General features: G+C 59.5%; 50 protein-coding genes, 1 pseudogene and 2 riboswitches (1 of these 53 running past the window's edge). Of the genes and pseudogenes, 35 read left to right on the forward strand and 16 right to left on the reverse strand.

Going from position 1 to position 57,671, the window contains the following annotated elements; translation table 11 throughout:
• Positions 1-385, forward strand: a 385-nt coding sequence (locus HB376_RS24045) for an ATP-binding cassette domain-containing protein (RefSeq protein ID WP_213766177.1), incomplete at its 5' end; no start/stop codon positions are given.
• A gap of 33 nt (positions 386-418) precedes the next feature.
• Positions 419-568: riboswitch (cobalamin riboswitch) on the forward strand.
• 33 nt (positions 569-601) lie between these two features.
• Complete coding sequence (locus HB376_RS24050) at positions 602-1,657, forward strand: HoxN/HupN/NixA family nickel/cobalt transporter (protein ID WP_213766178.1); 1,056 nt, start codon at positions 602-604, stop codon at positions 1,655-1,657.
• Positions 1,658-1,723: 66 nt separating this feature from the next.
• On the opposite strand, the gene HB376_RS24055 is transcribed toward HB376_RS24050, so the two are convergent.
• A complete protein-coding gene (locus tag HB376_RS24055; protein ID WP_213766179.1) occupies positions 1,724-1,897 on the reverse strand; it encodes a DUF3717 domain-containing protein in 174 nt (57 codons plus the stop codon).
• 89 nt (positions 1,898-1,986) lie between these two features.
• Between HB376_RS24055 and metE the strand changes: the two genes are divergently transcribed.
• The 4 genes from metE (at position 1,987) to HB376_RS24075 (ending at position 9,653) form a co-directional block, all read left to right on the forward strand.
• Positions 1,987-4,281, forward strand: a complete 2,295-nt coding sequence (gene metE, locus HB376_RS24060; protein ID WP_213766180.1) for a 5-methyltetrahydropteroyltriglutamate--homocysteine S-methyltransferase — start codon at positions 1,987-1,989, stop codon at positions 4,279-4,281.
• A gap of 372 nt (positions 4,282-4,653) precedes the next feature.
• A complete protein-coding gene (locus HB376_RS24065; protein WP_213766181.1) occupies positions 4,654-5,058 on the forward strand; it encodes an FKBP-type peptidyl-prolyl cis-trans isomerase in 405 nt (134 codons plus the stop codon).
• Positions 5,059-5,745: 687 nt separating this feature from the next.
• Complete coding sequence (locus HB376_RS24070; RefSeq protein ID WP_213766182.1) at positions 5,746-6,540, forward strand: transporter substrate-binding domain-containing protein; 795 nt, start codon at positions 5,746-5,748, stop codon at positions 6,538-6,540.
• Positions 6,537-9,653 carry an EAL domain-containing protein gene (locus tag HB376_RS24075; RefSeq protein WP_213766183.1) on the forward strand — a complete coding sequence of 1,039 codons (3,117 nt, stop codon included), beginning with the start codon at positions 6,537-6,539 and terminating at the stop codon, positions 9,651-9,653. Before HB376_RS24070 ends, HB376_RS24075 begins: the two co-directional genes overlap by 4 nt.
• A gap of 21 nt (positions 9,654-9,674) precedes the next feature.
• On the opposite strand, the gene HB376_RS24080 is transcribed toward HB376_RS24075, so the two are convergent.
• Complete coding sequence (locus HB376_RS24080; RefSeq protein WP_213766184.1) at positions 9,675-10,541, reverse strand: LysR substrate-binding domain-containing protein; 867 nt, start codon at positions 10,539-10,541, stop codon at positions 9,675-9,677.
• Between the two features lie 116 nt (positions 10,542-10,657).
• Here HB376_RS24080 and HB376_RS24085 point away from each other — a divergent pair, with 116 nt between their 5' ends.
• Complete coding sequence (locus HB376_RS24085) at positions 10,658-11,875, forward strand: aminotransferase class I/II-fold pyridoxal phosphate-dependent enzyme (protein ID WP_213766185.1); 1,218 nt, start codon at positions 10,658-10,660, stop codon at positions 11,873-11,875.
• Between the two features lie 203 nt (positions 11,876-12,078).
• Here the strand turns inward: HB376_RS24085 and HB376_RS24090 are convergent, their stop codons facing one another.
• Positions 12,079-13,365, reverse strand: a complete 1,287-nt coding sequence (locus tag HB376_RS24090) for an MFS transporter (protein ID WP_213766186.1) — start codon at positions 13,363-13,365, stop codon at positions 12,079-12,081.
• Positions 13,366-13,475: 110 nt separating this feature from the next.
• Here HB376_RS24090 and HB376_RS24095 point away from each other — a divergent pair, with 110 nt between their 5' ends.
• Entirely contained in the window at positions 13,476-14,408 is a 933-nt protein-coding gene (locus HB376_RS24095) for a LysR family transcriptional regulator (protein ID WP_213766187.1), read from the forward strand.
• A 1,030-nt stretch (positions 14,409-15,438) separates the two neighbouring features.
• A riboswitch (glycine riboswitch) is annotated at positions 15,439-15,542 on the reverse strand.
• Between the two features lie 520 nt (positions 15,543-16,062).
• On the opposite strand, the gene HB376_RS24100 is transcribed toward HB376_RS24095, so the two are convergent.
• The 4 genes and pseudogenes from HB376_RS24100 to HB376_RS24110 all read right to left on the reverse strand — a co-directional run bounded on the left by HB376_RS24100 (position 16,063) and on the right by HB376_RS24110 (position 17,236).
• Positions 16,063-16,224 carry a hypothetical protein gene (locus tag HB376_RS24100; protein WP_213766188.1) on the reverse strand — a complete coding sequence of 54 codons (162 nt, stop codon included), beginning with the start codon at positions 16,222-16,224 and terminating at the stop codon, positions 16,063-16,065.
• A pseudogene (locus HB376_RS41195) lies at positions 16,220-16,375 on the reverse strand (sensor histidine kinase); the annotation flags it as partial. The pseudogene HB376_RS41195 and the gene HB376_RS24100, both read right to left, overlap by 5 nt.
• Positions 16,376-16,383: 8 nt before the next feature.
• Entirely contained in the window at positions 16,384-16,773 is a 390-nt protein-coding gene (locus tag HB376_RS24105; protein ID WP_213766189.1) for a 4-oxalocrotonate tautomerase, read from the reverse strand.
• A gap of 46 nt (positions 16,774-16,819) precedes the next feature.
• Positions 16,820-17,236 carry a MarR family transcriptional regulator gene (locus HB376_RS24110; protein ID WP_213766190.1) on the reverse strand — a complete coding sequence of 139 codons (417 nt, stop codon included), beginning with the start codon at positions 17,234-17,236 and terminating at the stop codon, positions 16,820-16,822.
• A 210-nt stretch (positions 17,237-17,446) separates the two neighbouring features.
• Between HB376_RS24110 and HB376_RS24115 the strand changes: the two genes are divergently transcribed.
• The 8 genes from HB376_RS24115 to HB376_RS24150 all read left to right on the forward strand — a co-directional run bounded on the left by HB376_RS24115 (position 17,447) and on the right by HB376_RS24150 (position 27,026).
• The gene (locus HB376_RS24115) at positions 17,447-17,713 is read left to right on the forward strand and encodes a hypothetical protein (RefSeq protein WP_213766191.1); all 267 of its coding nucleotides are present in this window, start codon (positions 17,447-17,449) and stop codon (positions 17,711-17,713) included.
• A 105-nt stretch (positions 17,714-17,818) separates the two neighbouring features.
• Positions 17,819-19,951 (forward strand): phospholipase C, phosphocholine-specific, encoded by a 2,133-nt coding sequence (locus tag HB376_RS24120; protein WP_213766192.1) that lies wholly within the window; start codon positions 17,819-17,821, stop codon positions 19,949-19,951.
• A 1,114-nt stretch (positions 19,952-21,065) separates the two neighbouring features.
• Positions 21,066-21,332 (forward strand): His/Gly/Thr/Pro-type tRNA ligase C-terminal domain-containing protein, encoded by a 267-nt coding sequence (locus HB376_RS24125; protein ID WP_346730566.1) that lies wholly within the window; start codon positions 21,066-21,068, stop codon positions 21,330-21,332.
• 325 nt (positions 21,333-21,657) lie between these two features.
• Complete coding sequence (locus tag HB376_RS24130) at positions 21,658-22,392, forward strand: GntR family transcriptional regulator (protein WP_213766194.1); 735 nt, start codon at positions 21,658-21,660, stop codon at positions 22,390-22,392.
• Complete coding sequence (locus HB376_RS24135) at positions 22,392-23,429, forward strand: ADP-ribosylglycohydrolase family protein (RefSeq protein WP_213766195.1); 1,038 nt, start codon at positions 22,392-22,394, stop codon at positions 23,427-23,429. The genes HB376_RS24130 and HB376_RS24135 overlap by 1 nt, the downstream gene beginning before the upstream one ends.
• Before the next feature lie 72 nt (positions 23,430-23,501).
• Entirely contained in the window at positions 23,502-24,941 is a 1,440-nt protein-coding gene (locus tag HB376_RS24140) for a cytosine permease (RefSeq protein ID WP_213766196.1), read from the forward strand.
• Positions 24,938-25,885, forward strand: coding sequence for a PfkB family carbohydrate kinase (locus tag HB376_RS24145; RefSeq protein WP_213766197.1), 948 nt, complete (start codon positions 24,938-24,940; stop codon positions 25,883-25,885). The genes HB376_RS24140 and HB376_RS24145 overlap by 4 nt, the downstream gene beginning before the upstream one ends.
• 100 nt (positions 25,886-25,985) lie before the next feature.
• Entirely contained in the window at positions 25,986-27,026 is a 1,041-nt protein-coding gene (locus HB376_RS24150; protein ID WP_213766198.1) for an NADP-dependent oxidoreductase, read from the forward strand.
• 54 nt (positions 27,027-27,080) lie between these two features.
• Here HB376_RS24150 and HB376_RS24155 read toward each other — a convergent pair whose 3' ends face one another.
• Positions 27,081-27,671, reverse strand: a complete 591-nt coding sequence (locus tag HB376_RS24155; RefSeq protein ID WP_213766199.1) for a GNAT family N-acetyltransferase — start codon at positions 27,669-27,671, stop codon at positions 27,081-27,083.
• A gap of 230 nt (positions 27,672-27,901) precedes the next feature.
• Here HB376_RS24155 and HB376_RS24160 point away from each other — a divergent pair, with 230 nt between their 5' ends.
• On the forward strand, positions 27,902-28,105 hold the full coding sequence (locus HB376_RS24160) for a hypothetical protein (RefSeq protein ID WP_213766200.1): 204 nt from the start codon (positions 27,902-27,904) through the stop codon (positions 28,103-28,105).
• Positions 28,106-28,164: 59 nt separating this feature from the next.
• On the opposite strand, the gene HB376_RS24165 is transcribed toward HB376_RS24160, so the two are convergent.
• Complete coding sequence (locus HB376_RS24165; protein WP_213766201.1) at positions 28,165-29,067, reverse strand: LysR family transcriptional regulator; 903 nt, start codon at positions 29,065-29,067, stop codon at positions 28,165-28,167.
• 121 nt (positions 29,068-29,188) lie between these two features.
• Between HB376_RS24165 and HB376_RS24170 the strand changes: the two genes are divergently transcribed.
• The 4 genes from HB376_RS24170 to HB376_RS24185 all read left to right on the forward strand — a co-directional run bounded on the left by HB376_RS24170 (position 29,189) and on the right by HB376_RS24185 (position 33,692).
• Positions 29,189-30,154, forward strand: coding sequence for a zinc-binding alcohol dehydrogenase family protein (locus tag HB376_RS24170; RefSeq protein ID WP_213766202.1), 966 nt, complete (start codon positions 29,189-29,191; stop codon positions 30,152-30,154).
• Between the two features lie 4 nt (positions 30,155-30,158).
• Positions 30,159-31,409 carry a multidrug effflux MFS transporter gene (locus tag HB376_RS24175; protein ID WP_213766203.1) on the forward strand — a complete coding sequence of 417 codons (1,251 nt, stop codon included), beginning with the start codon at positions 30,159-30,161 and terminating at the stop codon, positions 31,407-31,409.
• A gap of 266 nt (positions 31,410-31,675) precedes the next feature.
• Positions 31,676-31,885 (forward strand): hypothetical protein, encoded by a 210-nt coding sequence (locus HB376_RS24180; protein ID WP_213766204.1) that lies wholly within the window; start codon positions 31,676-31,678, stop codon positions 31,883-31,885.
• A 205-nt stretch (positions 31,886-32,090) separates the two neighbouring features.
• Positions 32,091-33,692, forward strand: a complete 1,602-nt coding sequence (locus HB376_RS24185; protein ID WP_089163638.1) for a peptide chain release factor 3 — start codon at positions 32,091-32,093, stop codon at positions 33,690-33,692.
• A 958-nt stretch (positions 33,693-34,650) separates the two neighbouring features.
• Here the strand turns inward: HB376_RS24185 and HB376_RS24190 are convergent.
• Entirely contained in the window at positions 34,651-35,463 is an 813-nt protein-coding gene (locus HB376_RS24190) for a transporter substrate-binding domain-containing protein (RefSeq protein WP_213766205.1), read from the reverse strand.
• Positions 35,464-35,898: 435 nt separating this feature from the next.
• On the opposite strand from HB376_RS24190, the gene HB376_RS24195 reads away from it, so the two are divergent.
• The 4 genes from HB376_RS24195 (at position 35,899) to HB376_RS24210 (ending at position 39,117) form a co-directional block, all read left to right on the forward strand.
• A complete protein-coding gene (locus HB376_RS24195) occupies positions 35,899-36,972 on the forward strand; it encodes an acyltransferase (RefSeq protein WP_213766206.1) in 1,074 nt (357 codons plus the stop codon).
• Between the two features lie 104 nt (positions 36,973-37,076).
• Positions 37,077-37,898 (forward strand): AraC family transcriptional regulator, encoded by an 822-nt coding sequence (locus HB376_RS24200; protein ID WP_213766207.1) that lies wholly within the window; start codon positions 37,077-37,079, stop codon positions 37,896-37,898.
• A 191-nt stretch (positions 37,899-38,089) separates the two neighbouring features.
• The gene (locus HB376_RS24205; protein ID WP_213766294.1) at positions 38,090-38,803 is read left to right on the forward strand and encodes an AzlC family ABC transporter permease; all 714 of its coding nucleotides are present in this window, start codon (positions 38,090-38,092) and stop codon (positions 38,801-38,803) included.
• Complete coding sequence (locus HB376_RS24210) at positions 38,800-39,117, forward strand: AzlD domain-containing protein (RefSeq protein WP_213766208.1); 318 nt, start codon at positions 38,800-38,802, stop codon at positions 39,115-39,117. The genes HB376_RS24205 and HB376_RS24210 overlap by 4 nt, the downstream gene beginning before the upstream one ends.
• A gap of 57 nt (positions 39,118-39,174) precedes the next feature.
• Here the strand turns inward: HB376_RS24210 and HB376_RS24215 are convergent, their stop codons facing one another.
• Both HB376_RS24215 and HB376_RS24220 read right to left on the reverse strand, forming a co-directional pair.
• Positions 39,175-40,419, reverse strand: a complete 1,245-nt coding sequence (locus HB376_RS24215; protein WP_213766209.1) for a PepSY-associated TM helix domain-containing protein — start codon at positions 40,417-40,419, stop codon at positions 39,175-39,177.
• A 267-nt stretch (positions 40,420-40,686) separates the two neighbouring features.
• A complete protein-coding gene (locus HB376_RS24220; RefSeq protein WP_213766210.1) occupies positions 40,687-42,180 on the reverse strand; it encodes an MDR family MFS transporter in 1,494 nt (497 codons plus the stop codon).
• Positions 42,181-42,534: 354 nt separating this feature from the next.
• Here HB376_RS24220 and HB376_RS24225 point away from each other — a divergent pair, with 354 nt between their 5' ends.
• The 4 genes from HB376_RS24225 (at position 42,535) to HB376_RS24240 (ending at position 46,501) form a co-directional block, all read left to right on the forward strand.
• The gene (locus HB376_RS24225) at positions 42,535-43,026 is read left to right on the forward strand and encodes a RidA family protein (protein ID WP_213766211.1); all 492 of its coding nucleotides are present in this window, start codon (positions 42,535-42,537) and stop codon (positions 43,024-43,026) included.
• 27 nt (positions 43,027-43,053) lie between these two features.
• A complete protein-coding gene (locus tag HB376_RS24230; protein ID WP_213766212.1) occupies positions 43,054-44,244 on the forward strand; it encodes an amidohydrolase in 1,191 nt (396 codons plus the stop codon).
• Positions 44,241-44,756, forward strand: coding sequence for a GNAT family N-acetyltransferase (locus tag HB376_RS24235; RefSeq protein ID WP_213766213.1), 516 nt, complete (start codon positions 44,241-44,243; stop codon positions 44,754-44,756). Before HB376_RS24230 ends, HB376_RS24235 begins: the two co-directional genes overlap by 4 nt.
• Before the next feature lie 191 nt (positions 44,757-44,947).
• A complete protein-coding gene (locus HB376_RS24240) occupies positions 44,948-46,501 on the forward strand; it encodes a methyl-accepting chemotaxis protein (RefSeq protein WP_255631534.1) in 1,554 nt (517 codons plus the stop codon).
• Positions 46,502-46,615: 114 nt separating this feature from the next.
• On the opposite strand, the gene HB376_RS24245 is transcribed toward HB376_RS24240, so the two are convergent.
• The gene (locus HB376_RS24245) at positions 46,616-47,107 is read right to left on the reverse strand and encodes a winged helix-turn-helix transcriptional regulator (RefSeq protein WP_213766214.1); all 492 of its coding nucleotides are present in this window, start codon (positions 47,105-47,107) and stop codon (positions 46,616-46,618) included.
• Positions 47,108-47,293: 186 nt separating this feature from the next.
• On the opposite strand from HB376_RS24245, the gene glmS reads away from it, so the two are divergent.
• Positions 47,294-49,123 (forward strand): glutamine--fructose-6-phosphate transaminase (isomerizing), encoded by a 1,830-nt coding sequence (glmS, locus tag HB376_RS24250; protein WP_213766215.1) that lies wholly within the window; start codon positions 47,294-47,296, stop codon positions 49,121-49,123.
• 144 nt (positions 49,124-49,267) lie between these two features.
• On the opposite strand, the gene HB376_RS24255 is transcribed toward glmS, so the two are convergent.
• Positions 49,268-50,617 (reverse strand): solute carrier family 23 protein, encoded by a 1,350-nt coding sequence (locus tag HB376_RS24255; protein WP_213766216.1) that lies wholly within the window; start codon positions 50,615-50,617, stop codon positions 49,268-49,270.
• Between the two features lie 356 nt (positions 50,618-50,973).
• Here HB376_RS24255 and HB376_RS24260 point away from each other — a divergent pair, with 356 nt between their 5' ends.
• Complete coding sequence (locus HB376_RS24260; RefSeq protein ID WP_213766217.1) at positions 50,974-51,780, forward strand: AraC family transcriptional regulator; 807 nt, start codon at positions 50,974-50,976, stop codon at positions 51,778-51,780.
• A 22-nt stretch (positions 51,781-51,802) separates the two neighbouring features.
• On the opposite strand, the gene HB376_RS24265 is transcribed toward HB376_RS24260, so the two are convergent.
• Positions 51,803-53,485, reverse strand: a complete 1,683-nt coding sequence (locus HB376_RS24265) for an MOSC domain-containing protein (RefSeq protein ID WP_213766218.1) — start codon at positions 53,483-53,485, stop codon at positions 51,803-51,805.
• Positions 53,486-53,620: 135 nt separating this feature from the next.
• Positions 53,621-54,598 (reverse strand): LysR family transcriptional regulator, encoded by a 978-nt coding sequence (locus HB376_RS24270; protein ID WP_213766219.1) that lies wholly within the window; start codon positions 54,596-54,598, stop codon positions 53,621-53,623.
• Between the two features lie 244 nt (positions 54,599-54,842).
• Between HB376_RS24270 and HB376_RS24275 the strand changes: the two genes are divergently transcribed.
• From HB376_RS24275 to HB376_RS24290, 4 genes are all read left to right on the forward strand, one after another.
• Positions 54,843-56,261, forward strand: coding sequence for an amidohydrolase family protein (locus HB376_RS24275; RefSeq protein ID WP_213766220.1), 1,419 nt, complete (start codon positions 54,843-54,845; stop codon positions 56,259-56,261).
• 22 nt (positions 56,262-56,283) lie between these two features.
• Positions 56,284-56,763 carry a DMT family transporter gene (locus HB376_RS24280; RefSeq protein ID WP_213766221.1) on the forward strand — a complete coding sequence of 160 codons (480 nt, stop codon included), beginning with the start codon at positions 56,284-56,286 and terminating at the stop codon, positions 56,761-56,763.
• A 35-nt stretch (positions 56,764-56,798) separates the two neighbouring features.
• Entirely contained in the window at positions 56,799-57,203 is a 405-nt protein-coding gene (locus HB376_RS24285) for a carboxymuconolactone decarboxylase family protein (protein WP_213766222.1), read from the forward strand.
• 170 nt (positions 57,204-57,373) lie between these two features.
• A protein-coding gene (locus HB376_RS24290) for a transporter (protein ID WP_213766223.1) crosses the window boundary here: on the forward strand, positions 57,374-57,671 show its 5' end (the start). The gene runs 599 nt beyond the window's last position; only the first 298 of its 897 coding nucleotides appear in the window; its start codon is at positions 57,374-57,376; its stop codon lies beyond the right edge, outside the window.

Here is a 57,671-nt window from a genome sequence, read left to right on the forward strand (position 1 = left end):
TCGCCGAGCGCCATCGAAAGTCCCGGACCGGATCTACGAGCTGTTCCCGGTGCTCAAGGAGATGAAAGGTCGACGCGGTGGCGATCTGTCGGGCGGCCAGCAACAGCAGTTGGCCATCGGCCGGGCGCTCATGAGTGAGCCGCAGCTACTCATTCTCGATGAACCGACAGAAGGCATTCAACCGTCGATCATTCAGGATATCGGGCGCACGCTGCGTCAACTCGTCGATGAAATGGGCATGACGGTGCTGCTGGTCGAACAGTACTACGACTTCGCGCGCGAGCTTGCCGACCGGTATTGGGTGATGAGCCGCGGTGAGATCGTCGCGGGTGGTGCAGGTGCGGATATGGAAGCGCAGGGCGTGCGGGAGTTGATCGCGGTTTAGGTATGATCGATGGCTGATACATGTTGCCCGTGAATTCATAGACATCGCGACAGGCACGGCGTAAAAGCACACAAGGGGAGAAGCCGGTGAGAACCCGGCACGGTCGCGCCACTGTATTTGGTTCGTAAGCTTTTAGATTGTCGAACCAAGAGTCAGACCTCTCCTCCCGATCGTTTTCCAATTCAAGCGGGACGCGTCTTCCCGAGGGCTGCCCAGATGATTTCTCAACTCGTACAGATTTTTAATGACTCAGGCGCCAAAGTGCGGGGCAAGCTTTTCGGCATCTACGGGATATTGATTGCGATCAATGTTGTCGCCTGGGTTTGGGCACTGGTGGCGTTCCGTCATCATCCGGTACTGCTGGGAACCGCATTGCTGGCCTACGGATTTGGGCTGCGTCATGCGGTGGATGCCGACCACATTGCCGCTATCGACAATGTCACGCGCAAGCTCATGCAGGAGAAGAAACGCCCCGTCGCGGTCGGCTTCTTCTTTTCCCTTGGGCACTCGAGCGTGGTCGTACTCGCCTCTGTCGGCGTGGCGGTTGCAACGTCGGCCATGCAAGGCCGATTCGACCACTATAAGGAAATTGGCGGAGTGGTCGGCACGTTGGTGTCGGCGCTGTTCCTGTTCGCGATTGCCCTGATGAACCTGCTTATCCTGAGGTCGATCTATAAAGCGTGGCGCAACATCCGGAGCGGTGGTGCTTATGTCGATGACGATTTCGATCTGCTTCTGGCCGATCGCGGATTTCTGGCTCGCATCTTTCGCCCGCTGTTTCGCATGATCACGCGAAGCTGGCAAATGTATCCGCTAGGTTTCCTGTTCGGTCTGGGATTCGATACGGCGACTGAAATTGGTTTGCTCGGCATAGCGGCAACCCAGGCGTCGCAAGGGCTCTCTCCCTGGGCGATCATGGTGTTCCCGGTGCTGTTCAGTGCGGGCATGTCCCTGATAGACACACTGGACGGTCACCTGATGCTCGGTGCTTACGGATGGGCTTACCTGAAGCCGATCCGGAAAATCTATTACAACATGACCATCACGCTGGTGTCCGTCATCGTGGCCGTCGTGATTGGCGGTATAGAGGCGCTGGGGCTGCTCGCCGATCAATTGAAACTGCAAGGCCCGGTGTGGGATGCCATAGGGACCTTGAACGATAATTTCGGCACGCTTGGCTTTGTGATTATTGGTATTTTCGCCTTTAGCTGGATCGTGTCGGTCCTGATTTATCGTGCAAAACGTTTTGACGAGTTGGAAGTTAGCCGCTAAGGCATGAGCGAGGCCGCACGGGTTCGGGCGGCTCCGTTCCTTACTTTCCCAATCGAACACAAACAGCTAACGCACCGAACCGCGTTGATCCAGCGCACCCGTCAGTGCCCGAATTTGCTCGCTGCTAAGTGAGGACGTATCGATCGCGTCGGCTCGTGAAAAGATCATCTGCCCATAAGCGTCGGCGAGAACCCGCGCTTCCCGGCAGAGTGCGCAAGGATGCGCAAGTTGCGCCGACATGAATGAAACTAATAGGAAGATGAAAACATGTCGCTTGTTGAATAACACGCCGGCATTCAGACTGTGGGCCACTTGGTTAAGGACGCGTTATGGCTCGCACTCATCTACATGGTTTTCCGCGCATCGGCGCACATCGCGAACTCAAGGTCGCGCAAGAGGCGTTCTGGCGCGGGGAGTGCGACGATGCTTATTTGCATAGCGTCGCCGCGGCATTGCGTGCGCGCCATTGGGCGTTGCAACGCTCGGCGAAGCTGGATTTCGTAGCGGTTGGCGACTTCGCCTATTACGACCAGATGCTGAACCTGACCGCGCTGTTGGGCGCGTTGCCTGAGCGGTTCGAATTCGAGCCGTCGGCGCTCTCGCTCGCGCAATATTACGAGCTGGCGCGGGGCAACAAGGCACAACCCGCGATGGAGATGACCAAGTGGTTCGACACGAATTACCACTATCTCGTGCCGGAGTTGGGACCGGGTACGACATTCAATGGTGGCGTTGACTGGTTCTTCGACGAGATCGATGAAGCGCTCGCACTGGATCATTCTGTCAAGCCGGTTCTCATCGGCCCGATGACGTACCTGTGGCTGTCCAAGAGCCCCATTCCGGGCTTTGACCGGCTTTCACTTCTGCCGAAACTCCTGATTCGCTATATGCGCATTCTCGACCGGTTGAAGCAACGCGGGATTGAATGGCTTCAACTGGACGAACCGGCACTGTGCCTTGATCTGGATGACGAATGGATCGAGGCCTTTTACGCGGCTTACGATGTGCTTGGCGTGTCAGGCAACAAGGTAATGCTGGGCACTTATTTCGACACGGCCGCTCACCATGCACCGCTCATCGCGAAGCTGCCTGTGCAGGGTGTTCATATCGACCTGATCAGGGCGCCCGAGCAACTGGACACGTGGCGCGCGGTGCTGCCGGCGGACAAAGTGCTGTCGGTGGGTGTGATCGACGGCCGGAATATCTGGCGGGCAGACCTCAACAAAATCGTCGACGCGCTCCGGAGCCTGAGCGAAGAACGTTCGGATAACTTATGGATTGCTCCGTCCTGTTCTCTGCTGCACGTGCCGGTTACGCTTGCTTCGGAGAAAAGGCTCGATGACCGGTTAACGTCATGGCTTGCGTTCGCGACTGAAAAGCTTGATGAGGTTGCCGCCATCGCGCTCGCATTAAGCGATTCGGCGGAAGCCGGGTCTGTACTTGCCGCGTCGAACACAGCGCTCGATACACGTCGCAGTTCTGACACGACCATCAATACCCTCGTGCAGCGAAGGACCACTGCCATCACCCACGCGATGGCAAGCCGTAAAAGTCCTTTCGCCATGCGCAAGCGAGTGCAGCGGCATACGCTCAGGTTGCCGCTCCTGCCGACCACGACCATTGGTTCGTTCCCCCAGAGGCCAGCCATCCGGCAAGCTCGCGCGGCGTACCGGCGCGGGGAACTGGGCGCACTCGATTACCTGGAACGCATGCGTGCGGAGATTGCAACAGCCGTGCGCAAGCAGGAGGAACTCGGACTCGACGTCCTCGTGCATGGCGAAGCGGAACGCAACGACATGGTCGAATTTTTCGCGGAGAAGCTGTGGGGATATGCGCTGACGGAGAACGGCTGGGTTCAGAATTACGGCTCGCGGTGCGTCAAGCCGCCCATCATTTACGGCGACATCTATCGTCCTGAGCCCATGACGGTGGACAACACGTGCCATGCGCAATCCCTGACCAACCGCGTGATGAAGGGCATTCTTACGGGACCGGTGACCCTGCTCCAATGGTCTTTTGTCCGTGACGATCAACCCCGCGAAACAACAGCGCTGCAGCTTGCATTGGCCATTCGCGACGAGGTAAAAGACCTTGAAAAGGCCGGCATTCGCATTATCCAGATCGATGAACCGGCGTTCCGCGAAGGCTTGCCCTTGCGCCGGGCCGAGTGGCCCGGTTATCTTGACTGGGCGACTCGGGCATTCAAGATCTCCGCTAGCGGCGTCTCCGATGCAACACAGATTCACACCCATATGTGCTATTCGGAGTTCAATGACATTCTTCCGTCCATCGCGGCGCTGGATGCGGACGTAATTACGATCGAGACATCGCGCTCTTCAATAAAGTTGCTGGACGGCTTCGGTGCGTTTGCCTACCCGAACGGAATCGGGCCCGGCGTCTACGACTCGCACTCGGCGCGGGTGCCGAGCGCGGAGACAATGCAGCGCTTGCTTGAACGTGCATGCGAAGTCATTCCTGCGGAGCATCTATGGGTCAATCCTGACTGCGGTTTGAAAACGCGCACCTGGCCGGAGACAGAAGCGGCACTGACAAACATGATCCTGGCGGCCCGCGCCGTGCGGGAGACGCTTGCCGCAAAAAATAAGGAAATAGCGGAAGTCTGAGCGTTTGTCAGCACGCGAGTGCGGCTTTGGGCCACCATGCCATTGCCGCTGGCGACTTTTAACCGGCTTGCCGTGGCTCCTGGACATTGTTTCGTGGGCGCTGCGGCCCCTGAGGGGCTGCCTGCGACGCTTGTCACCATGACCCAGTCTTACTCTCAATCCTGCGCAGCGAAACGTGCAGAAGGCCCGTTTGGCGAACGCACGCGGCCCACACTGAAGTCCACCCGAGCTTACCCGTAAAGAACCGTAAAGAATCGTCTCGAAACGAGGTTCTGCCATGCCGTGGCCTGTCCGTGCTACTGTATTTGGCTTGGCTTGGTTGACTTTGTACTTTACTCACCCCACCCACTTTCGGGACGTTCTGGACGCTTTATGAAAAAAGTATCACTGCTGCTCGCTCTTGCTTTTATCGCTTCGTCATCGGCTTATGCTGCTACGGGTGCGACTGAAACGCTTCCTTCCGGCGTCATCGTGACGCAGATCAAGGAAGGCACCGGGGCGCAGCCTACCGCCGCCGACACGGTGACCGTCAACTATCGCGGCACGCTCGCGAATGGCACCGAGTTCGACTCCTCGTACAAGCGCGGGCAGCCGGCATCGTTCCCGCTCGGCCAGGTAGTCCCTTGCTGGACACAAGGCCTTCAGAAGATGAAGGTGGGTGGCAAGGCCAAGCTCGTGTGCCCGCCGGCAACTGCGTACGGCGATCGTAGCGTAGGCCCGATTCCGCCGAACAGCACGCTGACGTTTGAAGTCGAGTTGCTGAAAATCGGCAACTAAAGCCTATACAACGCGCATTCGCTCGCACGCAATCATGCGAATCGCGCGTCCTGTGCCATTGCGATATCGATATCCTTTGCTATCGCAATAGCACTGTTGTCTAACGCCATCGTGTAACGCCATCAAATGGATTCGTGAGTGTTGCGGACGTTTAATTTCATTCCAGTGGAAAACCCTCCTTGTCTATGCGCTTGCCGTTGAGACAGCCCGATCTTTAATCAGGGGATTGACGGGTGCGAAATAAAACTATCGACGCGAACAGGGCACACGAATCTGTCACTTGCACTAGCTAGCCTATGCGCCGACGTGCAGACCATTGACAGCCAAAGGTCGGAACATGGCTCTACAGCGGCGGAATCCAATGCCACTTGTTGCCGGTACGGTAGAACCCGTAGCTACACCGGGGGTTGGCAAATGATTCCCGTCAGTTGCAGTTTTAATAAGCGTCCGGTAGTATTAATTCACGGGGCGTTATCATTTTTACTAAACCGATTACCTGCCGGGACTGCCAGAATAAGCAATTTTCTGTCGTTTTCCGTGCGGCAGATCGGATATGCAAAGGCGTCTTGAAAAAGACTCCCTGCATAACTCGTTGTCGAGGGGCCTGAATCACCAAGCACGCCCCCGCGACCGGTGTTAATAAAAAGAGGGCTGTATTCTAGTCACTTCCACCACCATGGCGACGCTGTGATCCGACACACTCTGGGCGGCTTGCTACTGGTGATCTCATGCCTCGGCCGCGCGGTCGCGGCAGGCCCGGATTGCTCACGTCCCTTCACGCTTGCACTGCATGACCACGGCCTGCTTTATTCCGCCGATACCGACACCGGTATTGACAAGGATTTCGCCGACGAACTGATCCGCCGCAGCGGCTGCAAGATTAATGTCAGCCTCATGTCGCGCGCACGCATCTGGCAATTGATCGAATCCGGCGCGCTCGATTTCAGCTTGTCCGGCATTGCCAACGACGAGCGTAACCGCTTCGCTTCGTTCGCCTGGTACTTCAGCAACAAATACTATTTGCTGGTGCGCAAGGACGCGGGCATGCATCAGCTAGCCGATTTCGAGCGTAGCGACCAGTTTCAACTGGGCGTGATTCGCAGCTTCCGGTACAGCGACTCCGCCAACAAGCTGGTCGACACGCTCGCGGCTGAAAATCGTGTCAGCCAGGCCGGCGGCCTGGCGCCGCTGTACGAGGCGCTGATCCATCAGCGTATCCAGGGCATGATCATGGAGCCCTTCGACTACCCCGCGCTGGATGAAAAGAATATCCGCGATGTCACCACTATCATCGAGTTCAACGATCCCGCCATCCCTCATGGCGTGATCATGTCGAAGAAGGCGCTGCCGCCAGCCGAGCAGGACAAGTGGCGTGCGCTGGTGAACGAGATGCGCGCAGACGGAACCGTGCTGCGTATTTTCGAGAAGTACTTCAAACCCGATCTGGCTAGATCCATGGTCGATTTCCAGGCACCCCCGTGACCTGGGCGCGCCTGGTATTGCTGCCCTTGCTGATCTTGTCCGCCGCGCTTGGCGTCACGTGGATAGTCTGGGATCACGAACGGCAAGCTTCCCGCAACGAATTGCTCTCCCAGTTCAATTTTTCACTGGGCGACGTGGTCAGCCGCGTCGAACAGCGCATGTCGACTTACGAGCAGATGCTGCGCGGCGTGCAGGGATTGTTCGCCGCCACCGGCCAGATGGACCGTGACCACTTGCGCGACTACGTCAGCGCACTCAATCTCGACGCCAATTTTTCCGGCATCCAGACTATCGGGGTCATCGAATGGGTACCGGCAGCGCGCAGGAACGCTCATATTGCCGCGATGCATCAGATGGGTTTTGCCGGCTACACCATCCAGCCGCAGGGCTTGCGTGAGAACTACGCGCCGATCATTCAGCGCGAACCGCCCGCTACCAGCAGCCTCGCTCCACTCGGACTGGATTCGTGGGCCGACCCTGTGCGGCGGCAGGCCATGGAGAAGGCGCGCGATTCCGGCATGGTGGCGGTCTCCGGGAAAGTCCGTCTGGGCGTGGACATCGGCCCGGATGCAAAACCTGCTTTCATCATGTACTTGCCTATCTATGACCGGGGCCAGTCGCACGACAGCGTTGTCGAGCGCCGGGCGCATCTTGCCGGCTGGGTGTACGCGTCGTTTCGCATGCACGATGTCATCGCCAGCCTTTACGGCGACCCGCTGCCCGGACTCGCGTTCGCCATCTACGACGGCGTGGAGCCGTCCGCCGTGGCCTTGCTGTATCGCTCCCGTGTCATGGGCGAGCAGCATCGGCCCCCGCTCATTTCGGCCAATGAGTACCTGGTTGTCGCAGGGCACAACTGGACGCTCTCGATGAGCACCCTGGACGACTTCAAGGGCCGCTTCGGCCGTAACGCCGAAGCACTGATCGCCGTCACCGGTACCGGTCTGAGCCTGCTGCTGGCACTGCTCGCCTGGTTGATGGTCACTGGCCGCGGCCGCGCGATGCGGCTGGCTTCCACGATGACCCGCGAGTTGCGCGAGAGCGAGGAGAAGTTCCGTGCCATCGCGGACTGCACGGTGAACTGGGAAGTCTGGTGGGGACCGGATGGCAAACCACGCTGGATCAATCCATCGGTCGAGGAATACACCGGATACACCGTCGCCGAATGCATGGCCATGACCGACTTCGCCGGCACGCTGATCCATCCCGATGACCGCGCCCGCGTTGCCCCCGAGTTCCTGAAGGGGCTTCAGGGCTTCCGTGGCGACGACCTCGAATTCCGCTGCGTTCGCAAGGACGGAACGCTGGTCTGGTTATCCGTTTCCTGGGTTCCGATCACCGACGCCAAAGGCGTTTTCACGGGTTTCCGGACCAGCGGGCGCGACATTACCGACCGCAAGCAAGTCGAGGCCGAACTGCGGATTGCGGCAGTCGCCTTCGATTCACTCGAAGCCATGATGGTCACCGATGCCAGCAACACCATCCTGCGCGTCAACTCGGCGTTCACGGAGTGCACCGGCTACACCGCTGAAGAAGCCGTGGGCCAGACGCCGCGATTGCTGCGCTCGCACCATCACGACGACGCTTTTTTCAGCGAGATGTGGGAAACGATCCACCGCATGGGCGGCTGGCAGGGCGAGATCTGGGGGCGTCGCAAGAATGGCGAGGTCTATCCGAAATGGCTGACGATCTCGGCGGTGACAGGCGAAGGCGGCGTCGTTAGCCACTATGTGGGCACGCATCACGACATCACCGAACGCAAGATCGCGGAAGAGCGCATCAAGGAGCTTGCCTTCTTCGATGCCCTGACGCGTCTGCCCAACCGCACGCTGCTGCTGGATCGTCTGACGCAGGCCATTACGGTCAGCGCGCGAAGCGGAGCGTGCGGTGCGCTGCTGTTCATCGACCTGGATCACTTCAAGACGCTGAACGACACCCTGGGCCACGACAAGGGCGATCTGCTGTTGCAGCAGGTGGCGCAGCGTCTGGCTGCGAGCGTACGTGACGGCGATACCGTGGCGCGGGTAGGCGGCGACGAGTTCGTGGTGGTGCTCGGAAGCCTGGACGAAACCTGGCAAGAGGCGGCCAGCCAGACCGAAGCCGTGGGCGAGATAATCCTTGGCGTGCTTGGCAAGTCGTATCAGCTCGATGACATCGATTACCGCAGCACTGCCAGCATTGGCGCCACTGTGTTCCGGGGCTATCAGACATCCATCGACGAACTGCTGAAGCAGGCCGACCTCGCCATGTACAAGTCGAAGGAACTGGGGCGCAACGCGATGTGTTTCTTCGACCCGGCCATGCAGACCGTGGTAGTGGAACGGGCTGCGCTCGAGGCAGACTTGCGACAGGCGATAGAGGGCAATCAGTTCCTGCTGTATTACCAGGCACAGGTGCTCGACGGTGACCGGATCATGGGCGCTGAAGCGCTCGTGCGCTGGCAACATCCCCAGCGCGGTCTCGTGCCGCCCGCGGAGTTCATCCACCTCGCTGAAGAGACCGGGATGATCCTGGCGTTGGGGAACTGGGTGCTCGAAACCGCGTGTACTCAACTGGCGTCATGGGCAACGCGGCCGGACATGTCCTACCTGACGATCGCAGTCAATGTCAGCGCGCAGCAGTTCCGCGAGCCCGATTTCGTGCACAAGGTGTTGAGCGTGATCCGTCGAACGGGCGCCAACCCGAACCGGCTCAAGCTGGAACTGACCGAAAGCGTGCTGGTGGACAACGTGCAGGACATCATTCAAAAGATGCATGCACTCAAGGCCCGGGGCGTGGTCTTTTCACTGGACGATTTCGGTATCGGCTATTCGTCGCTTTCGTATTTGAAGCGCCTGCCTCTGGATCAGTTGAAAATCGATCAGTCATTCGTGCGCGACGTGCTCGTCGATCCAAACGACGCAGCCATTGCCAAGACGATTGTCGCGCTGGCGCAGAGCCTGGGATTAGGGGTCATTGCCGAGGGCGTGGAGACTGAAGAACAACGCGACTTCCTGGCAAGTGTCGGTTGCCATGCGTACCAGGGTTTCTATTTTTGCAGGCCGTTGCCTATTGAAGGGTTCGAAGAGTTTGCCGGCAGAGCGCAAATCAAGCCGAAAGCGGCCCGTGCATAGCAGCTTGGCCGGCGGACCGCATTACTTCGCAGCGGCTCGGATTCGCAGGTCGGTCAGGATCTGTTCCGCCAAAAAATCACAGGGCGGCCGGTTCGATCCCGCGCTGCGCGCGAGCACGATTTCCAGGTCCGGCAGGGCAGGCAGGCCCTCCGCGCTGCCGAGCTGGACGAACCGTTCCGGAACGCTGCATCGGGACAGCGGGGCAATCGCGAGCCCCGCTTCGACCATGCTGAAAAGGCCCAGCAGGCTCGGACTTTCATAAGATGTGCGATAGCTGATCTTCGCCCGTTCGAGCGCCTGGATCGCCTTGGACCGCGCGACGCTACCCGGTGCAAAGACGGCAATGGGCAACGGACGTTCCTTCCAGACTTCGTTGCCGATGGCACAACCGGCCCAGACCATGGGTTCGAGCCGGATAAATTCGCAGCTCAACCCCTTCATTCGCGCCATGCAGGCGAGATCGATCTTGCCTTCCTTGATGAGCGGCGCCAGTGCGTTGCTCGGCATGCCGATGACCTGGATCTCGACCTTGGGGTAGCTGGCCGAAAATTTTCTCAGCACGGAGGGCAGGAGAGACGATGCATAGTCGTCCGGCACCCCGATTGACACCCGGCCCCTGACGTCCGGGCGAACAATCGACGCCCAGGCTTCGTCGCGAAGGGCAAGCAAACGCCGCGCGTAGGCGAGCAGCACATGGCCGTCCTGTGTCAGCGTGATGTTGCGCGGCTTGCGCGAAAACAAGGGTTTGCCTAAAGACGCCTCCAGCGACTTGATCTGCATGCTCACGGCGGATTGCGAACGATGCACGAGCGCGGCGCCACGCAGGAAGCTGCCTGTGTCGGCAACGGCAACAAACATGGAGAGCGCATCCAGGTCGAAGGTTTTCATGGGTATTGGAGGTATCAGAAAATCTGAACGAAGTCTTCAATATAACTCGCTTTCCTGAATCCGATGAGCCTCACATACTGGGCGTCTCTCAACGCGAAAACGCCGGAAAAGAAACAATGTCGATGACTTACGATGACTTCAGGAAGCTCGGAATAAAAATCGATATGACCCGCGGAAAACCGTCTCCGGAACAGCTCGACCTGTCCTCGGACGCACTGGCCAACGCTCTGAAAGCGGGTGAATTCACGTCGCGGGACGGTATTGATTGCCGCAATTATGGCCATGCGCTGGGTCTGCCCGAGGCACGTGAATTCGGCGCCGATCTGCTTGGGGTTGCCGTGGAGCAGGTGGTGGCTGCGGGTAATTCCAGCCTCGAGTTGATGCATGACGCCATGGCGTTTGCCATTTTGCATGGCATGGCCGACGGCAAGCCGTGGCGCAACGCGGGTGACGTCGCGTTCCTTTGTCCCGTGCCGGGATACGACCGCCATTTCGCGATCTGCGCGGCGCTTGGCGTGCGTATGATCCCGGTACCGCTGACAGGCGATGGTCCCGACATGGATTTTGTCGAAGCACAGGTCGCCGCCGATCCGGCCATCAAGGGCATGTGGTGCGTGCCGCTCTATAGCAATCCGACCGGCGAAATCTACTCGGTCGATACAATTCGCCGTCTCGCCTCGATGCAAACCGCCGCCTCCGACTTTCGCCTGTTCTGGGACGACGCGTACCGGTTCCATCACCTGACTGAGCACAAGCACACCACGTTGAACATGATCGAGGCTTGCGCGGCGGCGGGGCATCCGGACCGGGCGCTGGTGTTCGCGTCGCTGTCCAAGATTACTGTTGCCGGGGCGGGGTTAGCGTTCGTTGCATCGTCGCGGCGAAATATCGACTGGTGGCAGCGTTGCTCGGCTATCAGGACCATTGGACCGGATAAGCTCAATCAACTCCGGCACGTACGGTTTTTGCGGGACCGGCAGACATTGGAAGGTTTGATGGAGCGGCATCGGGCGCTGTTACGACCCAAGTTCGACGCCATGACAACGGCCTTCAGCGAGATCCTTGCCGATCTGCCGGGCGTGTCCTGGACCGTCCCGCAAGGGGGCTATTTCATCAGTCTCTATAGCCCCGATGGCCTGGCTAAACGCACGGTCGCGCTGGCCGCTGGCGCCGGTATTGCGATGACGCCAGCAGGCGCTGCGTTCCCTCATGGCCTTGATCCACGCGATCGGCATCTGCGCGTTGCGCCGACCTTTCCAGCACTCGATGAAGTGAAGCGGGCCGCGCAAGGTATTGCGTTGTCTTTGCGTCGCGCATTCGAAGAGCGGGGATGATTTTTGAGTTTCTGCAGGCGTGGTTTTTAACCTTGCTTTGTGCAGTCGTTCCTTTAGATGATGTGCGTGTACGGTTTGCGTCCGGGTTTGCTTTCGTAATTCGGACGCAAATGCAGGTCAGGGAGGCGTGAAACCGGTAGCGGAATGAATTCATGGTATGGAGTATTGCCCATGCTTGGGCAGTACTCCTGCTCGCTATGCCATCACCGAAAATCGGCGAGTCCGCTTCTGCAAACCGGCGTAGCCCGCCGGGTGTTCGGCATGAGGAACGCCAGTCCGACGAGGATGACCGATGCCGCCGATGCCAACCCGTACACCGGCTGAAACGAACCGAATACGGTCTTGCATAAGCCACCCAGCACGTTTCCCAACGCCCCGCCCACACCAAACGCCGCTTCGCAGATTCCGCATACTATCGCGGCGAGAGCCGGTTCGCTTGTCTTGCCGACATACGCGTGCAGCAGGCCGAAGATCGGGAAGAACGAAAAGCCCAGGGCAACCGCCGCGACCATCAGCGCATAACTGCCCGGACGCGACGCGGCGATCAGCGACGCGCACAAAAGCAGGACCCCGGCACTGACGAGTGCGGTGCGCATGCCGTCGCGTTGCGTGTTCCCGTTTCGATCAGGACTGCCACGCATATCGCCGATCATACCGAGCACCAGTCCACTTACCACGCCGACGAGCCCCACAAGCGCCCACGCGTGCGCTGTTACATCGAGACCCAGATGCAGGTCATCGTGCGAATAAGCTGAGAAATAGGTGATGAACGGCACGCCGGCAAACCCGCATAACAATGCAATGGCGTACACCAGCAGGAATTGTCTGGCGAGCATGCGCCGCAGCCCGAGGCGTTCGGTCGGACGCTTGACCTGGCGCGGTGGCGTGACGCTTGGCTGTGCGGCCGACGCACGGCCAAGCCGTGCAAACACGAGGGCGATTACGCCGCTCAACACGGCGGTCAGGACAGCGCTCACGAGCCAGACAGAGCGCCAGCCCCACGACGCCAGCAACGCGGGCACCATCAGCCCGTTCAGCAAGACGCCGTAGTTCGTGCCGCTGCCAATGACACCGATTGCTTTTGCCTGATGCCGCTCATCGATCAATGGTGCGACCAGCGCCATCATCGGGACCCAGGTCGCGGCGGCGCAGGCATTGAGCGTGACGACAACTGCGCCCATCATCCATGTGTTGTCGACGAACGCGAGGCCAGCGAGGTCGATGGCCGAGAGCACGGTCGCCGTGAGCATGACCCTGGCCGCCCCAAAACGAGCGGCAGCGAGTCCCGATAACAGCGCCATCGCGACATTGGCAAGTTGCCGCGCAGCCGTGATGTACCCGGCCTGTGCATAGTCGAAGCCGATGTCCTGTTTCATCTGCGGCAGGACGACGGGAAACAGGTAAACGCCGAACCCGTAGGTCGCGGCGATCACGGCGGTCAGCAGCAGCGTGACAGCCAGTTGATTTGCTAAGCGAGGCGAAACATCCATGGCAGGCTACCGGAAGAAGTCGTTAGATTTATTCTCGGCGGTCTTGCTTTATGATGGAAATGATTTAATTTACTATCATTGATTAAGCTTCGTCATCATTGATTGCGACCATGAACCTCGATCTTGCCCTCCTGCGCGCGTTTGTTGCTGTCACGGAAGCTGGCGGTTTTACCAAGGCGGCGCGGCGGCTGAACCTCACGCAGTCCGCGATCAGTCACCAGATACGGCGGCTTGAAGAAGAAGTGGGGCGGCCGCTTTTATATCGCACCACGCGCAGTTTGACGCTGACTGAAGATGGCGAGGATTTCTTGCGTTACGCGATGCAAATCCTGAATGCAATGGACGCGGTTACCCAGCGTTTTCAATCTTCGCCGGCTTCTGGTGTTGTACGGTTTGGAGCACCGGATATTTTCATGGGAGAACGGTTACCTGTTCTGCTGACGCAATTCTCGCGCGCATTTCCGAATGTTCGGCTGGACGTGAGCGTGGGCATGAGCCTTGATTCGCAGGCGATGGTTGCCGCGCACGAACTGGATCTTGCCGTGGTGCTGTGCGTGGGTTCGGAGGCAGATCGGGATGCTGACGGTATCGTGTTGCGGCGAACGCGGTTCGTCTGGGCGGCGGCTGAGTCGTTCGAAGCGCGAGAGGGGGCGTCGCTGCCGCTCGCGTTGTTTCCTGCGCCGTGTGTGAATCGGCGAGTGGCGCTCGAAGCGCTGGATGGCTTGCCGGTGGATTGGCATGTCGCTTTTACATCGTCGAGTCAGTCGGGTATCCGTGCCGCCGTGATGGCGGGGCTTGCGATCACGCCGCTGACACGCGATGACTTGGAGCCGGGCATTGTGGTGGTCGATGGGCAGTATGGTTTGCCACTCCTGCCGGAAGCGGAATTCAGGCTGTTGTGGGGCAAGGGTGAACCGACGCTGGCCGCGCAGGAGTTTGGACGTCTTGTGCTTGATGCACCGGTTGAGCGTCCGTTGCGAGAAGTTTCGCTCGCGCCGGTGGACGGGTTTGGGGGCGTGGGGAGGGTGGTGCTGGGGTGTTAGTGGTCGGAGTTGATGCCGGGTTGGTGCTTTCAGGGTTAGTGGTCTGCGAGAGTCGGATTTTCTCTTTATCACTATTAGCCACTGTGCGTGGCGGCACGTCATTTCTTTGTCCAAAGCGACAAAGAAACGAAGCAAAGAAAGCGCTTTCAACCACGCTACCCTAAGTGTCCACAGCGTGCAGTTTCTATTCATAGGTGCCCCAAAAGCACGGTGCTCGCCAGAGCGGAGGATGTGTGAACCCCTCCTTCTCCGAACACCGATACCCACACGCTTCGCCACCAGTGATTGAACCTGCCCAAGGGGCACCCCGCGCTATCCGCGGACGACCAACCACCGAATTTGTATGCACGACGGACCACGCCGCCAACCAGCCAAGTAATAAAGCCCCCCAATATGTAAGGCCGCAACCGACGAAAATAACCGTGTAAGCACGCATCCAACTTACCAAAAACTGAAGCACTAAACACGTATCGAGCTGCTAGACATCAAGCTGTGATCCACGAATATGGCCGCGCGAACCAGGCCGCGAACCCATCAAAAAACACGGCCGGCAGAACGCGTGAGGCCGTGCTGGTCCCTTGGTAATGGTGCTTGCCCGAGAGCGTACGGGGCGAAGCGTGTTCATGTCAGGATTCGCGAGAAGGAGGGGTTCAAACATCCTTTGCTCTGGCGAGCACCGTGCTTTTGGGGCACCCATGAATCAAAACTGCACGCTGTGGACACTTAGGGTAGAGCGGTTAAAGCGCTTTCTTTGCTTCGTTTCTTTGTCGCTTTGGACAAAGAAATGACGTGCCGCCACGCACAGTGGCTAATAGTGATAAAGAGAAAATCCGACTCTTGCAGACCGCTAAGGCCGAAAGCACCAACCCGGCATTGACCCCGACCACTAACGCTGAAAGCACCAACCCGGCATCAACCCCGACCACTAGCCCCAGCACTCGTGATGCCGGTAACACCGGATCCAATGATGACGATTCGCGACATGACAAGGTCCGGATGAAAGTTGGGCATCGCCGGGATTGCCGGCGTCTATGCCCCATCTGTCCGTTTACCTGAGAGTTTCAGTCGCGGCGTTGTACGCACGACATCCCCGTCGGTGGGCGCATTAAAGCGCCGCTCTCCAGATGTTCCTGCTAAGCGGTCCTTGGGCCTGAGAGTTTCCGGGGCGGTTGCTCCGTCGGCGCCGTCACCGTGTTCCGTGACAGTCTCTCTCCCGCGCTAGCGATTAGAACCCCGCCAAGATACCGTCCGATAAGCAAGGGGATCGACTGGGCAGCGGCGCTCGTGACTCATCACTGGCATCGATCGGAAACGCCGGACGCACGTCTTGACGCAGAGCGCGCCGGGCCGTTTTTATGGCAAGGTACTAAGGATACTTAATTATTATTTGCGAGCCCTAGTCAGTAATGATCCAGCGGTCCACCCTTCAACAGCGCCTGATTTCTTTAATCTTTCATTTAATACATTTATTTCTTTTTGCTTTCATTTCAATATAAAATGCGCTTTCCCTAACAGATTTGGAGCCCGGCATGACCCCTTTTGCGAAGGCAGCAGCTACTTTGGCCGCCTGTATTGGCGCTTTTGCTGTTGTCGTATGTATTGTCGAAGGGCTGGCTGGATAACGCGGGCGCGACCGGGCTCCTACCCGGCGCCGCTAGCGCATTTGCCAGACGCGCAAGTGGAATAGCGGCAAGATGCCATCGACGTAGTCGAACATATCCGACTGAATTTGTTCGTACGATTCCCAGCTCGTCCTGTTCACGAACAGGAACACTTCCAGCGGCAGGCCACCGGTTGGCGGAGCCGTCGCGGGCATAGCGAACGGCGTTATCGATGAGATTGCCGCACAGCTTCGCCAGCAATTCCCGATTCCCCATGACCCCGGCATCCGTCTCATGCTCGAAACCGAGATCGATATTGCGCGCCCGCGCCACCGGCGGCGGGTCGAGCGTCACGCTACCCGCGAGCGAAAAATTCAGTGATGGTACCGGTACTCCTGCGTGCGGCCGCCGTATCCATACGAAGCCGCCCTGACATCTTCAACATGGATATAGCTCTCTTCATGCAGATCGCCCAATATCCTTCCGAACCCTTCAAAAACAGCCGAGATATACCGTGCCTTCTCGTCCTTCGTATTCGTTTCGTCGGTGATCTTGATATCGAAATAGAAGCTGGATTTTTTCTGCTCGCTTAGCAGCCGGCCACCGATTACCCAGCTATCCGGGTCGATGAATTGAATGGTGATCGCCGTTACCTCGCGCTTCTTGCCCAGGATACTGGATGTCAGTTCAAGCAACATGTCCGATATGGCCGCAACAGCCTCGGGTGATTTTTCAATGCTTACCTTCACGCTCAAAATCGGCATTTTTTCATCTCCAATTAGTTCGCTATACAACTATTAAGGAAAAAATTCAGTCGAGGTTAGACCGTGCATCTTTCACGCTTGCGACTGTAGTCGCAAAACGTTTCTCACCTAGTTCAGCCTTCAAACGTTTGGTGACTGCGGCGCTCGCGGCATTCAACTGGTCCTTGATTCGCAATGCTTCGCCAGTCGGATGAATCGCGGTCTCACGTCCGTCGGACGCGGTAAGCCGACGCTCGATAAACATCAACTTCTGCAAACCGTCCAGGGTCCGCGTTGCAGTGGACCGCGAAATGGCGAGTTCAGACGCCAACTCGCTCTGCACGATGCCAGGCTTCGCCAGCACCGCACGCAGCATGAATCCCTGCGGCGGCGTCAGACCAAACGTCTTGTACGCGTTCGCCCACTCGCGCTCGAGGGTTCGCGCAAGTGCCGTTGTGTTGAAGTAGATGCAGTGATCGAACATGAAAACACTCTAGGAGAAAATGATTCGCTATGCAACTAGTTTTCGATTTTCCGATATGCAATGCGAAAGCTAATTGACAGCATTTAGTGTCTCGCCGCGCCTTACCAATCCTTACCAAATATTTCACAAAACTTTCTTGAAGCATCTTCAGACTGGCGTCCGCGATGCAACGAAAACGTTTGCGCGTATCCCCCGACAAGCGGAGACAGCATGAAACGAACCGCGATATTGGCACTAATGGCATCAGCAACGATGGCGCTCACCGCCTGCGGACCAGACGATCAGGCAAGCGTCAGCGACACGCAAGCCTCGGCCAACTCGTCATTGCCGGCCAGCGCCGTCGAGCCGCTCATGCTGGCCGCACCAACCGATGGCCAGGCCGCGAGCAGTCCCATTGCGGCCGCTCAGGCAAGCCTCGCGTTGGATGCGCAGCAGGTCACACCCGTCCTTCATTCCGCGCCTGACGCTTCCGAGTGACGCCGCAAGCGACGCGCTCCAGTGAATAAAAATCCCCATTCCGATCGAGTCCTTCGACCGGGACGGCATTGCTGCACCTATCATGACGCCACGAGGTGAATCAAAATGACGTTGAATAGCCGCCGCCGTTTCTTGCAGACCGTTGCTACTTCAGCCGGCGCCGCCGCCGCGTTGACGGTGTTCCCCGAATCGATTCGCAAAGCGCTCGCCATTCCGGCGTCACGGCGCACCGGATCGATCAACGACGTTGAACACATTGTTGTGTTCATGCAGGAGAACCGTTCCTTCGATCACTACATGGGCCACATGCGAGGTGTACGCGGATACAACGACCGCTTCCCGATCGCGTTGCCCAGCGGTCAGCCGGTATGGTTCCAGCCGTCGAAGGAAGACCCAACGAAGCCAGTGCTGCCGTTTCATCTGAATACGCTGACGACCAGCGCTCAGTGCATTGGCGATCTGGATCACTCGTGGTATCCGACTCACTACGCGATCAATAACGGCCGTTACGATCAGTGGCCTGCGTACAAGACGGACATGACGATGGGTTATCACCTGCGCAGCGACATTCCGTTTCACTACGCGCTTGCTGATGCCTTCACCGTCTGCGATGCCTACTTCTGCTCGCTCGCCGGCCCGACGCATCCGAACCGCGCGTACCTCATGACGGGCATGGTCGATCCAACCGGCACGCAAGGCGGTCCGCTGCTCGACAACAACGACTATGTGGATGGCGACGGTCCGCCGCAGTATCAGTTGCTCTCGTGGACGACCTATCCGGAACGTCTGGAAGCGGCCGGTATTTCGTGGCAGATCTACCAGCAGGGCCTGACCGGCGCCGACCCGCTGAACGGCAATTACGGCACCAACATCCTGCAGAATTTTGTGAACATCATCAATGCGCCACAAGGCTCTTCACTACAGTTGCGCGCGAACGCCGTGCGTACGATCGACGACCTGAAAGCCGACGTGCTGGCGAACCAATTGCCGCAAGTATCGTGGTTGTGTCCGCCCGCAGCGTACTCGGAGCATCCGAAATACACGCCGGCTTACGGGGCAGAATACACGTCGCAGATTCTCGATGCGCTAACGGCTAACCCCGAGGTCTGGAGCAAGACCGTGCTGTTCGTCATGTACGACGAGAACGACGGTTTCTTCGACCACCTTGTGCCGCCGCAGCCGCCCATGTCGCGCTCACAAGGCTTGTCGACGGTGACAACCGAAGGCGAACTCCATACGGTCGTCAATCCGGGACGGGGTGGCAGCTACACCGCCGACGGCCTGCCGTACGGCCTCGGCCCGCGCGTGCCCATGACGGTTGTTTCACCCTGGACCAAGGGTGGTTTCGTTTGCTCGCAGGTGTTCGATCACACGTCGGTGATTCGTTTTATCGAAACACGCTTTGGGGTGGTGGAGCCGAACATTACGCCGTGGCGTCGCGCGGTATGCGGCGACCTGACTACGGTCTTTGATTTCCGCACGCCCGACGCGCAGATGCCGGTGCTGCCCGACACCAGCAACTACAAGACGATTGCGGACAATCAATGCGCCACGCAACCGGCTCCGACGGTGCCGGCCGTACCTGGCGTGATTGATCCGCAGGAGCCCGGTACGCGCTTCGCTCGCGCGCTGCCCTACGAGTTGTATGTACAAAGCAGTCTCAATGCGGGCAACAGGCAATTTACGCTTCATTTCGCCAATACTGGCTCGCAGGGCGCGCACTTCTATGTCTATTCATCGAACCGTACTGACGGTCCGTGGCGCTATACGGTTGAAGCGGGCAAGACCTTGCGCGACAGCTTCGACATCAACAGAACGGCGGGCATCTATGCGTTCACGGTCTATGGTCCGAACGGATTCGTGCGCGAGTTTACCGGTACGTTGACGCCGCCGGGGAGCAGCAGTGTGTCCAATCCGCCGGCTGCCCCTGAACTGGCGGCGCAATACGATGTCGCGAACGGCAATGTGTCCCTGCAGTTCACGAACCGGGGCCGTGGTATTGCGCGCTTATCGGTGGTCGATAATGCCTACGGTGCTCGGCCGCGTCCGGTGTTGGTACCGTCGTTGGGGTTCATCGAAGAGTCGTGGATTCTTGCCGCGAGTCATCATTGGTATGACCTGAGCGTCACCAGCAACGACGATCCGACGTTCTTGCGTCGTCTTGCGGGTCATGTTGAAAACGGGCGGCCCAGTATTAGCGATCCGGCTGCGGTTGCGCCGGTGACTGTGCTGGATTAAGGACGCAGGCGGTTATTTTTCGCTCGCGCCGGTGGACGGGGTTGGGGTTCGGGTGGGTTTGGGGTTAGTGGGCGGGGTTAGTGCTGGGGTGGTCGGGTCTGGGGTTAGCGGTCGGGGTTGATGCCGGGTTGATGCCGGGTTGATGCTTTCGGCCGTGGTGGTCTGCGAGAGTCGGATTTTCTCTTTACCACTATTAGCCACTGTGCGTGGCGGCACGTCATTTCTTTGTCCAAAGCGACAAAGAAACGAAGCAAAGAAAACGCTTTCAACCACGCTACCCTAAGTGTCCACAGCGTGCAGTTTCTATTCATAGGTGCCCCAAAAGCACGGTGCTCGCCAGAGCCACGGATGTTTGAACCCCTCCTTCTCCGAACACGGATACCCACACGCTTCGCCACCAGTGATTGAACCTGCCCAAGGAGCACCCCGCGCTATCCGCGGACGACCGACCACCGAATTTGTACGCGCCTCGAACCATGTCGCCAACCCTGCTGGAAACGAGGTCGCGAAGATGCGTAAGGCCGTAACCGACGAACATAGCTGCACAGAACACGCCGCCAATTCACAAAAACTGAAGCAGTAAACACAAACACGCATCAAGCCGTGGCCTATGAATACGGTCGCACAGACCAGATAGCTAACCCGTCAAAAAACCGCAGCCGTAAATATCTGTAAGGCCGCGCGGGTTCCTTGGCAATGGTGCTTGCCCGAGAGCGTACGGGGCGAAGCGTGTTCGTGTCAGGATTCGCGAGAAGGAGGGGTTCACACATCGGTGGCTCTGGCGAGCACCGTGCTTTTGGGGCACCTATGAATAGAAACTGCACGCTGTGGACACTTAGGGTAGCGTGGTTGAAAGCGTTTTCTTTGCTTCGTTTCTTTGTCGCTTTGGACAAAGAAATGACGTGCCGCCACGCACAGTGGCTAATAGTGATAAAGAGAAAATCCGACTCTCGCAGACCACCACGGCCGAAAGCAGCAACCCGGCATAGACCCCGACCGCTAACGCCGAAAGCACCAACCCAGCATCAACCCCGACCGCTAACTCCGAAAGCACCAACCCAGCATCAACCCCGACCACTAACCCCAAAACCGCCCCCCAGCACTGCCCCCCACTGTGGGTTATGGACAACGCGTGATGAACTTGCTTGATGAAGCTGGACTAAGGGCGGTGTTCGACGACAGGCCTGAGCGGCTTGAACGGAAGATCGTCGATGCACGCGAACAGCGAATCCCCATATTTATCACGGTGGGCCCACGCGACCAGCGCGACGAGACGGTGTCGCTGCGACTTCGGGACGGAACGCAAAACACCTTCCCGATACGCGAGGGCGTTGAACACTTGCGTGAGATGAGCCGGACGCCCGCGAAAGCCCGATCGTAAAAATAGGGGAGGAACTGCGACGGGCTCTTTCCCTGACACGCGCTTGCCGCGCACCCCGCCGCCCGGCCGCCATTTGGCCCGACCCCAAGGGTTTCCCCTTATCAATTCCCGCTTGACCATCATAATATGACGTCTTAAATTATGTACATGTTCCTACATGTTCTTTTTAAAGGTTCATAAAAAGAACAAGCAACCAGGACTAAGGCAACGTCGATGATTGAATCTTTCAATCACGCTTCGTGTGCCGTTTTTTAGCAAAACATGTGCATACTTGTGCTTTTTCAGGGACTGGACCTTCCAATCTCATCGGCACAGGAGTCACACCATGGTTAAACGAGCAGTAAAAACCGCAGAGGTCGGGCGCTCGAAGGCACATATGGTTGCCGCCACGATCGAGCAGGACATCCTCACCGGGCGTCTGCCGTTCGGGCAGCAACTCGAAAGCGAGAATGAGCTGGTCGAGCGTTTTGCGGTCAGCCGCAACACCGTACGCAAGGGGTTGGATCTTCTGACCAGCGGCGGTTTGATTACGCGCAAGGGGGGTATCGGCTCGTTCGTGACGTTCAATGGTCAGGCGATTGACGGGACGCTCGGCTGGACCACTGCGATAGAAAAAGTGGGCGGCGGCGCGCAGACCCGTTTGCTGCAGATTGCGCTGATCGAAGACGAGACGCTTGCGCAGGAGTTGAAGCTTGAGCGCACGGCCTTCGTGGCGATCGACCGGATGCGCGTGATCGGCGCCGACGCTGAGGCGCAGTGCATTTCGCTCGAACGCAGCCGCTTGCCGTTCAACGACGACCTCGCGGCGTTGCCGCTGGAAGGGCTGGTGGGCGGCTCGCTGAACCGGACGTTGATCGAGCACGGCATGGTGCCGCATCACGGCGAACAGTGGGCCGAAGTGGTCGGTCTGGAAGCGGCCGATGCACGCTTGCTCAAGCGTCGCGCCGGCACCTCGTTCCTGCGTTCGCGACGGCTCACGCGGGATCGGGATGAACGGATTATCGAGTATGTCGTGAGCTTGCTGGACCCGGCTTTTTTTGCACTACACCTGGAATTCTGATGTCTTCGTCTTTGCTTTTGAATCACCCCACATTGGCGGATCGCGCACGCGGCGCCTTCTACGGTCTTGCACTCGGCGACGCGTTCGGCATGCCGACCCAGGCACTCAGCCGCGAGCGCATCGTCGAGCAGTTTGGACGGATCGACAAGCTGGAAAACGCGTTTCCGGATCAACCGATTGCGCCGGGTCTTCGGGCTGGCTCCATCACTGACGACACGGAACAAGCGGTCCTCGTTGCGCATTTGCTGGCCGATGGCCACGGCAAGATCGAACCGATGGCGTTTGCGCATGCGTTGATCGAATGGGAAGCGTCCATGAAGGCGCGCGGTTCGCTCGATCTGCTCGGACCATCGACGAAACAGGCCATCGTGCGCATTGCCGCCGGTGAAGACCCTCTGCGCACGGGCCGTTTTGGTACGACCAACGGCGCAGCCATGCGCGTGACGCCAGTCGGGATTGCGTTCGACCTGAGGCGCCATGACCAGTTTATCGATGCCGTCGTGCAGTCGTGTGTCGTGACGCATAACACCACGCTTGGCATTTCGAGCGCGGCGGCGGTGGCGGCAGCGGTATCGGCCGGACTGAATGGCGCGAGCCTGGTTGAAGCGCTGGAAGCGGGCATTTCGATGGCCGAGGCTGCCGACAGCCGTGGCTTCTGGGTGGCGGGCGGGCGCATTGCGCCGCGCATTCGCCATGCCCGTGAGCTGATGCGCAATTGCGCCGGGCACGAGGTGGCGGACACGATCTACGACGTGATCGGTACGTCGGTGGCATCGCAGGAATCGGTCGTGGCGACCTTCGCGCTGGCCTTTGATCTGGATACATGTGACAGCACGATCGAAGCCGCCCTGGGGGCTGCAGCGAGCCTGGGCGGAGACACCGACACGATCGCCGCCATGCTTGGTGCGATCCTCGGCGCGTGCGCGGGTTACGACGCGTTGCCGGCCGGTCCCATCGAAACCATTCGCCGCGTGAATTCGCTCGATCTCGAGCCGCTGGTCGACCGTTTGCTTGGACTGCGCGCTGCGACTGCCTGACGCGCTTTAACGTGCTTTAACGCATTTTTCGCAGCACCCCGCTGTACCCTTTAATCTGGAGATCGGACTCAGATGGCTTCGTCACGCACGTCAAACAGCGCTCGCCGGGTCGAGACGCGTGGTATCGAACCTGTACCGGAAGGCGAATGTCATGGGCATCCGCTGCAGCTTTTCTGGGTCTGGTTCGCCGCCAACATCAGCATCCTTGGACTGCCGCTCGGCGCGACGCTGGTTGCTTTCCAGCATCTCGCGATCTGGCAGGCGGCGCTTGTCGCGGTGATCGGCGCGGCGGGATCGTTTGCGATCGTCGGCGTGATCTCGATTGCGGGGCGGCGCGGGCATGCGCCGAGTCTCACGCTGTCGCGTGCGATCTTCGGCGTGCGCGGCAACATTGGGCCGACCATCGTCTCGCTGTTGTCACGGCTCGGCTGGGAGACCGTCAACACGACCACCGCGGCGTACGTGCTGCTGTCGCTTGCAACCATCGTGTTCGGCACGCCCGCTGAAGCCAGGAACGCACCGGTACTGACGCTCGTGTTCATCGCCGTGTTCGTGGTGCTGACGTTGATCGTGTCAGGACTCGGTCACGCTACGCTGCTCGTGATCCAGAAATGGTCCACCTATGTCTTCGGCGTGCTCAACTTGCTGGTGGCCGGCTTTCTCGTGACGGCGATCGACTGGCATGCTGTGTTCAACGCGACGCCCGCGCCGTTGAGCGCCGTCATTATCGGTATTGGCACGATTGCAGCAGGTACGGGGATTGGCTGGGCCAATGCGGGCGCCGATATGTCGCGCTATCAGGCGCCTGCGGTCAAGGGACCGGCGCTGGTGGCGTCCGCTGCGTTCGGCGCGGGCATTCCGCTGATCCTTCTCGTCACGCTCGGCGCGCTGCTGTCGGTTGGCAACGATCATCTCGCGTCGGCTACGGACCCGATCGCCGCGATCCGCGAAATGTTGCCACCATGGATGGCTATTCCATACCTGATCACAGCGTTCGGCGGCTTGCTGCTGTCCAATTACCTGTCCGTGTATTCGGCCGGTTTGACGACACTCACGCTTGGCCTGAAGGTGAAGCGCGTGCAGGCGGTGGTGGTCGACGTCGTGGTGATCTTCACGGGTTCGATCTACTTCATGCTGATTGCCGGGAGCTTCTATGGTCCGTTCATCGGTTTCATTTCACTGCTGGCGGTGCCTATCACGGCGTGGGTCGGTATCTTCGTGGTGGATCTGATTCATCGCCAGGAATATTCCCCGGCCGACTTGCTCGATGTCTCTCCGCGTAGCGCGTACTGGTACAAAGGCGGCATTGAATGGCGTGCGTTCGGTACGTGGGCACTGGCGATCGTGCTTGGTTTTTGTTTCATCTCCACGGGTGCGATCCACGGCATTTTCGCGGACTCCTGGTTCGGACGTAATGGCCTCGGATGGATCGTGACGTTCGTGGTGGCCGCAGGCATGTATGCGCTTCTGGGCGGCGCGCGCGGTACGGCCAAACGTTGGAAGACAGCATGACGCAAAGAGACTCACAGCAGGCATCGAGATTGATTCATACGGGGCAGGTGATTGTCGATCTGGTCATGCAGATCGATACGCTGCCCGCGCCCGGTGGCGACGTGCTTGCGCACAACGCAAGCTTCGAAGTAGGCGGCGGTTTCAACGTAATGGCGGCAGCGCGGCGCAGCGGCATGCGCGTGGTGTATCCGGGCGGTCATGGACATGGCCGTTTCGGCGACATGGCGCGTCAGGCGTTAGCGCAGGAAGGCGTGGAGATTGCGGGGCCGGAGGTCGCGGACCGGGACACGGGCTTGTGCGTCGCCATTGTCGATGCATCCGCCGAGCGCACGTTCGTCTCGCACATGGGGGCGGAAAGCGTGCTCGAGCGGCACGTGCTTGATGCGCTCTCGGTGAACGCGCGCGATATTGTTTATGTCAGCGGTTATAGCCTGATGCTTGCGGACAAGGGCTCTGTGCTTGTCGACTGGCTTGAGCATTTGCCTTCTGAAACGCGGGTGGCTTTTGATCCGGGACCGCTTGTCGATGCTATCGATGCAACGTTGCTTGCGCGCATGCTGGCCGTCGTATCAATCTGGACGAGCAACCGGGTTGAGGCGTTGCGTTTCGCCAATACCGACAATTTCGATGCAGCGTTCGACTCGATCATCGCGCGGTTAAGAACCGGCGCGCTCGCAATCGTGCGCGATAGCGCTTCCGGCTGTCATCTGCGCGTGGGTGAAACACGCGACCATGTGCCGGGTTTCGCAGTAAAAGCGGTCGACACCAATGGTGCCGGCGACGCTCACGCGGGCGTGTTCCTGGCCGTACTTGCCACTGGTGCCGACGCACGAGCGGCGGCTCGTCGCGCGAACGCTGCGGCGGCGATTGCGGTGACGCGTTACGGACCGGCAACGTCACCGGATGCGGCGGAAATCGATGCGTTCATGGCATCGGTTGCTTAGGCGAATCAAGCGAATCACCCGCGTCTGAGCGCTCGACAAAGCGCGATTGCGCCCGCGCGTATATGCTCGGTTTCCCCGCGATGCATCCTGGAGAAACCGCATGACCTCAGCTACCGCTCGACAAATCGTGTTGGCCTCGCGTCCCACGGGCGGCCGTGCCGCACTCTCTGATTTTCGCCTCGAAGAAGTGCCCATGCCCGTGCCCGGTGAAGGGCAGGTGTTGCTGCGCATCGACTATCTATCGCTTGATCCGTACATGCGCGGCCGCATGAACGAAGCACGTTCTTACGCGAAACCCGCACAGATCGGCGAGGCCATGCCCGGCGAGAGCGTGGCGACGGTAATCGAATCAAATAACACAACGCTCCCGGTCGGCGCCCAGGTACTCGTGAACGCGGGCTGGGTCAGTCACGCGGTGGCCGATGCCCGCAACCTGAGTCCATTATCCGCAGAGGGTATTGCAACGCGCGCTTATCTGGGCGTGCTCGGCATGCCGGGTTTCACGGCATATGCCGGCATGGCGGCGATCGGCAAACCTAAGCCTGGCGAGACGGTCGTGGTCGGTGCGGCAAGCGGCCCTGTGGGCTCGCTCGTGGGTCAGCTTGGCAAGATCGCTGGCGCCCGCGTCGTGGGCATTGCCGGCGGCGCGAAGAAGTGCAGCTATGTGGTGGACGAACTTGGCTTCGATGCCGCCATTGACCATCGCGCGCCCGACTTCGCCAACCAGTTGGCGAATGCATGTCCCAAGGGTATCGACGTATATTTCGAGAACATTGGCGGCGCGGTGTGGAAGGCTGTGCTGCCTTTGCTCAATCAATACGGCCGTGTGCCCGTCTGCGGATTGATGGCGCAGACGTCGGGCAACAACGCTGACGCCGACGATGGCCTCGCCGCGACCATGCGCGCGATTCTTACGCGCAGCCTGACGGTGCGCGGTTATATCAACTACGAGTTCCTGCCTGGGTATCGGGATGCTTTCCTGCTCGATGTCGGCGGCTTTTTGCGTGCCGGTCAGGTGAAGCATCTGGAGGATGTCACCGTGGGATTGGAGAACGCACCGCAAGCGTTCCTCGATATGATCGATGGCCGTAATTTCGGCAAGGTGCTGGTGCGGGTGGCTGAGGAAGCGAACGTCGGATGAGGAAGTTCTCAAACTCATAATCCGGCGGCGGTCCGCTCCATCGCACTTCCCCACTTAATCTTTCGGGTTCACCAGCGAGGTCAGAACGTGATCCGCCCATTGCCCGTCGATCTTGAGATACGCCTTGGCCAGCCCTTCATGCTCGAATCCGAGGCTGGCCAGCAGACGCCCGCTGCGATCATTCTCCGGCCGATAACTCGCCATGACACGATGCAGCCGGTATGCATCGAAGATAAAACCCAGCGCCGCAGCGAGCGCCTCGCGCATCAGCCCGCGCCCCTCGTAATGCTCGTCGATCGAATAGCCGAGATGACACGCCTGAAACGGCCCGCGCACGATATTCGTGAAGTGGCAGTCGCCAATCAGCACGTTGCGGCGTTCGCTCGCGAAAATCAACAGATGCAGCGCAGTGCCGGCGGCCATCGCGTTTTCCATTAACGCCATGCGTTCATTCGCGGCTTGCATTGTGAAGAAGGAGTCTTCTCGCAACGGCTCCCAGCGGTCGAGGTGCGCGCGATTGCCGAGCCGGTAGATCAGCAGCGCGCCGGTGTACTGGCTGCTGGCCGGACGCAGCACGACACGCTCCGTTTTCAAGCCCTCCGGCGGGAATTGCGCCGTGGTGCGGTGCTCGGCTTCGATTGCCATAGGCGTTAACTACCCCTTCCTGATCGTGTTCAACGGCAATGCAACGACGAGACAACGACAATACAGCGACGAATTAACGCCAGCTTTTCGTATGATGAAAAGAGGCAATAATTCCCTAAGCAGTGCGTTGGACGGTGTCGTTTTCCGTCACCGGCACCTAATTTGGACTGGCAAAAGATAGGTGAAAACCCTTATAATTCCCAAAGTGAAAGATTCAAGGAACTTTGGAAATGCCCCACCGTTTTATGATCGTCGAGCGCATCGCTTTCGCGTTACTGACCTTGTCCGCCGTTGCAGATGCTGGCTTTATCAGCTACGAAAAGAGCCCGAACTTCAGGGATAACATCCATGAAATCGTTCGTGTGAGCAAAGAGGTTTCGCTCATGTATCCCGCGACCGGCAACGACCCGTGGATGCCGCTGGCTTCCAACTAACGCGGTGAGAAAGCGCTCAAGCTGAAGTGTAATTCGCGCGTATCTTGCAGCGGAGCGCTTCACGCGGAGCTTTTTACGCCGAGCGCCTCTTGCACGAAATCGAGAAAGACCCGCACTCGCGGCGACAAATGCCGCCGGTTCGCAAACACCGCATATAACTCGATTTCATCGCAGTGATAGGGCGCAAGGCACTCAATCAGCCTGCCCGCGCGCAAATCGTCTTCTATGTCCCACAGCGCCTTCAGCGCAAGGCCGCGGCCTTTGAGCGCCCAGTCGTGAAGCACTTCGCCGCTCGCGGTCGAGAGTGTGCCGCGGACCTGAATCTCGCGGTGCCGGCCGTCTTCCACGAATAACCATCTGTCGAAAACGCGCTGCCCGCGCACGAGCCGCAGGCAATCGTGCGTGGCGAGATCGGTCAGCGTTACCGGCATTCCGTGCCGCGCCAGATACTCCGGCGCCGCGCACACAATGCGCCGGCTCGACAACAGTTTCTTCGCAATCACGCCGGTATCCGCGGGCAAGCCGATACGCAATGCCACGTCGAGATTGTCGTCGATCACATCCAGCCCGATATCGGACAACACGAGCCGCACCTCGACCTCCGGATACCGGTCCGAGAATGCTTCAATCAGCGGCGCGATCTGCTTGCGCCCAATTTCCGACGGCGCGCCGATGCACAACAAACCCTGCGGCACGCGCGCCTGAGCGCTGATCTCGGCCTCGGCGTCGTCGACGGCATGCAGGATGGCCACTGCGCGTTCATGAAACAGCGCGCCTTCCACCGTCAGGTCGAAGCGCCGCGACGTCCGCGTGACGAGACGCACGCCCAGGCGCTTTTCCAGCGCGGCCAGCCGCCGGCTCATGGCGGCGGTCGAGCCGTCGGTCCGGCGCGCTGCCGCCGAGAGGCTGCCGGCGTCCACCATCTGCGCGAACAGGCGCAGGTCGTTGATTTCATCGGGCATCGATTGGGTCCATCTTGATTCCGTCCATCTTTCCACTTGACGCAACGATTCTATGCGGATGGACGCCTTTTCGCCACGCGCGCCGGGGGCAATAATGCGGGCATGACAACGGAGGAACATCATGAAAGCACTGCGTTTCAACCAGCACGGCGATCCATCGGTCCTGATTACCAGCGATTTGCCCGCGCCTGCGCCTTCCGGGGATGAAGCCGTCGTACAGGTCTTCGCGGCATCGATCAATCCAAGCGACGTAAAGAACGTGCAAGGGCGCATGAGCCAGACGACGCTGCCGCGTACGCCCGGCCGCGACTATTCCGGCGTGGTCATCGCAGGTCCTGCCGAGTGGCTGGGCGCGGAGGTCTGGGGCTCGGGCGGCGACGTGGGTTTCACGCGCGACGGCACGCATGCTGAACAGGTCGTGGTGCCGGTTGCAAGCCTGCGTCGCAAACCGGTCAATCTGACGTTCGAGGAGGCATCGGCGATCGGCGTGAATTTCATCACCGCGTGGTGCGCCGTGGTGGAAGCCGCGCAATTGCAGGCCGGCGAGAGCATCGCGATCATCGGGCTCGGCGGCGTGGGCGGGGCGGCCTCGCAGATCGCGAAACGTATTGGCGCGAAGGTAGTGGGCGTGGGGCGCGGCGCGGCCGCGACGAGTCCCTACGTCGATGCAATGGTGGACTCGCAAGCCCCCGATGCCATCGCACGCATTCGTGAAGCAACGAACGGCGGTGCGGCTGTCGTATTCGATACCGTCGGCGGATCGATGTTCGAAACGGCCTTGCACATGCTGAAAGTGGGCGGACGGCTGGTGGAGATATCGGCGTCGGATCGTCGCGAAGTCACCTTCAACCTCGCGGATTTCTATCATAACGAGAGCCGCCTGATTGGCGTCGATACATTGAAGCGCGATCTGGTAGCGTCCGCGCAGATGCTGGAGGCGCTGCGTCCGGGCTTCGAAGACGGCAGCTACAAAGCGCCGGCCATCGCGCGCACCTTCGTGCTGGAAGATGCGCAAGCCGCCTTCCGGGCGGTGGCGGAGGGGACGAAAGGCCGCGTGGTGCTGACACCGCACACGAAGCGGATCTGACGACGTGACACAACGCTGGCGGCTGGCGCCGCAATCCATCCTGTTCGCTGTTTTTCTAGGCGCGTTGGCCGCGTTGCCGCCCATTTCCATCGATATGGCGTTGCCCGCGCTTGGCAATATAGCGAACGCATTGGACGCAAGTGCGAGTCAGGCCGGACTCACGCTGAGTCTCTTCATGGCGGGTTTCGCGGTCGGGCCGATCGCATACGGCCCTCTTTCCGATGCGCGTGGCCGCAAGCCTACGCTGCTGCTCGGCCTTGCCTTGTTCACCGTGGGCGGGATTGTTTCGGCGCTGGCGCCGGGCATTGCCGTGTTGCTCGGCGCCCGGCTGGTGCAGGGCATTGGCGCGGGCGCGGGGATGACGATTGCGCTTGCGATCGTCCGCGACCTGTTCGAAGGCAACGCGATGCAGCACCGGCTCGCGGCCATCACCGTGGTCGCGAACGTAGCGCCGATTGTGGCGCCTTCAATTGGCGTTGGATTGCTGGCGGCGATTGAATGGCGAGGAATATATGGCGTCATGGCCGCCTGCGGATTGCTGGCGGCGCTTGCTACGTGGGCTGGCCTGACGGAATCGGCGCCGCAGCAGAGCGGGGGCTTCGCCCTGTCCGGACTTCGCGATGGATATCGACGCGCGCTGACGCATCGCGCGGTGATTGGGCATATTCTCATCAACGGCTTTGGGTTCGGCTGGATGTTCGCGTATGTGGCGGGTTCGCCGCTTGTGCTGCTGCATATCCTGCATGTCCGGCCGATCATCTACGCCGCGATGTTCGCGATGACCGGCGCGGGCATTGTCGCGGGTGCAACGGTGAACGGTTTCATCGCGGCGGGCGGTGTCGAATCGCGGCGCATTCTTGCCACTGCCATTTGCACGACGCTGGCCGCAACTTTCGGTTTGATTGCACTGAGCGTGTTGCATCAAGCCTCGTTGCCGACTGTCATGCCCTTGCTCGTGGTGAGTACTTTTTGCTTCGGGCTTGCTGCGCCCAGTGCCGCACGCGGCGCGCTCGATCCCATTCCAGAGTTGGCGGGCGTGGCGGGCGGCTTGCTGACATCTATACAGATGCTGTGCGGCGCGGCGTCGAGTTCATTCGTGGCGCTGCTGTTTCCTATACTCGGCATCTTCGCGATGAGCGGCGTGATGGCTGCCTGCGCGTTGCTCGCTGGAATGGTCTGGATCTGGCTCGGGAAGCGAGATGGAATCGAATCACCCTCAGCCGATGTCGATGCAAATTCGACCTCGCCGGTTTGAACGTCGTGAAACATGCGGCGGATTGGTAGCTGCATCGATTGTCAAACAACGTTATGTACTGGCGCTGAATTTCATGCAGTGGAATAAACGAGGTACAGGGTCCGGCTTTGTGTACTAATCGAAGGAATCCTGCACACAGAAAAATTGTGTGGCTGCCGTCATTTTTTCTTTGGGATCGTGTCAACACACTTCGGGGTGAGACGTTAAACGGGTACACGCGACGTCGTCGCCGCGTAGTCGACATCAACCTCAAGGATCTCACTGCCATGAAAAAGCAACTCGTTGCCGCGACGCTTGTCGCTTTGTTCTCCGCTGGCGCATTCGCACAAGCTTCGGCACCGGCTCCGGCTCCTGCCGCTGCGACGGCTGCCGATGCAGCACCGGCTAGCGCCACGCACAAGACCAAGAAGCATCATCACAAGAAGCACAAGCATGCAGCAGCGACGACGATCCCGTCGTCGGCACCGAAGCCCTAAGCTGTATCAAGTTTTAAGCTTCAAGTTTTAGCGTTTTCGAGAAGGGCCCCGATCCAGTCGGGGCCCTTCTCGTTTGTGCCGGCAGGCAGGCCCCGGCACGAGCAGACCCCCCCTCGTGTATCATCCACACCACGCGGCTTTTTCGGGCCATTTTTCGGGCCACCTCCCGCCCGAATGCTCAACCCCACAGCTCTCTCCAGTACCGATGTCACTCTCCGAACTCAAACGGCGCCGCACCTTCGCGGTCATTTCCCACCCTGATGCGGGCAAGACCACGCTGACCGAAAAGCTGCTGCTGTTTTCGGGCGCGATCCAGATTGCAGGTACCGTGAAGGGGCGCAAGAGCAGCCGCTATGCGACATCGGACTGGATGGAAATCGAAAAGCAGCGTGGCATTTCGGTCGCGAGTTCGGTCATGCAGTTCGAATACGGCGATTGCGTCATCAACCTGCTTGATACGCCGGGACACGAAGACTTCTCCGAAGATACGTATCGCGTGCTGACGGCGGTGGATGCCGCCGTGATGGTGATTGACGGCGCCAACGGCGTTGAAGCGCAGACGCTCAAGCTGCTTGAAGTCTGCCGCAGCCGCCGCACGCCGATCCTTACGTTCATCAACAAGCTCGACCGCGAAGTGCGTCAACCGCTCGACCTGCTCGATGAAATTGAGCAGCACCTGGGTGTGGCCGCTGTGCCGTTCACCTGGCCTATTGGCATGGGCAAGGAATTCCAGGGCGTCTACGACATTGCGCACGATCAGGTGCGAGTATTCCGCGCTGGTCAGGATACCGCCGGCGGCGCGGTCGAAACCGTGCGTGCGCTCGACGATGCCGACGGTGAGCGTCGCTTTGGCCCGAGCTGGGCGCGTGCGAAAGAAGAAATCGATTTGATCACGGGCGCGACGCCCGCGTTCGATCGCGCTGCGTTTCTGGCAGGCGAACAGTCGCCGGTGTTGTTTGGATCGGCGATCAACAACTTCGGCGTGAAGGAAATTCTCGACGCGCTCGTCGAGCTTGCACCGCCGCCGTCCATGCGTATGTCCGTGCAACGTCCGGTGTTGCCGGAAGAGCCGCGCTTTACCGGCGTGGTGTTCAAGGTGCAGGCGAACATGGATCTGGCGCACCGTGACCGCGTGGCGTTTATTCGCGTGTGTTCGGGACATTTCGAGCGCGGCATGGCGCTGAAGGTGACGCGCACCAACAAGACTTTCCGCGCGAATAACGTGGTGACGTTCCTGTCGCAACGCCGCGAGACCGTGAGTGAAGCGTTCCCTGGCGATATCATTGGCATTCCGAATCATGGCACGCTGAGCCTCGGTGATACATTGACTGAGGGCGAACTGTTGCAGTTCGTCGGGTTGCCGTTCTTTGCGCCGGAAATTTTCCAGACGGTGGAAGTGGTTGATCCGATCCGGGCGAAGCAGCTTGGTGAAGCGCTGCGGCAATTAGGCGATGAAGGTGCGATTCAGGTCTTCCGTCCGGTGCTTGGCGGGTCGACTATTCTGGGCGCTGTCGGGCAGCTTCAGTTTGAGGTGGTGTCGCATCGGTTGTCGGCGGAATATAAGGTGGATGTGCGGATCATGCCGGCGCGGTATCGGATGTCGCGGTGGGTTACGTGCGATGACGCCGCCGAATTGCGTCGGTTTACCGATGCGTATTCGGCTCGTATTGCGCTGGATGCGTCGAATGCGCCGACGTATCTCGCTTCGCATGTTTCCGAAATTGATGTGGCGAAGAAGGCGTGGCCGAAGATCGTTTTTAATGAGCTGCGCGAGCATTCCGGAGCGCCGTTTCAGAAGTCGATTTGACGAAGGGTTGGGCGGGGGTGGTTTTGGGGTGGTGGTCGGGGTTGATGCTGGGTTGGTGCTTTCGGCCGTGGTGGTCTGCGAGAGTTGGATTTTCTCTTTATCACTATTAGCCACTGTGCGTGGCGGCACGTCATTTCCTGGTCCTTAGCGACAAAGAAACGAAGCAAAGAAAACGCTTTCAACCACGCTACCCTAAGTGTCCACAGCGTGCAGTTTTGATTCATAGGTGCCCCAAAAGCACGGTGCTCGCCAGAGCGAAGGATGTGTGAACCCCTCCTTCTCCGAACACGGATACCCACACGCTTCGCCACCAGTGATTGAACCTGCCTAAGGAGCACCCCGCGCTATCCGCGGAGAACCACCCTTCGAATTTGTCCGCAAGACGGACCACGTCGCTAACCCGCCAAGTAATAAAGCCCCAAAATATGTAAGGCCGCAATCGACGAAAATAACCGCGTAAGCACGCGGTCAGCTCACCAAAGACTGAAACACTAAACACGCATCGAGTTGCCAGGCACCAAGCTGTGATCCATGAATATGGCCGCACGAACCAGGCTGCTAACCCATCAAAAACCACGGTCGGCAGTACGCGTGAGGCCGCGCGAGTTCCTTGGCAATTGTGCTTGCCCGAGAGCGTACGGGGCGAAGCGTGTTCGTGTCAGGATTCGCGAGAAGGAGGGTTTCACACATCGGTGGCTCTGGCGAGCACCGTGCTTTTGGGGCACCTATGAGTGAAAACTGCACGCTGTGGACACTTAGGGTAGCGTGGTTGAAAGCGTTTTCTTTGCTTCGTTTCTTTGTCGCTTTGGACAAAGAAATGACGTGCCGCCACGCACAGTGGCTAACAGTGATAAAGAGAAAATCCGACTCTCGCAGACCACCACGGCCGAAAGCACCAACCCAGCATCAACCCCGGCGTTTAGCAACCTGACGGTACAAACCCAGCCCCGCAACAAACTCAATCCATACTCTGTGCCATCTTCTGCGGCAATGGCACATGCAGCCACTTCTCGACAACACCGTTCAACTCGCCGTCTTTCTTCGCCTCGGTGAGGATCGCATCGACCTTCGCCATCAGCCTCGGCTCGTTCTTGTTCAACCCGACATGACACGCCGACTCATGAATCACATACTTGAGCGCAGGTTTGTTCGGCGCCGACGCCGGCAAGGTCGCCGCAATCTTGTTAGCCACGAAGTCGCCCGTGCCCACCAGCGGCACCTGACCCGCAAGGTACGCGGAGATCATGCCGCTGTTGTCCTCGAAACGCTTGATCGTGGTGGAGGGCGGCACGCTTTTCGTCAGCATCAAGTCTTCGAAGGTACCGCGAGCGACACCCACCGTCTTCCCCGCCATGTCCGCAGGGCCGTCAATTTTCATATTCGCGGGACCGTACACGCTATTGTTATAAGGCGAATACGACTGCGAGAAGTCGATGACCTTGTCGCGCTCCGCATCGCGGCCAAGCGTCGAAATGACCAGGTCGACCTTGTTCGTCTGCAAATACGGAATGCGGTTCGCGCTCGTGACCGGCACCAGTTCCAGCTTGGCGCCGAGTTTCTTCGCAAGCAACCCGGACACGTCGATATCAAGCCCTTCCAGTTGCATGCTCGGACCGACCGATCCGAAAGGCGCAAAATCTTGCGGCACTGCCACGCGCAGCACGCCGCGTTTTTGGATGTCATCCAGCGCTTCCGCGTGGACCGGCGTCAAACGTGCGAACACGCTAAGCGCGACTACGCCAAGCGTCATCAACAACTTCGAAGTTTTCATGTTTCCCCTGAAACGTGTAGTGGTCTGTCTACGTCGATCGTCTGGTTACCCGGCTCGCGACATCGCAAAGTCTATTAGCAAGTCTTTTGTTTTCTAAACGATTCAAAATTCACGCGCTCGGCGAAACGAAGGAGCAGGCGGCGGAACCGGCTTTTCCAATGGGGCGATAAACGACTGCGCGTGACGCAGGATCTCTCAAGCGCTCAGGATGGCCTTGACCCCGAATAGGTATCGAGGTTGTCGGCGAGGTGAATCCACGCCAACTGCCCTGCGATATGCGTGTGGTCGGCTACGGTCCGCCCCCGCCGCCGAAACCCCTTATCGAATTATTTTCTAATATTTTCTCGACTTGGCGACCTGAAGGGATATTTTTACGCGCGCGGATCGCATTTTTTCCACCCTACACTGAGCGCTCGATAATGACGGTCCGCCACTATGAACGCCATAAAGTCCACCCGGTTTGATTTGCTTGACGGCTTGAGAGGTCTTGCCGCAATCGCCGTCATGCTTCACCACTACACACAGCACACCGGCTGGGACTGGTTCGGCGGGGCGTGGGTCGCGGTCGACCTGTTCTTCGTGCTGTCCGGCTTCGTGATCGCGCACAGTTATGGCAAGAAGATCCTGAACGGAATGTCGTTTCGTGAATTCGCCTTCGTGCGGCTCGTCCGGCTCGCGCCGCTCTACCTCCTGGGGCTGGCCCTCGGCGTCTGCGCCGTGTTGCTGTCGATGGCAAAAACCGGCACACCGCAAATATCGGGCACGCAGCTCGCGACAGCCACTGTGCTGGGCGCGGCGTGGCTGCCGTACTTTAATACTATCGGCTGGCCTTTTGGCACGGACACCATCGTAGGCGCGACCTTTCCGTTGAACGATCCATCCTGGTCGCTATTCTTCGAGTTATTCGTCAACGTTGTATTTGCCGCTTATCTTTACAAGTTTCGCAAACTGCCGAGCGCCAAATATTCGATACTCGCGTTCATCGCATTTATTGCCTGCACGGTCATCTTTCGGCAAATCAATCCAGGCTGGCGGGCGGAGAGTTTCCTGCTCGGATTCCCACGCGTTATTGCTGAATTCTTCGCCGGGGTTTTCATCTTTTCGATGGGGCTTCAGTATAAGAGGGCGCATCCTGCATTCACGGCAATGGTCACGATCGCAGCGCTGGCGTGCTTCGCCATCGGCAGTCCCAAGGTGGCATTCGTCAACTCGCTGACGCTCGTTCCGTTGTCGGTCGCGTTGCTGTGCTCGGTGTCCATAGAAGGTATTGGCAAGGGTATCTGCAAGGTGCTGGGCGAACTCTCGTATCCGCTCTACGTGATCCATTTCCCGGTCTATCGGCTGGTGTTCGAGTCGTTCGAGATCCGGGTGCTCAACCCGATCGTCCAGACGCTGGTCGTGGCTGGCATTTCGATCGTGCTGGCGTTGCTGCTCGCACGAGCGGACCAGGAACTCAGGAGGAAGCTGACGAGTTTCATCAAGACCAAGAGGTCTCCCGCGGCCGTCTGATCGAGGCTCTTTCAGGCACGGGAAAAACGGCAGGGTTATTCAAAATCCGCTGAAAACGCGACCCGGGCTAAACTTGCGGTTTCCGCCCGCGGCATCGCAAAGCCATGACCGTCTCCCGTTTCAGCAATTCCGCGCGCTATTGGCGCTCGTCGCTCGTGCCCGGCGCGGAGATGCTCACGGCCGAGTATTACGATCATTCCTTCACGCCCCACTGGCACGACGCCTACACCGTTCCCGTCATTGAAGCGGGCGCGGAGCAGTACGACTATCGCGGATCGAACTTCGTGGCCGAGGCGGGTTCGGTGCCGGTCATCAATCCGGGCGAACTGCATACCGGCGCGCGGGCGGTGGATTTCGGCTGGCGGTATCGCGTGTTTTATCTGCCGGTCGATTTCGTGCAGTCGGTCGCCAACGAAGTGGCAGGCCGCACCCAGCCCATGCCGTGGTTCTCCGCCGATGTCATCCGCGACGCCGATCTCGCCCAACGCGTGCAGATCGCGCATCAGGCAATGGAAGCCGACCTGGATCCGCTCGGGGCGGAACATGCGTTGCTCGACGCGGTATCCACGCTGCTTGCACGTCATGCCGGACAACGCCAGCCGGTACAGCGCATGCGTCAGGACTCGGTGCGTGTGAATGCGATGAAAGCCCGCCTGACCGATGACCTGACTGAGCCGTTATCGCTTGCCGAACTCGCGCAGACCGTGGGACTCTCGACCTTCCATGCCGCGCGCCTGTTCACGCGCGAGACCGGACTTGCCCCTCACGCGTGGCGCAACCAGATGCGTGTCAATCGCGCGCTCGATGCCTTGCGCGCGGGCGTCCCGGTGACGGACGTGGCGGCGGCCAGTGGTTTCACCGACCAGAGCCATTTCACCCGGCACTTCAAAAAGACCTTCGGCGTGTCGCCAGGACGCTGGCGTTGAGTGTTAGCGCACCGCATCCTGTCGATGTAACCCGACCGCAAGAACGTACAAGCGCTTGACCGCGGCACGTCCTATCCTCGCTATCAACGGAGGAGACTTTGAACTCAACGCATCAAGGCCATCAAGGCCATCAGGCCCATCAGCCGCGTAACCTCACCGAATTCGGCGCAGGCGCACGCGATACCATTCCCATGATGATCGGCGCCGCGCCATTTGGCGTGATCTTCGGCACACTCGCCGCTACCGGTCCGCTGCATGCGTGGTCGGTGCAGTTCATGTCGCTTGCGGTATTTGCCGGCTCGGCGCAGTTCATCGCGCTTGGGCTGATCGCCGGCCGTGCGAGTTTTGCGGTGATCTGGGCAACCACGTTCATCGTCAACCTGCGTCACGTCCTGTACTCCGCAACGCTTGCGCCCTACGTCGCGCACTTGCCTGCGCGCTGGCGCTGGACGCTCGGCGCGTTCATGACCGATGAGGTATTTGCCGTCTCGTACGCGCATTATCAGCGCCGGGCACCGGGCGAAACCGGGCCGTATTACTTCCTTGGCTCGGGCGTTTCCATGTATGTGAACTGGCAGATATGGACCGTCGCCGGACTGCTGTTCGGTTCGGCGTTTCCGGGTCTCCAGTCGAAGGGACTCGACTTCGCGATGGTCGCCACGTTCATTGCGATCATCGTGCCGCAGCTTGTTGCGTTGCGTTTTGTGGCAGCGGCGCTGGCCGCCGGCGTGTTGTCGTTTGCGTGGAATGACTGGCCATACAAGCTCGGTTTGCTAGCGGCAGTCGTGGTGGGGGTGGCGGTGGGCATGCTGCTGTCGATGCGTGCAAAAGACTCCACCGACTCCAGGCAAAGCCCGGCACAACGTCCCACGCAACGCCCCGCGGAAATGGAGCGTGCCAAATGAAATACGCTCTTCTGATCCTGGGCATGGCGGTGATTACCTATGGCATCCGCTCTGCGGTTTTCGTGTTCGGTGAGCGCTTGAGCTTTCCGCCCATTGTGCGCATGGCGCTTGATTTCGTGCCGGTGACGGTGTTGACGGCGATCATCGTGCCAATGACGTTTGCACCGCACGGCGGTGCTGCCGAGCTTACCTGGCGTAATTCGCAATTGATCGCGGCGGTGGTGGCCGTTGTCGTATGTGCGCTTACGCGCAAGCCCTTGCTGACCATTGCAGTCTCGCTGGCGGTGTTCTTTGGCTGGCAGATGATCGTTTAGATTTTCGCTCACGCCACGGAGATGAACGTCTCCGTGGGAGACGTAAGCGAACACCCCTCACGCAATCGTGCCGCGCCCCACGCTCACTTTCGATCCGCTCGCTGACCGGCGACGCGCTCGCGCCTTCTTCATCCAGATCAGGAACCCGGTAGCGCTGAGCATGGCCACTACGACACCCAGGACGCTGACCAGGATCCTTCCCGTCAAGCCGATGATGCGGCCCGAATGCAGCGGAAACTGAGCCTGCATGAAGATGTCGCCGGCCGATCCCCGGCCCGGAATCTGAGTACCGATAGACTTCCCGGTCTGCGCGTTCCAGAAGAGCCACGCGTTGCCCAGACCCGCATCGCCGTGATCGTTGCCGGCCTCGAAATAACCCACACCATAAGCGTTCACCAAAGGCGAATACAGCAGGCCGCCCGGCGGCGCATCGATGCCGTCATGGCGCGCCGCGACCCGCGCCATCTCAACGACCTGTTCCCGGCTCAACGGCGATGCAGTCGGACTGGCCGGCAACGCCAGCCCGGGGTCGGAGAAAGGTGTTGAGCCCAGCGTCGAGAACATCGACACAATCGGGCGCATGACGGGGTTCGTCAGGTTCATTGAGACCGAGGTGAGCGCGATCATCATCAGCAGACCCCACACCCACACGCCGCCCGAGCGATGCAGGTCGAAGGTGAGCGCATAACCACCGCGCTTCACGCGGAACGCGAGCGACTTGCGCCAGCTTTTGATACTCGGAAACGAGAGCACGATCGCAATCAGGCTGTCGAACAACCATACGATCCCGACAATGCCCATCAGCCACATGCCGAGGTCAATACCGCCGCGTATCGACAGTATTGGCAGATGCAACGAGTAGTGCAGCTTGTAGATGAACGGGATCAACTCAAGCCGTGAGACTGAGACAGCGCCCCATTCGCGACGCGCCTGGATCTCGCCGGTGGCAGGATCGACGGCAAGCTGGTTGAAGTTGATTTCGTAGGGCAGGCCCGTTGCCGGATTGGTGCGAGGTGTCACGCCCATCTGCAGCGTATGGCCCGGCTCGGCCACGAGCGGCAGGTACGTGACCTGCACGCGCGGATCGGCGGCTTCAATCCGGTTCGCCAGTTCCAGCGGAGACTGTGCAGGCAGCGTAGGCAACGCAGACGCAGACGACTTTGCCACGAAGAACTCCGGGTTCAGCGCGGCATCCAGTTCGTGATCCCACGCGATGATCGCACCCGTCAAACCCGACATGAACAGGAACAGCGCAATCCCAAGGCCGAACCAACGGTGCAACCGCACCAGCCACGATCTCATGCCCGACGTGCGGTAATGGGCGCGCTACGGGATGTGCGAAAAATTACTGCTGCCTGCTTCATCGAAGTCATCTGCCATAAATGGGAATCATTCGCATTTTAGTGGCTAGACGGGTTCGTTGCAAGTATTCTGAAAGAATGGCTGGCGGGATAGCGGCCGCGAAGGGGCCGGTTGGATTGAGCGTTGGGGGCTTTGCGCTGCATGAAGGAGGAGCAGGCACTGCACAGAACCGGGCCGACTCTTGAATCGGCCCGGCCTTTAATGCACTTAGTCTTCGATCGGCGATAACGCCTCAAGCGGCATCTTCTTCACGTGCCCCAGCGTGATCGTAGGGAGGAAGAGGAGAAACCCGACGACGAAAATCGCGATCACGAAAATCGACAGGAACGTCAGATGAAGCGACTGATGCAGCACCTGACGGATTGCATCGCTGCTGCCGAGGTTCGTCACCTGATTCTGAAGCAGGGCCCTCAACTGATCTGACGTAACCGCTGCCGCACCGTTCGAATGACTGAGACCGAAGTTGAGCACGGCGCCGAACAAGGTCGCGCCGATCGTGCTGCCGAGATTACGCGAGAATAGATTCGATGCAGTCGCGCTGCCGCGCTGCGCAACATCCACTATCTCCTGGATCAGCACGAGCGAACTGACGCTCGACGTTCCCATGCCGAAGCCCATGATGAGCGAACCAAACGCCGCGATGAGCGGCGAGCTTTCCGGCGACAGCACGATCAGGAACACCGCACCGGCCGGAATAAACGCACTGCCGCCAATCAGGATGCGCCGCAGCCCGATCCGATGAAACGACTTCGCGGCCAGCGTCGCGCCAACGGGCCATCCGACCATCATCATGGTCAATGCAAGACCCGCGATCACCGGCGAGCGATGCAGGACACCTTGAACATACATCGGCAGGAAGGTGGTTGCGCCCATCAGGATCATGCCGGACAAGACGGTCGATCCATTGCACGCAGCGATCGGCCGGCGGCTCCAGAGCGCGAACGAGATCATGGGTTCGGTTGCCCGTTTCTCCTGCATCAGGAAGAACAGCAGGCACACGATAAAGAACCCGCCCGCGATCAATGCCTTCGTGACGTCGTCATTGCCTGCATACGTCAGCGACATCATCAGCGCGGCGATCGACACCATGAAAAGCGCCGCCCCCGCAAAGTCGATGGAGGGGCGCGTGTGCCGCTCGGATTCCTTCAGGAACGCGATGAACCCGGCCGCCGACGCGAGGCCGATCGGCACGTTCATCCAGAAGATCCAGGCCCACGAAAAGTCGTGGATGATGAGCCCGCCTACCATTGGTCCGACCACCGCCGATATGGCCCATACACTCGCCAGATAACCTTGCACCTTGCCGCGTTCGCGCGCGGGGTAGAGGTCGGCGACAATCGTTAGCGTGACCGGCTGGATCGCGCCCGCGCCGACTCCCTGGATCAGCCGGAACACGATCATTGCGGGCATCGACCAGGCGAAACCGGCAAGTATGGAGCCGATCAGAAAGATCGCGATACCGGCAAGAACGACGGGCTTGCGGCCATACAGGTCCGCGAGCTTGCCGAAGATGACCGTCATGGCGGTCTGCGTCAGCAGGAACGACGAGAAGACCCAGCTATAGAGATGCAGGTCGCCAAGCTGCGAGACGATCTGCGGCATGGCGGTGGAAACGATGGTGGCTTCGATGGCGACCATTGCCATTGAAGCCATGACCGCTGCAATGACAAGACGACGCGACGATTGCGGGCTGCGGGACATGGAGATTGGAGTAATGAGGTAATGAGGGGCGCGGACAAAGTCGCAGGGTCTTGGCGCTGCGACGCGTGAATCGGTCGCAGCGGCGCGACCATCGAAGAGTATGCACCTTGATGGAAATGTTCGCTGAACCCCGGCCGCGCTTAAACCTGCCTGAGCGGCTGTGCGGGCAGCCCCTAAGAGGTCTCCGTTAGCGACGCGGAATTGTTGAATGACTATGTAATGCCTCGTCAATCATGCGCTTTTGTTCGTTCAAGATGTTGTGACACACTTGGATCTTCGTCGCGAATGCTTTCATTTCATTTCATTCATTCGTTCTTTCGCTTAAGGCCCATCTTTTTTAATCGAGGACCGTCAATGACATCCGTGCCCGTTCCGGCCAACCCGGATTCACCCGCAAGGCGCCTTGCGGCGCTTGGACTCGTGCTGCCGAAAGTGCCTGTGCCTCGCGGCGCGTTCAAGCCGTTCTCGCGTTCGGGCTCGCTGATCTTCCTCGCGGGACAGATTTGCGAATGGGAAGGCGAGGTGCGATACGTCGGTCCTGTCGGTGCACAGCACGACCTTGAAACAGGGCAATGGGCAGCGCAAATTTGCGGGCTCAACCTGCTTGCAGCGCTTCACCTCGCACTCGATGGCGACCTTGACCGCGTGGTCAGTTGTCATCGGATGGGCGGCTTCGTGTATTGCACGCCGGGTTATCCTGACGTGCCAAAAGTCATCAACGGTGCCTCCGATCTCATGTTCGCGGTGTTCGGCGAACGAGGCCGGCACGCCCGGACTGCGGTGGGTGTTGCCACGCTTCCAGCGGGAGCGTCGGTGGAAGTAGACGCGATCTTTGAAGTCCGCTGATTGTCTTTTCTGTTTCCGGGAGTTCCAGTGCTCGATAGCTTGTTGGTCACCAACGTCCGTCTGCCGGACAGCGCCCTCGTGGATATTGCTGTCAGAGGTGGACGGATAGAAGAAATTGGCCCGAACCTGCAGCGCGGCGCTGACGTGATGCGCGAAAACGGCCGGGGCGCGCTGGTCCTGCCGGGGTTTGTCGAAGGCCATACGCATCTCGACAAAACGAACTGGGGCATGCCGTGGTATCGCAACGATGTGGGCCCGAGGCTCATCGACAGGATCGAGAACGAACGAGCATGGCGCGCGAGCACGGGGCACGACGCGGGTGCGCAATCGCTCGCACTTGCGCGGGCTTTTCTCGCAGCAGGGACGACGCGGCTTAGAACGCATGTGGACATAGACACGGACGCCGGGCTCAGGCATTTGCATGGCGTGCTGGCGACGCGTGAAACGCTGGCCGATGTCATGGAGATACAGGTCGTGGCGTTTCCCCAGTCGGGCATGCTGCGCCGTCCAGGGACCGACGCGCTGCTAAACGATGCACTAAAGGCTGGAGCCGACGTGCTCGGTGCACTGGACCCTGCGCTTATCGACCAGGACCCGGTCACCTCGCTCGACACCACGTTCGAGATTGCGAACCGCCTTCAGAAGCCTGTCGATATCCATCTTCACGAACCCGGCGAGATAGGCGCGTTCACCTTCAACCTGCTGCTCGACCGCGTCAAGGCCTTAGGCATGCAGGGATGCGTTGTCGTCAGTCATGCGTTTTGCCTGGGGCAGTTGCCGGATCGCGAGCGCGATGCATTGTTGGCGAGGATCGCGGATCTCGACGTCGCGCTGTTGACGACGGCGCCGCCATCCGTGCCCGTCCCTTCCATGCGCGCTTGCATCGAGGCAGGCGTAACGTTGTTTGCGGGAAACGACGGAATACGCGATACGTGGACGCCTTTCGGCAAGCCCGACATGCTCGAGCGGGCCATGTTCGTTGGCATGCGCTACGACCTTCGACGCGACGAAGATCTCGCGCTTGCGTTTGACTGCGTCAGTACATTGGGTGCGTGGGCCTGCGGGTTCGAGGACTATGGATTGCACAAAGGCGCGCGGGCCGATCTTGTTTTGGTAGACGCTGAAACAGTCGCGCAAGCGGTTGTTTCTCGACCGGTTCGCAAGCTCGTGGTTGCCCGCGGCAGGATCGTTGCGCGCGATGGGGTTGCATCGATATGAAACTGATTGCCGAGCGTCTTTATCTCAGGGATCTGGAACCGTCCGATGTCGACGCAGTGCACGAATATGCCGGCTCGATCGAGGTCGTCTTGCATCAGGAATGGGGGCCTAACACGATCGAGCAGACGGGAGAATATATAGCAGCCTGTGTACTGGGGAATTCGTTGCCCGACAGAAGAACCGTGGAACTGGCAGCGGTGCTCAACGACGGCAGCCTGATAGGCAGCTACCGGGCAAGTTTGTCGGAAGACGGTGCCGAGGCGGAGATCGGCTATTCACTTAGTCCCCGCTATTGGCACAAGGGCTACGCTACCGAAGCGGCGAAGCGGTTGGTCGACTACCTGGTGAGCGAGCGGAACGTGCGAGAAATCTTTGCGACCAGCCGGCCGGAGAATGTCGCGTCCATTCATGTGCTTGAGAAACTCGGGATGCAGCAGGTGGATTTTTATCGCAAGAACGTGCTGATCAGAGGCGAGTGGCGCGACACGCTGGTATTTTCGATGAAAGTCTAATGAATGTTATGTGGCAGACCGCTAAGGCAATGTGAGCCGCTTGCCGCTGCGCCCGGCGATATCCCCTTTTGCGCTGACACCATTCGGTGTGTTCCATACTTCAGAATTCCTCCAGACGGCCGATATGCACACAACGGCGCGTACATCCTGATGCGCTGGGTCATGAACTGTGCCTCGCATCGGAGAGTAGATTGGACCGTCTCAGTTTGAACACCAAATTATGGCTGGCGCTGCTTATTACCTGGCTCGGACTCTTGTTCCTCGGCGGATGGGCCGCGTGGCAATCGCGCGAAACCATGACCGCGGAGCGCAAGACTGGCGTCGAAAACGTGGTCGAGTCGGCGTACGGGATTGTTGCTGACTACGCCAGCCAGGTAGACAGCCATCAACTGACGCTGGAGCAGGCTCAGGAGCAGGCCAAGGCGAAGCTCGCCGCCATGCGTTTCTCCGGAAACGGCTACATGATCATTACGACCGCGCGCCCGGTGGTCATCATGCATCCGGTGCTGGCCGATCTGCGCATGAAGGACGTGACCGACTACAAGGATACGAACGGCAAGCGTTTGTTCGTGGAAATGGTCAAGGTCGCTCATGCAAACGGACAGGGTTTCGTGCCGTACATGGCACGCTTCCCGGGCAAATCGGAACAGGTGCCGAAGATCAGTTTTGTCAAACGGTTCGCGCCGTGGGACTGGTACCTGATCTCGGGCGTCTACGTGAACGATATCAATGACGCGTTCAAGGCCAACCTGTTGCAATACCTGATCGTGATCCTGTTGATTGGCGGCGTTAGCTCGGCGGCGCTGGTGTTGATTATCCGTAACGTGAAGCACAGCCTGGGTGGCGAACCGGCGTATGCCGCCACCGTCGCAGAGGGCATTGCGAATGGCGACCTGTCGCACGAAGTCGCGCTGAGCGCAACGGATGCCGGCAGCATGTTGTCCGCCATGCAACGCATGCAGCAACGGCTCGCCGATACCGTCCGGCGCATTCGCGGCGGCACTGAAACCATTACCGTTGCCGCCCAGCAGATCGCGGCGGGCAACCACGATCTCTCCGCACGCACCGAGCAGCAGGCGTCGTCGATCAGCGAAACCGCAGCGAGCATGGAGCAGCTCACCGCGACCGTGAAGCAGAACGCGGAGAATGCGCATCAGGCGAACAAGATGGCCGCGAATGCATCGCTGATTGCAAGCGAAGGCGGGACGGCGGTGCAGCAGGTCGTATTGACGATGCAAAGCATTGCGGCCAGTTCTACGCGCGTGGTCGACATCATCTCCGTGATCGAAGGCATCGCTTTCCAGACCAATATTCTTGCGCTTAACGCGGCCGTCGAGGCGGCGCGCGCGGGCGAGGAAGGGCGTGGTTTTGCGGTAGTGGCGGGCGAAGTGCGCAATCTCGCACGTCGCAGCGCGGACGCGGCCAAGGAGATCAAGAGCCTGATAGAAGAGTCCACCGGCAAGGTCGATGACGGCAAGGCGCTGGTCGAGCGCGCCGGCACGACCATGCACTCGCTGGTTCAGGCCGTGCAGCGCGTGACGGATATCATCGGCGAAATTTCAGTGGCGTCCGAGGAGCAGAGCCGCGGTATCGAGCAGGTGAATATTGCTATTGCTCAAATGGACGAAACGACCCAGCAAAATGCCGCGATGGTCGAACAAGCGACGGCCGCGGCTCAGTCGATGCAGGAGCAGGCCCAGATGCTGCGCGATACCGTCAACGTGTTCCGGTTGGCGAGTGTGTGAGAGGCGGCGCGTGCCTTGGAAGCGGATCTTTGTCGCTGCGATTATCGGACGTGCGCCCGTTCGGCTTAGGCTCAAGCTCAAGCTCAGAGGACTGAGGTCAATGTCGGTCACGCGTTATCTGGCTCGATCACCCACGACCCTGACCGGAGCATTGGCTTCGAACTTGGCGCGATGCGTCGAAAAGAATGTGCGTACATTGCGGATGTTCGAAGATGTCTTGAACAGGCGGCGCGCGAGTTCGTCGTATTCCGGCATGTCGACGACTTCGGCTACGACCAGAAAGTCAGGCCCGGGCGACACGCGATAACACTGGGTCACCACCGCTTCCTCGCAGATATACGTTTCGAAAGCGTCCAGATCCTCGGCTGCTTGCCGGTCAAGACTCACCTCAATAATCGCGGTTAATGTTGGCCCGATTTTGGCGTAATCGAGAATGGCCACTTCGCGCTGGATGACCCCGGCTTCCTTGAGTTTGCTCACCCGACGCAAGCACGTAGGCGGTGATGCATGCGCGCGGGCGGCGAGCTCGACGTTGGAGACAGACGAGTCTCTTTGCAGGATGGCGAGGATTCGAAGGTCGAGTTCATCCAGATAAATTCCAGGCACTTTGGGCTCCGCTTTGAGCGCTAAGGGTGGTCACTCGCGCTTAGCTTAGCGTGAAATAAAATTTCATCACGCATTCTGGTTGATTAAAAACTTCAAACATTCTACTAATATGAAATTAAATTGCATGGAGTCAACCTTAATATTCCTGCACCGGTTCCAAAGGGGAGCCGCCTAAGGAACAACGTCATGTGTGGAATTGTCGGCGCGGTCGCGCAACGCAACATCCTGCCTAACCTGGTCGATGGACTTAAACGCCTCGAATATCGCGGCTACGATTCGTGCGGTGTCGCGTTATATCAGGCAGGGAAATTGGTGCGGGCTCGTAGCGTCGATCGCGTTGCGCATTTGCAAGACGTGATCTCCAGCGAGGCTTTGTCCGGTTATACCGGGATTGCTCATACGCGTTGGGCGACGCACGGCAAGCCGGTTACCGCGAATGCGCATCCGCATTTTTCACCGAATGCAGAAGCGCCACGAATAGCGCTTTCACACAACGGGATCATTGAAAATCACGAGGAGTTGCGCGCGGAGCTTGAGGAAAGCGGCTACGTCTTCGCCAGTCAGACCGACAGCGAGGTTATCGCGCATCTGATCGATCATTTGTATAACGGCGACCTGTTCGAGGCCGTCAAGGAAGCGGTTACTCAACTGCGTGGGAGCTATGCCATTGCCGTGCTGTGCCGCGACGAGCCGCATCGGGTCGTCGGCGCGCGCGATGGCATGCCGTTGGTGGTTGGCATCGGTGACGGCGAGAACTTTCTGGCGTCGGACGCTATCGCGTTGTCGAACGTCACCGATCAGATTGCGTACTTGGAGAACGGCGACGTAGTCGACATCCAGCTTCACCGGCATCGGGTAGAAAACGCCAGTGGCCGCCGTGTCGAGCGCCGTGTGCATACGGTCGCGGCGCATAGCGGGGCGGCTGACCTGGGGCTTTATCGCTATTACATGCAGAAGGAAATTTTCGAGCAGCCGCAAGCGGTCGCCGACACGCTTCAGGATGTCACATCGATCATGCCGGAGTTATTCGGCGACAACGCCTGGCGCGTGCTGAATTCCGTTGATTCCGTGTTGCTTCTCGCGTGTGGCGGAAGTTATCACGCGGCGCTGACCGCCAAGTACTGGATAGAAAGCCTGGCACAGTTGCCGGTGAGCGTAGAGATCGCAAGTGAATACCGGTATCGTGAAAGCGTGCCGAATCCGAAGACACTGGTTGTCGCGGTGTCGCAAAGCGGAGAGACGGCGGATGTCCTGGGTGCTGTGCAAGTCGCGAGGCAGCAGGGCATGCTGAATACGCTCGCAATCTGCAATGTGCCGACCAGTGCATTGGCGCGTGAATGCGCGCTGACTTTCTTCACGCGGGCGGGGATAGAGATCGGCGTGGCATCGACGAAGGCCTTCACCACGCAACTAGTCGCGTTGTTCCTGCTGGCGTTGACGCTGGCTCAGGCGCGTCAGCGGTTATCCGAACAGGATGAGCAGACCCATCTTCGTGCGCTTCGCCATCTTCCGGACGCGATGACCAAAGTGCTTGCGCTGGAGCCGCAGATCATGGATTGGGCGGAGCAACTTACGCGAAGGCAGAACATCCTGTTTCTTGGGCGCGGCATGCATTATCCGGTCGCGCTGGAGGGCGCCCTCAAGATGAAAGAGATCTCGTACATTCATGCCGAAGCGTACCCAGCCGGCGAGTTGAAACATGGTCCCCTTGCGCTGGTTAGCGACGAGATGCCAGTTGTGGCCGTCGCGCCTAATGACCGGCTGCTCGAAAAGCTCAAGTCGAATATGCATGAGGTGAGTGCGCGTAGCGGCAAGCTATTTGTATTCGCCGATGCCGACTGTGGCATCTCGCCCAGTCCCGGTATTGAAGTGATTCGGCTTACTGAATACTTCGGTCTGCTATCGCCTATCTTGCACACTATTCCAATGCAACTGCTGGCGTTTCACGCGGCGCTCGCACGGGGAACGGATATCGATAAGCCACGGAATCTGGCCAAGTCGGTGACGGTTGAGTGAGGGGCATGGGTTGGTGGGCTCTCGCGAAGGACCGTGACTGAAAGCGCCCCGAGCACAATACCCTTGTCCGCCAGCATCACGATGAGTTCTGTGCGCCGCCGCAGGTTGAAGTGGTCGCCGAACTTGACGAGGTCGAACGAGCGCTCAAAGGCTGTGAATGACATGCTCATCGGGGTGAACCTTCGCGACCGGCTCAGTCTTTTCGCGGGTGAGCGCGCAGGCAATCGCGTGCAACGCGATGCCGCCGAAGGTCGCGGTGCCAATACCGCCTAACGAGAAGCCAAAGAACTTGAGCGTGAAATCGCCCGTGCCGAGGATGAAAATCGTTGCGCCTACGATGAGGTTGCGACTGGACGACAGGTCGACGTGATGGTTAATCCAGATGCGTACGCCGGCGACCGCGATCAGGCCGAAGACCACAACCGATACACCGCCCATGATAGCTGCAGGAATGGTCAGGATGAGCGCCCCGAACTTCGGTGAAAAGCCCAGCAGGATGGCAACCAGTGCCGCGACGACAAAAGTGAGCGACGAGTAGATCTTGGTCACCGCCATGACGCCGATGTTCTCCGCGTAGGTGGTCACCCCTGTACCGCCTACGGCGCCGGAGAGCATCGTTGCCAACCCATCGCCGAGAAAAGCGCGTCCCGCGTAGCTATCGAGGTTGCGCCCCGTAATGGCGCCGACCGCCTTTACGTGGCCAAGGTTCTCCGCAACAAGAATGATCGCGATCGGCGCCATCATCAATGCTGCGTGCGACGAGAATGTCGGTGACGAGAATTTTGGCAAGCCGATCCAGGCCGCGTTGGCGACAACCGAGAAGTCGATTTGCTTGCCAAAGCCGAGTCCATTGGTCACGATCGCGTACAGCACATAGGCGGCAAACACGCCGAGCAGCAGCATCAGACGTTGTGACAGGCCCTTCGCGCGCACCGCCACGGCAGTGATGAGCACAATGGTCACAAGCGCGAACAGACCGTCAAAGAGATTCGTACTTATTCCTTTAACCGCGACGCCCGCAAGATTCAACCCCAGCACGGACACTACCGCGCCGGTGACAACCGGTGGCATGACCCGCTCGATCCAGCGGGTTCCGACGGCCATGACAAGCAGGCCGATGAGCGAATAGAGAATGCCGCAGACAATAATGCCGCCGAGGGCGACAGGTAGAGAAGGGTTGATGCCGTGACCGGCGTATCCGGTTACGGCGACTACCGACCCGATGAATGCGAAGCTGGAACCCAGATAGCTCGGCACGCGGCCGCCCACGATCACGAAGAACAGCAACGTGCCGACGCCGGACATGAGGATCGCCACGTTCGGGTCAAATCCCATGATGAGCGGCGCAATCACTGTCGCGCCGAACATGGCCACGACGTGCTGCATACCCATCGCAATGGTTTGTCCCCAGGGCAATCGTTCATCGGGCGCGATCGGTTGGTCCGGATGACGGTTGACAGGAACATCCCAGTGCGGGAAATAGTCTCTTAGCATCACGTACTCCGGTATCGGAAGGGGGCACTGGCCGAATCGCTTTTCGAATGCTCGGCAGCCTGGGGTTGGCAGTCAGTGAGTCCACTCTAAGAAGTCAAATATCTGCGTACAACCGCGTGGGATATCGACTTCCCGCCACAATTCACTTCGCCCATCTAATCTTCATATGACTCGAGAGATTGCGCCCTATGCGAGAGCGGGCGCGCACCGGCAAAGGGCGTGCGTCCCATCAAATCATTCGACGCGGTGCATGGAGGAGGCGGCGCATCGCGTCGGGGAGTACACGAGCGAAACGCACCAGGGATTTCTCGAATATGATGGCTCGTTCACAGCGCAAAAGTACGTTGGAGCGGCCAATGATTGGACAGTGGCAAAAGCCGAGGCTCGTGGAGTCGGCGTCGCGGGACGTCAGTCTGACACCGGAATTTCCACAGCTATCGCTGGCGGAGACGCTTGATAACGGCCTTGTGGTCGGCTGGCACTCCCACGACTTCGCCCAGGTGTTATGCCCATCCAAAGGTGTCGTAGCGCTGCTCGTTCGCGACTGGCTAAGCGTAGTGCCGGAAGGCTTTGCGGCACTTGTGCCGGCCGGGGTCGTGCATACGGTTGTGGCTAATACGACCACTACCCTCAGGACCATTTGCGTAAGGCAACCCGAGAGTACCCCGCGCGATCCGGCACATGCCGTCCACCCGAAAATTCGCCGGCTGGGTCGGGACGCATTGATGGCCGAGGGTGATCTGGCGGGCCGGGTACTTTCATCGTTCGAGGCGCCGGGGCGGGATGAGGTCCACTCGCCGGAGGACGCGTTGCTGGGCTATTTGTCCGGCGTTCCGATTCCGGGTGATCGACGCGCCAGACCCATCGCGTTCCGTCTCATCAATGCGTTACACGACCAGCGTACGCTCAAGGAGTGGGGTGAGCAGTTTGGCGCGAGCGAGCGCACGCTGTCGCGAATTTTTCATGATGAAGTCGGCATGAGCTTCCGGCAGTGGCGCACTCGCGTGCAACTGGCGGAAACCATCGCACTTCTTCTGTCCGGGCGGTCGGTGAAAACGGCTTCGTGCTCCGCTGGCTACAGCAGCCCGTCGGCATTCATCGCGGCATTCCGGGCGGTAACGGGCGAATCGCCGCTGAAGTATCTGAACAGCAGCATTTGGTAACGTTCGACACTCGAACTTATGCTCAGATGTCGAGCGTGACGCACCCCGAGTTCGCGCGGGACACGCACACGGCCATCTTCGTCCGACGCTCACCGGGAGAGAGGCAATAGTCGTTGTGAGCGATGACCCCATCGCGGTAGCCCACCACACAGGTCCCGCATGACCCTGATTCGCACGAGGAAGGGACGTCGACTGCGTGTTGCCTTAGCACTTCCAGAACGGTGCGGCCGGCGGCCACCTCGAGGGTCTGCCCGGACGATGCGATTCTGACCGAGAAGGCTGTGGCGCCGTCATCCACGCCCGACGCGGAAAACGCTTCGTAGTGGAAGTTCTTGAGCGGCAAGCGGGTGGGCTTCGACTGCAGCGCCTTCATTAATCCCTCCGGTCCGCAGCAGTAGACGTGCGTGTCCGAATCGAGCCCTTCCAGAACGGCGTCGAGATCGATGCCTCGTTGAGGCGCGCCACCGTCGAAATGAAAGCGCACCTCGCGTGCCTTCAGCTCGCCGAGCTGCTCAACGAAGGCGGCTTCTTTCTCCGAGCGCGCGCAGTAATGCAGGAGGAACCTCGCGCCGGTCGCACGGAAGTGCTGGATCATCGACAGGAACGGGGTAATGCCGATACCCCCGCCGATCATCAGATGGAACCCTGCGCCTTCCTCTACGGGAAAGGTGTTGATGGGCTCGGACACCTTCAACGTGTCACCCGCCTTCAGATTTGTGTGTAGCCACTTCGATGCGCCGCGGCTCGATGGCGAGAGTCCCACTCCTATCCGGTAGGCCCTGCCGTCTGAGTTCTCGCAGAGCGAGTACGCGCGCTCAAGCCCGTTGGGTAACTTCACCTTGACGTGAGCGCCCGGCGTGGAGGGAAGAAGCCGTTTTCCGGACGTGGCCACGAGTTCGAAGGAACGCACCGTGGCGCTTTCGAGCGTGACGCTCTTTACCGTCACCGTTGTCCAGCGTTCGTCGGTTGAAAGAGATTCGATGGCGCTCGTCTCTTCGTCGATCAGGCGCGAATTCCACTCTTCGACTTCCATCGATTCAAGCCGCTTTCTCAACAATGCACGCATGTCCGGCGCCAACTCTTCGAGTTCAACGAGCTCGGCGATGGCGGGCAAGTTCTGTGTATCGGAGTACAGAATGTCCTGCACACGGGAGACAGTCCACTGTGGGTGCGGGCGCTCTACGGCGCGCATCTGATCACCCGCGCACACCTCACCTGTCCGAAGAACCCGGTAATACCAGCCGGTTCGGTGCGACTCCTGGGTGCGGCGCGACATGCTCGTCTGTTGAAACCGATGATTGAGTTTGAAGCATGGTTGGCGAGGCTGCGCGACCTGCAGAACGACGGACCCGACCTCCACGACGTCGCCGATGCACATGTTCATTTCGTCGAAGCCGTCAGCCACAAGGTTCTCGCCGAATCCGCCAGGGTTGAATAGGTGCGCACTGGCGGGAAGCTCTTTTCTCCATGCATCGTAGTGGTGCCGCGCGTACTGCAGCACCGCCTTATGCGGGCCGCCGTGAATGACCGCTTCGCCCTGTTCGTCGCCTTCAATCCGGACATCGGAGACACGGACCGGTCCTTGACAGACCGATTTTTCGATGCCGGTCATGATGGTGGTTTGCGCAAGGCGCTTGACCTTGCCGATGCGAATTTCTTCGAGCGTGGTCTCTTGGATAACGGTGTCGATTGCGTCCAGATTCATCATCTTTCCAGGGGATGTGAGAGGCAGCGCGGCGGCGCTTGCTCCATCCTTTCAATCTATCCGATGGAAAACCCTCCGGGCGGTTTGCGGATGTTGAGTTTCGGACATTCTGGCAAGCCGCGCGAATGCACCCACTCAAGCCGCTTCGATTGCTTGTCCGCCGGACGGTAGTCCGGGTGCGAGCATTTCCGGGAGTGGCGAGGGCGTCGCGCCTGTTCCCATCGACACGCTTTTGACAACGTCAATGAACGCGCGCAGCGCTGCGGGCATGCGGGTACGGCTCGGGTGATAGAGGTAAAACCCCGGGAAGAACGGAGACCATTCTTGCAGCAAAGGGACAAGACGCCCCGACGTCAGTTGCGGCCCCATCCAGTCTTCGGTCCACACTGTGATGCCGAGTCCATCGATGGCGGCCTGAAGCGCGACCGCACAGTCGTTGACGATCAACGTGCCTTTGACTGACACGTCAAACCACTGTCCGTCCTTCGCAAATTCCCAGTTGTAGACGCTGGTCTGCCCCGCCCGGCGCCAGTTAATGCACCGGTGGTTGTGCAGATCGTGAGGCGTTTGGGGCACGCCATGCTTTTCCAGATACTCAGGGGAGGCAACTGCAATCTGGCGCAGATCGGGACCCACGCGTACCGCCACCATGTCCTGGTCGACGTGCTCGCCGAGCCGGATACCAGCGTCAAAACCGCGCGCAACGATATCCCCCAGGCTCTCGTCACTCGTCAGGTCGAGCACGACATCGGGATACTCCTCCTGAAACACGCCGAGCATTGGCTGCAGCAGGTGAATGATCGCCATTTGCGGCGCGCATACGCGAAGCGTCCCCGACGGTTTCCCCTTTTTCTCGGCCGCATCTTCAAGTGCGGCATCGAATTCGGCGAGAAGGGGCTGCATGCGCGCGAGCAGCCGGGCTCCGGCTTCAGTGAGGCTGGTGCTACGTGTCGTGCGATTGAAAAGGCGCACGCCAAGCCGCTCCTCAAACCCACGAATAGTCTGACTCAGTGCAGAAGGTGACACCGCCATCTGTCCCGCAGCGCGGGCGAACGAACCCTGTTCGGCGACCGATACGAAGGCCCGTACATCGGCGAAATCGCTTCCTCTCATTATGTATCCCCAGCTTCACAGAGTATGAAAATTATAGGTGATTGTTAGGGGCGGCGCGCGCAACTACATTTGACGAACTCGCCGATGCAGCGCTCTTCGCGATCGGCAACGGCTTTACCACCGGTACGGTGCTGCAAATCGATGGCGGCACCAACGCCTGAAGCAGGACTTCTCCTGAATCTCCTCGCCCGTCCGACGACGGGCAGCTTTCCAACCATTCCCGATCATTCGCTGGAACCGAACAATGTCACTCGATAATTACCCGCCGACCGCATGGGAACACCTTCGCTCTATCGTCAAGCCGCTCGAACCGGTCGACGATAAACAACGCGTCCTGATCAAGGGCGGTGCAATCGTCAGCATGGACAAGGAAGTGGGCGACCTCACGCTCGGCGACATCCTGATTGAGGGCGACCGCATTGCCGCGATCGCGCCGTCGATCGACGCCGATGGCGCTGAAATCATCGACGCCACCGACATGATCGTCATGCCCGGTTTCGTCGATTCGCATCGTCACGCGTGGGAAGGGCAGTTGCGCCGTATCGACCCGAACTCGCCGACCCTGATGGACTACCTGAGGTCGACGCACTTCTCCTTTGCGACGCACTACCGTCCGGAAGACATGTACGTCGGCAACCTCATCACGGCGCTAGGTGCAATCGACTCCGGCATCACCACCATGGTCGACAACTCCCACAACGCTCGAAGCCCGGCGCATTCGGATGCCTCGGTCGATGCGCTCGAAGACGCCGGCATCCGCGCGGTCTATGCACCGGGCAAGCCGCTCGCGGGGGAATGGGCGCACCACTGGCCGCAAGACCTCGGGCGGCTGAAGCAGGAACGCTTCGATTCAGACGACCGGCTCGTCACGATGGCCATGATGTCGCAGTGGGATCGCGAAACGTGGGCGGCGGCGCGCGCGGTGGGGCTGCGCATCATCACTGAGTTCCTTGGCGAAGACATGGGCAAGCTGCTGCCGGGTCTCCAGGAAGAAGGGCTTCTCGGGCCGGACAATATTTTCAATCACTGCACGGGCCTTTCCGATGAGCAGTGGGAAATCCTGCGTGAGGCCGGTGTGAACGTCGACGTCTGCCCGCGCTCGGATGCGCAATACGGTCTGGAAGAAGGGCTGTGTGTGTACCAGCGCGCGATCGACCACGGCATTGCGCCGGCCATCAGTATCGACGTTGAAGCCTCGTACGGCGGAGACATGTTTGCCGAGATGCGCGCCGCCTACTTCATGCAGCGTGCGCACGCACAGAATCGTCGTTATCGGGGCGATGAAACGGCGCCGGCGGCAGTGTCGGTACGTAGCATCCTCGAGACGGCAACCATCAATGGCGCACGCGTGGCGGGCCTCGATGAAAAAACGGGTTCCCTGACCCCGGGCAAGAAGGCTGACATCGTGCTTATCCGCGCCGACGACCTGAACCTGTACCCATCGAACAATGCCATCGGCACCATCGTTCACGCCGCGGAACGCAGCAACGTGGATACGGTGATCGTGGGCGGCCGCGTTCGGAAGTCGGGCGGCAAGCTGCTCGGCCTCGATTTCCCGGCACTCAAGCAGGCGACGGAAGCTTCCCGTGCGCATCTGTTCGCTGGCGCCGGTTACATTGCCGACCCGTTCGCGGACGCGTCACCGAAAGTCGCGCAGGCCTGAGACTAACCAAAATGGGTGTGACATGAACCTGATTTTTCTGCTCATCGCATTCTGCGCCGGCTCGGCCATTTCGATTCAGGCTGCAGTCAACAGCCAACTCGCGGGTGGTCTTGGCGGCAACGTTGTGGCCGCGGCCCTCGTGTCGTTCTCAATTGGCACGGTGGCGCTCGCGGCAATTGCGCTTGGCAAAGGCGGTCTGTCGGCTGCGATCGTGAGCCTGCCGTCGCAACCAGTCTGGCGCTTCGGCGGTGGTCTGCTCGGCGCGGCTGCGATCTTCTGCACCGTACTGCTCGCGCCACGCATTGGTCTGGCCAACATGCTGGCGCTGGTGATTGCCGGGCAACTGCTGTCGTCGCTCGCCATCGATCACTTCGGCCTGGTCGGCGTGATGACCCGTCAGGTGTCAGGTATCAAGCTTGCCGGCGCGCTGGTCATGCTGACAGGGGTCTGTCTGACGCTCTTCGGCAACTCGCTGATGCAGGCGCTGACGAAACACAGCTAAGTGCGTATCCAATTAAATCGATCTGGAGGTATCCGATGAAAGACAATCAACATCCCGAACCCGGCAGCCGGTATGCGCGCGGCAGCGCGATTTTCGAAGAAGCACTCGGCATTCCGGCGGACGCTTTCGCCAGGAGTCTCGCCGATGTGGCACCGCGTTTCACACGCTACGTGATGGAGTGGGAGTTTGCGGACATGGTGGGGGAGTCGTCGCTCGACGCCCGTACGCGAGAAATAGTGGCGATCACCTCGTTGGCGACGCTCGGTGCGACGGGTGCAGCGGTGTTGAAGCTTCGCATCGCTTCGGCGCTCAAAGCGGGCGTGACACGGGAAGCCATCATCGATATTTTTATCCAGCTCGGCATCACCGCCGGCTTCCCGATTGCACTCGCCGCGATTCACGCAGCTCAGGAACAATTTGCGGCCGCTGACGCCGCGTGACGATCGCGGGTGGTCGCCCGCGTTCTCCACTTCACTTAAAAATGCACTGAACCAGTAGCGCGCGGGCGAGGCCCGATGGATCTCGCCCGCTGTACGGACGTTCCTGTGAATTCGTCATCCTAACTAATCTTAGAACCATTTTTGAAGACTGCTGTTTGGCAGTAACACGCATGACAACGCTCAAGAAACGTATCCTCGTCGGTCTGGTCGCGCTTGCGGCGGCACTCTCACAGTCCGCCATCGCGACCGAAGGCGGCGGCGACAACATTGGGCAGGGCTCGGAGGGGTTCTTTGCGGGCATGTTGCCTGAGCCGGGCTGGTATGGCGTGCTGTACACCAACTACTATCACGCAAGCCGGTTCAATGACAGCCATGGTAAATCTTCGATCCCGGGCTTTAACTTCTCGGCCGAAGTTCTTGCCGCGCGCCTCTTCTACATGTCGAACCTGAAGATTGCGGGTGGCCGGG

Source organism: Caballeronia sp. dw_19, from assembly GCF_018449515.1.
Taxonomy (GTDB): Bacteria; Pseudomonadota; Gammaproteobacteria; order Burkholderiales; family Burkholderiaceae; genus Caballeronia.

Excerpts from the sequence above, each read along its gene's own strand:
- HB376_RS24085 (WP_213766185.1), top strand. The coding sequence starts at position 10,658 with ATGTCGATGACTTACGATGACTTCAGGAAGCTCGGAATAAAAATCGAT.
- HB376_RS24135 (WP_213766195.1), top strand. The coding sequence starts at position 22,392 with ATGTCTTCGTCTTTGCTTTTGAATCACCCCACATTGGCGGATCGCGCA.
- HB376_RS24235 (WP_213766213.1), top strand. The coding sequence starts at position 44,241 with ATGAAACTGATTGCCGAGCGTCTTTATCTCAGGGATCTGGAACCGTCC.
- HB376_RS24100 (WP_213766188.1), bottom strand. The coding sequence starts at position 16,224 with ATGCCCGCGACGGCTCCGCCAACCGGTGGCCTGCCGCTGGAAGTGTTC.
- HB376_RS24120 (WP_213766192.1), top strand. The coding sequence starts at position 17,819 with ATGACGTTGAATAGCCGCCGCCGTTTCTTGCAGACCGTTGCTACTTCA.
- HB376_RS24195 (WP_213766206.1), top strand. The coding sequence starts at position 35,899 with ATGAACGCCATAAAGTCCACCCGGTTTGATTTGCTTGACGGCTTGAGA.
- HB376_RS24160 (WP_213766200.1), top strand. The coding sequence starts at position 27,902 with ATGCCCCACCGTTTTATGATCGTCGAGCGCATCGCTTTCGCGTTACTG.
- HB376_RS24210 (WP_213766208.1), top strand. The coding sequence starts at position 38,800 with ATGAAATACGCTCTTCTGATCCTGGGCATGGCGGTGATTACCTATGGC.
- HB376_RS24190 (WP_213766205.1), bottom strand. The coding sequence starts at position 35,463 with ATGAAAACTTCGAAGTTGTTGATGACGCTTGGCGTAGTCGCGCTTAGC.
- HB376_RS24200 (WP_213766207.1), top strand. The coding sequence starts at position 37,077 with ATGACCGTCTCCCGTTTCAGCAATTCCGCGCGCTATTGGCGCTCGTCG.
- HB376_RS24180 (WP_213766204.1), top strand. The coding sequence starts at position 31,676 with ATGAAAAAGCAACTCGTTGCCGCGACGCTTGTCGCTTTGTTCTCCGCT.
- HB376_RS24050 (WP_213766178.1), top strand. The coding sequence starts at position 602 with ATGATTTCTCAACTCGTACAGATTTTTAATGACTCAGGCGCCAAAGTG.
- HB376_RS24255 (WP_213766216.1), bottom strand. The coding sequence starts at position 50,617 with ATGCTAAGAGACTATTTCCCGCACTGGGATGTTCCTGTCAACCGTCAT.
- glmS (WP_213766215.1), top strand. The coding sequence starts at position 47,294 with ATGTGTGGAATTGTCGGCGCGGTCGCGCAACGCAACATCCTGCCTAAC.
- HB376_RS24105 (WP_213766189.1), bottom strand. The coding sequence starts at position 16,773 with ATGCCGATTTTGAGCGTGAAGGTAAGCATTGAAAAATCACCCGAGGCT.
- HB376_RS24090 (WP_213766186.1), bottom strand. The coding sequence starts at position 13,365 with ATGGATGTTTCGCCTCGCTTAGCAAATCAACTGGCTGTCACGCTGCTG.
- HB376_RS24275 (WP_213766220.1), top strand. The coding sequence starts at position 54,843 with ATGTCACTCGATAATTACCCGCCGACCGCATGGGAACACCTTCGCTCT.
- HB376_RS24130 (WP_213766194.1), top strand. The coding sequence starts at position 21,658 with ATGGTTAAACGAGCAGTAAAAACCGCAGAGGTCGGGCGCTCGAAGGCA.
- HB376_RS24150 (WP_213766198.1), top strand. The coding sequence starts at position 25,986 with ATGACCTCAGCTACCGCTCGACAAATCGTGTTGGCCTCGCGTCCCACG.
- HB376_RS24220 (WP_213766210.1), bottom strand. The coding sequence starts at position 42,180 with ATGTCCCGCAGCCCGCAATCGTCGCGTCGTCTTGTCATTGCAGCGGTC.
- HB376_RS24280 (WP_213766221.1), top strand. The coding sequence starts at position 56,284 with ATGAACCTGATTTTTCTGCTCATCGCATTCTGCGCCGGCTCGGCCATT.
- HB376_RS24095 (WP_213766187.1), top strand. The coding sequence starts at position 13,476 with ATGAACCTCGATCTTGCCCTCCTGCGCGCGTTTGTTGCTGTCACGGAA.
- HB376_RS24155 (WP_213766199.1), bottom strand. The coding sequence starts at position 27,671 with ATGGCAATCGAAGCCGAGCACCGCACCACGGCGCAATTCCCGCCGGAG.
- HB376_RS24260 (WP_213766217.1), top strand. The coding sequence starts at position 50,974 with ATGATTGGACAGTGGCAAAAGCCGAGGCTCGTGGAGTCGGCGTCGCGG.
- HB376_RS24065 (WP_213766181.1), top strand. The coding sequence starts at position 4,654 with ATGAAAAAAGTATCACTGCTGCTCGCTCTTGCTTTTATCGCTTCGTCA.
- HB376_RS24145 (WP_213766197.1), top strand. The coding sequence starts at position 24,938 with ATGACGCAAAGAGACTCACAGCAGGCATCGAGATTGATTCATACGGGG.
- HB376_RS24140 (WP_213766196.1), top strand. The coding sequence starts at position 23,502 with ATGGCTTCGTCACGCACGTCAAACAGCGCTCGCCGGGTCGAGACGCGT.
- HB376_RS24165 (WP_213766201.1), bottom strand. The coding sequence starts at position 29,067 with ATGCCCGATGAAATCAACGACCTGCGCCTGTTCGCGCAGATGGTGGAC.
- HB376_RS24185 (WP_089163638.1), top strand. The coding sequence starts at position 32,091 with ATGTCACTCTCCGAACTCAAACGGCGCCGCACCTTCGCGGTCATTTCC.
- HB376_RS24285 (WP_213766222.1), top strand. The coding sequence starts at position 56,799 with ATGAAAGACAATCAACATCCCGAACCCGGCAGCCGGTATGCGCGCGGC.
- HB376_RS24265 (WP_213766218.1), bottom strand. The coding sequence starts at position 53,485 with ATGAATCTGGACGCAATCGACACCGTTATCCAAGAGACCACGCTCGAA.
- HB376_RS24215 (WP_213766209.1), bottom strand. The coding sequence starts at position 40,419 with ATGAGATCGTGGCTGGTGCGGTTGCACCGTTGGTTCGGCCTTGGGATT.
- HB376_RS24055 (WP_213766179.1), bottom strand. The coding sequence starts at position 1,897 with ATGTCGGCGCAACTTGCGCATCCTTGCGCACTCTGCCGGGAAGCGCGG.
- HB376_RS24110 (WP_213766190.1), bottom strand. The coding sequence starts at position 17,236 with ATGTTCGATCACTGCATCTACTTCAACACAACGGCACTTGCGCGAACC.
- HB376_RS24225 (WP_213766211.1), top strand. The coding sequence starts at position 42,535 with ATGACATCCGTGCCCGTTCCGGCCAACCCGGATTCACCCGCAAGGCGC.
- HB376_RS24170 (WP_213766202.1), top strand. The coding sequence starts at position 29,189 with ATGAAAGCACTGCGTTTCAACCAGCACGGCGATCCATCGGTCCTGATT.
- metE (WP_213766180.1), top strand. The coding sequence starts at position 1,987 with ATGGCTCGCACTCATCTACATGGTTTTCCGCGCATCGGCGCACATCGC.
- HB376_RS24270 (WP_213766219.1), bottom strand. The coding sequence starts at position 54,598 with ATGAGAGGAAGCGATTTCGCCGATGTACGGGCCTTCGTATCGGTCGCC.
- HB376_RS24115 (WP_213766191.1), top strand. The coding sequence starts at position 17,447 with ATGAAACGAACCGCGATATTGGCACTAATGGCATCAGCAACGATGGCG.
- HB376_RS24205 (WP_213766294.1), top strand. The coding sequence starts at position 38,090 with ATGATGATCGGCGCCGCGCCATTTGGCGTGATCTTCGGCACACTCGCC.
- HB376_RS24080 (WP_213766184.1), bottom strand. The coding sequence starts at position 10,541 with ATGAAAACCTTCGACCTGGATGCGCTCTCCATGTTTGTTGCCGTTGCC.